The organism is Cyanobium sp. T1B-Tous (assembly GCF_024345475.1).
Taxonomy (GTDB): domain Bacteria; phylum Cyanobacteriota; class Cyanobacteriia; order PCC-6307; family Cyanobiaceae; genus Cyanobium_A.
On sequence record NZ_JAGQBE010000002.1, the window covers coordinates 55,818 to 96,847 of the forward strand.

Consider the following 41,030-nt stretch of genomic DNA (forward strand, 5'->3'; position numbering starts at 1 on the left):
GCACCAAGTCCCAGTCCACCGACCATCGCGCCACCGACCAACGCTCCGCAGACCAACGCTCCGCAGACCATCGCTCCACCGATCTCCAGGCCCACTCCGGGCAGCGTCGCCCCGCCCAGCCCCCAACTGCCGAGCCTCCCCCCAGACGCGGCGGAGCCCCCCGCCGATCCCGAAGACTGGAGCAGCGAACTGGCCCGGCTCGACCTGCAGCTGCAGCGACTGGGCTGGGACCGGGCCCAGGAGGGCACGTACCTGGAACGGGTGTTCGGGCACCCCAGCCGCAACCGGCTCACCAGCTACGGCGATCTGCTGGCCTACCTGCAGGCGCTGGAGGGGCTGGCGGCGGGCCAGGATCCCGCCACTGCGCCGGCCCCCCTGCGGCGCCGGGAACTGCTGCGTCAATGCGACCAGCTGCTGGAGCAACTGCAGTGGGATCCCGGCCAGGGGCGCAGCTTCCTCGAGCAGCACTTCAGCCTCGCCAGCCGCCAGCAACTCAGCGATGCCCAGCTGCTCGAATTCAACATGCTGCTGGAGAGCGAGTGGCTGACCAGGGCCGAAGCGGGGAGCGGCTCAGAGGGAGCTCGCCTCCACTGACGCAGGGATCGGCGCGGGACGACCGAAGAGAAATCCCTGGGCCTTGCAACAGCCCATCGCCAGTAGGGCCTGGGCCTGGGCTTCCTGCTCCACGCCTTCGGCAATCACGTCCAGGCCCAGATCCCGGGAGAGGCGGATCATCGAAGCCACCACCAGGGCGCGGCGGGGATCGCTGAGCAGTCCCATGACGAAACTGCGATCGATCTTGATGGCATCAATCGGCAACTGGGCCAACCAGGACATGCTCGAGTAGCCCGTGCCGAAATCATCGAGATACACGCGGCAGCCCACCGCCCTCAGGGACTGCAATTCCCGCATCGCTTCCTGGGGGCGATCAATCAGCACCGATTCCGTGACCTCGATCGCCAGGGCTGAGAGATCAATCCCGGCCCGCTCAGCCAGGGCGATCACCCGAGCTGCAAGGCCGGCCCGGCAGATCTGCAGGGGGCTGACATTGATGGAGATCACCTGATCGGTGGTCGGATGCCCCAACAAGCGCAGCACCTCGAGGCAGCGCCGCAACACCAGATCCCCCAGGGGATCAATCAGACCGACGCTTTCAGCGACGGGGATGAAATCGATGGGTGAAATCCAACCCCCTTCAAAATCCCGAACCCGGGCCAGGGCTTCGTAACCCACGGATTCTCGGGTTTCCAGGTTGACAATGGGCTGAAAATCCACCCGCAACAGGTCACTGTCAATCGCATCCTGCAACTGGCGTTTGATCAGGATTCCCCGCTTCACCTGTTCATCGATGACGTGGTCAAAGATGGTGATCGAGCGCTCGGGATTGCCCTTCGCCGCATACATGGCCAGGTCAGCGCGGCGCAGCAGCTCGTCGACCGTGACTTCGGCATCATCCGTGGACGCAATCCCGATGCTCATGCTCGGCGTGATCAGATAGTCCTGAATCCGCCAGGGAGCCGAAAGAGCCGTCTGCAGACGTTCCGCCACCTGCACGGCCGCCATCGGCGTCGGGATGTCGGGACTCAGCACGACAAACTCATCGCCGCCAAGACGGGCCAGCACATCCTCTGGCCGCAGGGTGGCCTGGAGGCGCTTGCCCACCTCAATCAACAATTCATCGCCCACCTGGTGGCCATAGAGGTCATTGACCTCCTTGAACCGGTTCAGATCACAGAACAGCAGGGTGACGCTGCCGGGCTTGCGCCGCAGCTGGCGCAGGGCCGCCGCCATCCGGGCCCGCAGGCCCCGGCGGTTCGGCAATCCCGTCACCGGGCACTTCATCACCTTGGCGGCCAGGGCCAGCTGCTTCGACTGCAGATCGAGATACATCTGGTTGCTTTTCAACCATTTCTCCTCGATCTGCTGACTCTTCTGCTGCAGCTCATCAAAGGAGATCCGGGCGCTCACATCCCGGAACGAAAACATCAGGGGATTGGGCACCTCGGTAACCACGGGACGCCATTCGATCTCCAGGGCATGCACCGGATCCTCACTGAGAATGGCCGTCACAAAACCTGTTTTCAGCAGCCCTCCTCGGGTCTGCTCAATGGTGAGAATCGGCTCCTGAACAATGTTGAGCGGAAGCAGCCGATGGAGATCTACACCCAGGATTTCCAGGCGTGTCTTCCCCACCAGCGCATCGAAGGCGGCATTGGACCACAACACCTGACCGATGGCATCAACCAGAACCAGTGCCTCACTGATCTGACCCAGGGCCGAATCCAGTCGGCCGAGGGTGCGGCGCAGCTCCTGGATCAGCGTGTCATCAGGCATCGGTTTCGACACAGCCCGGCAGGGGCGTGAGGGTGGCGCCAAACACCCAGCCGGCCTCCCGCTTCTCGCCCAGGATGAAATGCTCCGACACCACTTCAGTGCCGTCGGCACAGACGGTCTTGAGCCGCAGGGGATGGGCCAAAATCGTGGATTGCTCCGTGGCCTGGAACCGCGAAAATCCCAACTGGTGGGACATCTGAAACGCCCCGGGAAGAATCAAGCTCAGCGACTGACCGCGCAGTTGATCCTCCGTCCAGCCGTAGGTGGCTTGAAAGGCCGCGTTGATCGACACAACCTCACCAAGGGCATTGGCCAACACGAAGGGGCGATCGCCGTTCTGCAGGGCCTCGATCGTGGGCTTCTCCTGGCTGGCAGGCTCGGCGCCGAGAACCGCCTCAGCATCTGCGTTCTCAGGAGCGACGTTCTCAGGAGCAGGGTCGGAAGGCAGATAGGGGGTCTGAGGCTGAACAGGATCCACCCAGGTCACCAGGATTTGGTTCAATCCTAATCACGCGTTTCGAACAGATCTGCGCCGCGATTCAGCAATGGCGGCGCACGAGCTGGGCCCCCAGCCCGAGACGCTCCTGATTGGCATAGGCCTCCCGCTCCAACTGCCGAACGCGCTCGGATGCCGTGCGGTAGATCGGTTCCTCCAGCACGCCGGCGAGGTGGCCCGGCACCTGGGTGGGGAGTCCCAGGGGCCGGGGATTGGATCGCAGCCCCCGGTTGCGGCAGCTCTGGGCCACATGGATGGCCTCATGGTTCAGCACCCGAGCGAACTCCAGGCTCCCCTTGCCCACCACCCTCGGCTGGATGCGCAGGGTGCGGGCTGACGGATCCCACTCCCCCGCGGCCCCGCTCTTCCGCGGCTGGGTCAGTTCCAGGCGCACCCCAGCTGCAGCAAGCACCGTCAGCAATTCCCCGATCGCCAGGCGCTCCGCCCCGAAGCTGGGAGGGTTGGCGATCAGCGCCCGCAGCTCGGCCACCGACAGCTTGGGCTCCCCGGCACGGCGGCGGTAGTGGTAGCGGGTGGCGCCATTGGGCAGGGTCTCCGCCCGGGGCAACCACTGCCGGTCGGCGATCGCCAAGTGCTGCAGCAGGGTCGCCTCGGCCGCTGGCGACAGACCTGCCGCTGGCGAGAGCCCGGCCGCTGGGGGCGCGGAACGGGCCAGCACTGAAGAGGCCCCCCCAGGCGGCCTCAGCGGCCAGGCGGCCAATCCGGCCCCCAGCAGCAGCAGGCCCGCCGCCACCAGCACCAGGCGCTGTTGAGACGGGCGGCGGGTTCGGGCCAGAAGCTGCAGGCAACCACCACCAGTCTGGGGCCGGTTGCGAAGATCGGAGCCAGCTGCCCTCCGCACCGCCCATGCCCCTCTCCGCCCTGGTGCGCCAACTGCAGCAGGTGCCGCTGACGGCGGAGGTGCGGGCGCGCCTGGAGCGCCCCGAACGGCTCCGCCTTTCCGGAGCGGGACGGGCCGCGCGGGCCCTGGTGAGCAGCGCCCTGGCGGGCAGCAGCCAGGCGCCACTGCTGGTGCTCGTGCCGACCCTGGAGGAGGCCGGGCGCTGGGCGGCCCTGTTGGAGCTAATGGGCTGGAACAGCTGTCAGCTGTACCCCACCAGCGAAGGCAGCCCCTACGAGCCCTTTGATCCCACCAGTGAGATCACCTGGGGGCAACTGCAGGTGCTGGGCGAGCTGCTGGATCTGCCAGCCCAAACCGGCCCCCGCCGGCTGGCGATCGTGGCCACCGAGCGGGCCCTGCAGCCCCACCTGCCGCCGCCCGCCGCCCTTCAGGCCCAGTGCCTGAGCCTGCGCAAGGGCGAGTGCGTCGATCTTGAAGAGCTGGGAACCACCCTCACCCGGCTCGGCTACGAGCGGGTGCCCACGATCGAACAGGAGGGCAGCTGGAGCCGCCGCGGCGACATCGTCGACGTGTTTCCGGTGAGTGCTGAGCTGCCCGTGCGGCTTGAGTTTTTTGGTGAGGAGCTGGAGAAGTTGCGGGAGTTCGATCCCGCCTCCCAGCGCTCCCTCGACGCCATCGAGGTGGTGCGCCTCACCCCCAGCGGCTACGGCCCCCTGGTGGCCGATGCCCTGCGCGACTCGATGCCCGATGGACTGGAGCAGCTGCTGAGCCCAGAAGCCCTCGAGCTGCTGCTCGAAGGGGGCACCCCGGAGGGCATGCGACGGCTGATGGGCCTGGCCTGGCAGCACCCCGCCTCACTGTTGGATTACCTGCCCCCCAACACCCTGATCGCCATCGATGGGCGGCGCCACTGCCTTTCCCACGGCCAGCAGTGGTTTGACCATGCCGGCGACCACTACGCCGACGTGGTGCAGGACCTGGGCCTGGATGCCAGCACCGCCCCTGAGCTGCTGCCCCCCCGGCTGCACCGCCCCCCGGCTGAGGCGCTGGAGCAGGCAACGGCCTTCACCGGCTTCGACCTGGAGGAACTGCACGAAACCGACAACCACCCCAACAGCTTCGATCTGGCCTCCCGCTCCGTGCCGGCCTACCCCAACGCCTTCGGCAAGTTGGCGGGCCTGGTAAAGGGCTTTGTGGCCGAAAAGGCCACGGTGTGGCTCCTCTCGGCCCAGCCCTCGCGGGCGGTGGCCCTGCTGGAGGAGCACGACTGCATCACCCGCTTCGTGCCCAACCCCAACGACATCCCGGCCATCGACCGGCTGGTGGAGCAGGCCACGCCGGTGGCCTTGAAAACCAAGGGCACCGCCGAGCTCGAAGGGCTGCAGTTGCCGGCCTGGAAGCTGGTGCTGATCACCGACCGGGAATTCTTCGGCCAGCACGCCCTGGCCGCCACGGGCTACGTGCGCCGTCGCCGCAAGGCCGCCAGCCGCACGGTGGATCCGGGCAAGATGCAGCCGGGCGACTTCGTGGTGCACCGCAACCACGGCATCGGCAAGTTCCTCAAGCTCGAGAAGCTGGCCATCAGCGGCGAGTCCCGCGACTACCTGGTGGTGCAGTACGCCGACGGCCTGCTGCGGGTGGCCGCCGACCAGCTGGGCAGCCTGGGCCGCTACCGCGCCAGCACCGACACCCCGCCCGACCTCAACCGCATGGGTGGCACCGCCTGGGCGAAGGCCAAGGAGCGGGCCAAGAAGGCCGTGCGCAAGGTGGCGGTGGACCTGGTGAAGCTCTACGCCGAGCGCCACCAGGCACCGGGCTTCGCCTTCCCCGCCGATGGACCCTGGCAGAACGAACTCGAAGACTCCTTCCCCTACGAACCCACCCCCGACCAGGTGAAGGCGATCAGCGATGTGAAGCGCGATATGGAGCAGCCCCAACCCATGGACCGGCTGGTGTGCGGCGATGTGGGCTTCGGCAAAACCGAAGTGGCCATCCGCGCCATCTTCAAGGCCGTGACCGCCGGCAAACAGGTGGCGATGCTGGCCCCCACCACCGTGCTGGCCCAGCAGCACTGGCGCTCGCTCACCGAACGCTTCGCCCCCTATCCCCTCAAGGTGAGCCTGCTCAACCGCTTCCGCACCGCCGGCGAGCGCAAGGTGATCCAGGAAGGCCTGGCCGCCGGCACCGTGGATGTGGTGGTGGGCACCCACCAACTGCTGGGCAAGAGCACCACCTTCAAGCAACTGGGGCTGCTGGTGGTGGATGAGGAACAGCGCTTCGGCGTGAACCAGAAGGAAAAGATCAAGGCCCTGCGCAAGGACGTGGACGTGCTGACGCTGAGCGCCACGCCGATTCCCCGCACCCTTTACATGAGCCTCTCGGGCGTGCGGGAGATGAGCCTGATCACCACGCCACCGCCCCTGCGCCGGCCGATCAAAACCCACCTCGCCGCCCTTGATGAGGAGGCGGTGCGCAGCTCCATCCGCCAGGAACTCGACCGCGGCGGCCAGATCTTCTATGTGGTGCCCCGGGTGGAGGGCATCGAGGATGTGGCCGCCCAGCTGCGGGCCATGATCCCGGGCCTGCGGCTGCTGGTGGCCCACGGCCAGATGGCCGAGGGCGAGCTCGAAAGCGCCATGGTGGCCTTCAACGCCGGCGAGGCCGACCTGATGCTCTGCACCACGATCGTGGAGAGCGGCCTCGACATCCCGCGGGTGAACACGATCCTGATCGAGGACGCCCACAAGTTTGGTCTGGCCCAGCTCTATCAACTGCGGGGCCGGGTGGGCCGCAGCGGCATCCAGGCCCACGCCTGGCTCTTCTATCCCGGCGATGCCTCCCTGAGCGAGGCGGCGCGCCAGCGGCTGCGGGCCATCCAGGAATTCGCCCAGCTCGGCTCCGGCTACCAGCTGGCCATGCGCGACATGGAGATCCGCGGCGTGGGCAACCTGCTGGGGGTGGAGCAGAGCGGCCAGATGGAAACCATCGGCTTCGACCTCTACATGGAGATGCTGCAGGAATCCCTCGCCGAGATCCAGGGGCAAGACATCCCAGCCGTGGACGACACCCAGATCGACCTGCCGATCACCGCCTTCATCCCCGGCGACTGGATCACCGAGAACGACGAGAAGATGGCCGCCTACCGCGCCGCAGCCGACTGCAGCAGCAAGGAGACCTTGGTGGAGCTGGCGGCCGGCTGGGTGGATCGCTACGGCGCCATCCCCGCACCGGTGCAATCGCTGCTGCAGTTGATGGAGTTGAAGTTGGTGGCCAAGCGCTGCGGCTTCTCGCGCATCAAGCCGGAACCGCCCAACATCGCCCTGGACACCCCGATGGAGGAGCCGGCCTTCCGGCTGCTGCGCCAGGGCCTGCCCCAGCACCTGCATGGGCGGCTCGTGTACCAGGCGGGATCGGGGAGCACCGCCAAGGTGCTGGCCCGGGGCCTGGGGGTGCTGCCGGCCGACAAACAGTTGGAGGAACTGATGGGCTGGCTGAACCAGATGGCCGAGCAGCTCCCCGGGGCCGATGGCCTCACCGCGGCCCAGCGGGCCGAACAGCTGAAGGCCACCAACGCGGCGGTGCTGGCGGTGTAAAAGCCCCAACAGAACCCACCGGCCCGCAAAAGTCCGTTACAATCACGAGAACTTGTGTAACGGGACCAGATGGGCGAGGTGATCGAGGCAGGATCGAGCTTCGCCGGTGGCCTGGGTGGGGGCTTCAGCCTCGTGTCTGGTGTGGTGAGCCTGCTGGCCCTTGGCCTCTACGCCATCCTCCAGGGAGACACCGGCAACAACAACGACGACGACGACTCCAGCCCCGGTGGCGGCCTGATGCAGCCGGTGGCCTGAGGAGCGCCCCCTTCAGACCTCACTCTGATCGTGCTGGTAGGCCCGCGGCACCAGCACCAAGAACAGCCACCACCACACCACAACGCCGGCTGCGAGTGGTGCGGTGATCCACCAGCGCTGCAGCAACAGCCAACTCCCGGTGGGCACCATCAGCCCCGTGAGCACGATGCTCCAGGGCTGACACCACCAGGGCTTCAGGGCCCAGATTGATTCCGCTGGTGCAGCCACAGGGACCTCAGGGAGCGGCGACCGCGGGCTTGGCCAGGGCAGCCGGCAGGTTGGCGCTGGCTGGGTTGTAGGCCTTGTCCACCCCATTGGCGGTGCGCAGCCGCTTCACCAGGGTGGACTCCGCCACCCGGTACTGGCTGTCCTTCTTGGTGCCGAGATCTTCGAGCTTGAGACGCTGGGCCTCCAGCTCGGTCATCTTCGCCGCCACGTCCGGGTCGATGCCGTGCTTGTGGATGTCCCGGCCGCTGGGGGTGAGGTACTTGGCGATGGTCACGGTCATGCCGGAGCCATCGGAGAGGCCGCGCACCGACTGCACCAGGCCCTTGCCAAAGGTTTTCTGGCCCACCAACACCGCCCGATGGTTGTCCTGCAGGGCACCGGAGAGGATTTCACTGGCGCTGGCCGAGCCTTCATTCACCAGCACCACCAGGGGTTTGGTGGTGAGGGCGCGGCCATTGGCCCGCTTCACGTCCTGAATGCCATCGCGGGTTTTGGTGGACACGATCGTGCCCTCGTTGAGCCACTGACGGGCAATCTCCACGCTGGCCATCAGCAGGCCGCCGGGGTTGCTGCGCAGGTCGAGCACATAGCCCTGGACGCCCTTCTCCTCCAGGTCCTTCACCGCCAGGCGCATGTCCTTGGTGGCCGTGGCATTGAACTGCTTGAGGCGGATGTAGCCCACCTTCACGCCATCCGCGGTGGTGTTGATCTGATGCTCGACCGCATGGAGCTCAATGCGCTCCCGGGTGAGGGGGAGCTCCAGGATCTGGGCCTTGCGCTTGAGGGTGAGGGTGACCGTGGTGCCGGCCTGGCCGCGGATCAACTTGACCGCATCCTCCGTACTCATCCCCTTGGTGGGTTTGCCGTCGATCGCCACGATCACGTCCTTGGGCTGCACGCCGGCCCGGGAGGCGGGCGAGCCCTCGATCGGTGACACCACCACCAGGTTCTTGGTGTCCTTGTCGAGGCTCAGCTGAATTCCCACCCCGGAGAGTTCTCCCGAGGTGTCGATCTGCATCTCCTTGAATTCCCGTGGATCGAGAAAACGGGTGTAGGGATCATCCAGGCTGCCGAGCATGCCGCGGATGGCCTCGTAGGCCTCCTTGGGATTGCCGTAGCTCTTGGCCAGCACATCGCGCCGCATCTGGCGCCACTGCGTCGGCTTGTACTTGCCGTTGATGTCGAGGTAATCGCGGAAAACGATCTGCCAGGTCTGGTCGATCACTTCCTTGGGGCTGTCGCTGATGCGCGACGTCCCCCCCGGGGGGGTCACCACTTCCCTGGCCACAACTGCCGTGGCCGCACAGGCGCCGATGCCAACCAGCACAAGCAGGCTGGCGCGGGGGCTGGCCATCTTGAAGAGCCGTCAGGGCCCGGGAAACGTGCTCTCAAACTAGCGCCGTTGTCCCACCCCAACCGGGGCGGGTAACCGGATGACAACCGGTGAGCTTCAGGGCTCGACCCAGCGGCCATCCTCCTGGATCAGGGCAATCAGGGCTTCCACCCCTTCCGCCTCCGGCACGCGACGGATCTCCTCGCGGCCGCGGTAGAGGGAGATGGTGCCGGGGGTTTTGCCCACATAGCCGTAGTCGGCATCGGCCATCTCACCGGGTCCGTTGACGATGCAGCCCATCACCGCAATGTCGAGACCGGTGAGGTGGGCCGTGGCATTGCGCACCTTGTGCAGCACCTCCTCCAGATTGAACAGGGTGCGACCGCAGCTGGGGCAGGCCACGTATTCCACCATCGTCTTGCGCAGCCCCAGGGCCTGCAGAATCGAATAGCAAACGGGGATTTCCTTCTCCGGAGCTTCGGTGAGCGAGACCCGGATCGTGTCGCCCAGCCCTTCGGCCAGCAAGGGCGCAATGCCGGCCGTGCTCTTGATGCGCCCGTAATCGCCATCACCCGCTTCGGTGACGCCCAGGTGGAGGGGGTAGTGGAAGCCCTCCGCATCCATGCGGGCCGCCATCATCCGGTAGGCGGCCATCATCACGGGTGCCCGCGAGGCCTTCATCGACACCACGATGTTGTGGAAATCGAGCCGGTCGCAGATGCGGATGAACTCGAGGGCACTTTCCACCATGCCCAGCGGGGTGTCGCCGTAGCTGAACAGCATCCGCTCGGCGAGCGAGCCGTGGTTGACGCCAATGCGCAGGGCCTTGTCCTGCTCCTTGAGCAGGCTCACCAGGGGCTCAAAGGTGTCGGTGATGCGCTCCCCAATGGCGGCGATCTCCTCGGCACTGAATTCGGTGCGGTTGGGATCGGGCTTGTCGAACACGAACAACCCCGGATTGATCCGCACCTTGTCGACGTGCTGGGCCACCTCCAGGGCAATCTTCATGCCGTTGTGGTGCACGTCTGCCACCAGCGGCACCGGCTGGTAGCTGTCTTCAAGTCGCTGGCGGATCTCCTTCACAGCCTTGGCATGGGCCAGGGAGGGCACCGTGAGCCGCACGATCTCGCAGCCGGCCTCGTGCAGGCGGCGGATACCGGCGGTGGCACCGGCGATGTCGAGGGTGTCCTCGTTGATCATCGACTGCACCACCACCGGGTGGTCGCTGCCCACCCAAATGCTGCCCACCCGCACGCTGCGGGTCTTGCGGCGGTGGATCTGGGTGTCGAAGCGGGGGTCGCTGGCCCAGTCGGCGGCAGTGGCCCGGTCGGGAGAGGAGGCGTCTGGGCGGGCCAGGGTGCCGGTCATGGATCGGGGCCGGAAGGTGGGGAAAGCCTGTCACAGCCGCCGCAGAACTGGCGACCGCTGCTCAGCCGCCGAGGCTGCCGAACGCCGAGAGCAGCTGGTTGAGGCGATCGGGATCCGCCAGGGACACGTATTCAGACGGGATGCGGATCGAAGCGGGTTGGCCCGCGATGGCGTGGAGGGACTGATCCACGATGGCGGCGCCGAGTTGGTCGAACAGGATCGCCGCCGAACCCTTGTAGTGCAGGCCCCGGTTGATCTCGCGCAGCCCCTCCGGCGCGCCGTCCTGGCCGCACACAAAGGAGAGGGACGGATCCTTGCCGGCCGCTTCAAAGGCCTGGGCCGCACCCACGGCAAACTCGTCGTTGATGCCGATCACGATCGCGAGATCGGGGTGCTCCCGCAGCGCCTCCTCGGTCTGCCGGCGACCGATCTCCACCGTGGCCCCGTCGCCAAGGGCCACGATCTGTCCTCCGGCAGCCTCGATCGCGCTGATCGGCTCGAGCCAGCGCGGGGCAAACAGGGGGGCGGCCGCCAGGGCCCCCACCAGAGCCTTCGCCCCCCCATGCGGAAACTGCTCACCGATGAAGGCCGCGGCGGCGGCCCCGCACTGGCGGCCGGAGAGCACCGCGTCGAAACCCACTTCACCATCACTTCCCTCCAGGGGAAAGGCGTAGCTGAGAACGCGGATGCCCTTGGCCTGGGCCCGGGCCATCAGCGGCTGGAGGGCGGCCCCATCGATCGGCATGGCCACAATCGCCTCCACACCCGCATCAATCCAGGCCGACAGTTCCGCCAACTGGTGGGCCAGATCGCCGTTCTGGGTGGTGCCGTGGATCAGCGCCACGCCCCCCACCTCCCTGGCGCGCCGGTCGGCATGGGCCCGGACGCTCTGCACCACCAGCAGCTCCGAGAAGGCATGGCTGAAGGCGATCCGGCACGGCGAGGGGGCGCTGGCTTGACCCGAGCTGGCTCCAAAGGATGCGGTCATGGGCCCGGGCTGGATCCCCCATGTTGGCTCGCTTCGAGCGCCGTCAAGGCTCGCCGCACCTCCCACAAGTCAGTGGCGGTGAGGGCCCGGGGAGAGCCCTCGGTCTGCGCCTGGAAGCGCAACAGATAGGAGGGATGGAGCACCGGCATCAGCCGCCGGCCCCGCAGCCACTCCGCCGGGCTGCTGAGCCACTGACCTCGCCGCCGGGTGATTCCACCACGGATCCCCAGCACCCCCTCGAGGGCCGAGGCCCCCAGCAGCACGATCAGCGGGGGATCCACCGCGGCAATCTGCTGCTCCAGCCAGGGGCGGCAGGCGGCCATCTCCCCGGCCGTGGGTTTGCGGTTGTTAGGGGGCCGGCACTTCACCCCATTGCAGATGTAGACATCCGCCGCGGTATCCAGACCAGCGGCGGCCAGCAGCTGATCCAGCAGGCGACCGGAGCGGCCCACAAAGGGGAGGCCCTCCGCGTCTTCCTGCGCCCCGGGCGCCTCGCCGATCAGCATCAGCCTGGCCTCGGGGTTGCCGCGAGCCACCACCACCTGCTGGCGGCCGTCGGCCAGGCCGCAGCGGCGGCAGTGGGCGCAGGCCAGGGCCAGCCCTTGTAGGGAATCGGACGGGGCAGGCGGGAGGGCCATCGGCACGGAGCCATCAAGGTGTGACTGGTTGGCCGTTTCGTGCCGGTTTGAACCGTACGCGGGAAATCGGTGCGGCAGGATGGTTTCCAGTGCTGATGCCGCGCGTCCCGATGCCGGAGACAGGAGGGATGATCGCCGCACCCACCACCACCCCCTCCCTGTCCGCGCGGGCGCAGGCCCTGCAACCGTCCCTCACCCTGGCCATCGCCGCGCGGGCGAAGGCCCTCAAGGCTGACGGCCACGACATCTGCAGCCTCAGCGCCGGCGAACCCGACTTCGACACCCCAGCCTTCATCCGTCAGGCCGCCGCCGCGGCCCTCGAGGCCGGCCATACCCGCTATGGCCCCGCCGCTGGTGAGCCGGCCCTGCGGGAGGCCATCGCCGCGAAACTCAGCCAGGAAAACCAGGTGCCCACCACCGCCGACCAGGTGTTGGTCACCAACGGCGGCAAACAGGCCCTCTACAACCTGTTCCAGGTGCTGCTCGAGCCCGGCGACGAGCTGCTGCTGCCCGCTCCCTACTGGCTGAGCTATCCCGAGATCGCCCAGCTGGCCGGTGCTTCGGTGACCCTGCTGCCCAGCTCGGCGGCCCAGGGATTCCGGCTGGATCCCGCCGCCTTGGAGGCAGCCATCACCCCGGCCAGCAAGCTGCTGGTGCTCAATAGTCCTGGCAACCCCACCGGCATGGTGCTGAGCCGGCCGGAGCTGGAGGCCATCGCCGCCGTGCTGCGCCGCCATCCCCAGGTGGCGGTGGTGTGCGATGAGATCTACGAGTTCCTGCTGGCTCCCGGCCACACCCACCACAGCTTTGCCGCCGTGGCCCCCGACCTGGCCGATCGCATCTTCACGGTGAACGGCTTTGCCAAGGGCTGGGCCATGACCGGCTGGCGCATCGGCTGGCTGGCTGGTCCCCGCTCCGTGGTAGCCGCCGCCAGTGCCCTGCAAAGCCAGAGCACCAGCAACGTCTGCAGCTTTGCCCAGTTCGGCGCCCTGGCCGCGATCAGCGCCTCCCGCGACTGTGTGCGGGCGATGGCGGCCCAATTTGATGAACGCCGCAGCCTGCTCACGGCTGGGCTGATGGCGATCGAACGGCTCCAACTGCTGCCTCCGGAGGGGGCGTTCTACGCCTTTCCCGATGTGAGTGCCTACGGCCTCGATTCGATGACCCTGTGCAACCGCCTGCTCGATGAGGTGGGACTGGCGGTGGTGCCGGGCGTGGCCTTCGGCGACGACCGCTGCATCCGGCTGTCCTGCGCCGCCGGACCGGTCACCATCGAAAACGGTCTCGAACGCCTGCAACGCTTCCTGGCCACCCTCTAGAACCCCAAACCACCCCCACGACCCACCGCCATGCCTGCTCGAGAACGTTGGACCGCCGCAGTGGCGGGGCTCTGCCTCACCGTCTTGCCGGCGGTCTTCTCTCCCCAGCTGGGGGGCCTGCTGCCGCCCGCTTTGGCCCAGCAAGCAACCCAGCCCAAGCCAGCCCAAGTCCAGACGGTGCTGCGCATCGGGGCCATTCCCGATCAGAACCCGGAAAAACTGAACCGCCTCTACGGCCTGGTGGCCAATGAGCTGGGCCGCCAGCTCGGCGTGAAGGTGCTCTATGTGCCGGTCACCGATTACACCGCTGCCGTCAGCGCCTTCCGCACCGGCAATCTCGATCTGGTGTGGTTCGGCGGCCTCACCGGTGTGCAGGCCAGCCTGCAGAAACCCGGGGCCCAGATGATCGCCCAGCGGGACATCGATGCCCAGTTCTACAGCGTGTTCATCGCCAACACCCGCAGCGGGATCAAGCCGATCCAGACCCAGAAGGGGCTGGCGGCGCTCAAGGGCAAGCGGTTCACCTTCGGCTCGGAGAGCTCCACCTCCGGGCGGCTGATGCCCCAGTACTTCCTCAGCCAGGCGGGGGTGAAGCTGGGCGACTTCGCGGGTGGCGCGCCGGGCTTCAGCGGCAGCCACGACGCCACCATCGCCTTGGTGCAGAGCGGTGCCTACGACGCCGGCGCCGTGAACGAACAGGTGTGGAAGAGCAGCCTGCGCAGCGGCAAGGCCAACCGCACCAAGGTGGTGCAGATCTGGCGCACCCCCAGCTACCCCGACTATCTCTGGCTCGGCCAACCCAACCTGGATCAGCGCTTTGGCAAGGGCTTCACGGCCAAGCTGCGCGCCGCGATTGTGGGCTGGCGGCCGAGCGATCCCGAGCAGAAGCGCATCCTCGAGCTGTTCGGTGCCCAACAATTCACCACCGTCAAAGCGGGTGAATACAAAAAGATCGAGCAGGTGGGGCGCCAGATCGGCAAGATCCGCTGACAAAACCTGGCCGGGCGGGCACCACACCATTCAGAATCAGCCCAGTCCGGCCCATCAGCGTCTTGGTCTGGTTGATCGATCTGGTGCTGCTGCTCGCCGGCCTGGTGATCTGGACCCGCGCCAGCAACGAAGGCGATGAGGCCTGGTCGCTGTTCCTGCGCTGCATTGCCTTTCTGGATCTGGCCTTCATCACCTTCGGCAACGGCCAGTTGCTGATTGAGATTCCCGTGCTGGCCCTGGCCCTGACCCTGCCCTCAGCAGCCAGCCTCGAACGGCGGCGGCCCTAGAGACGGCCATGAATCCCCGCGGCCCCGATCTGGTTGAGGTGTCCCTGGTGGCGTTGATCCTGGCGTTGATCGTCTACCGGCTCACCCTGGCCTGAAGGCCGGCTCAGGTGAGCAGCAGGCGATCGACGAACTGCCGCCAGCTGAGGCCCTGGCCCGCCTGGCCAAACACCGCAATCTCCTCCTCGGCGTTGAGCGGCGGTTCGCCCACGCTGGCCAACAGACGCCGAAGCTCGGCGGGATCGAGCCGGTCGTTGCCGTTGGCGTCAACGGGCATCAAGTAGGAGAGCAACCGGCCCTCCCCCAGGCGCAAGCGCTGCAGGCGCAGCATCAATTCACCGAACTCCTGGGCATCCACCAAGCCGTCACCATCGAGGTCCATCGCCTGGAGCACCTGGCTCAGTTGGGCGGCCAGGGCAGCCCGGACGGCCGCGGTCTGGGGATCGAGACCCAGACCCTCGAGCAGCTCGGCCGCACTGATCGCGCCGTTGCCATCCCGGTCGAGGCGCTGGAATAAAACGGCCACCTTCTGCCGCATCAGCGCCGGCACGCGGCCCGCCATCAGGGCACGACGCTGACCGGTGAGGCCCAGCCGCAGATTGCGGCGGAAATCGACCAGCAGGCTTTTGGCCAACACGAAGCGGGCCCGATGTTCCTCCGGGGTGAGGATCCCATGCACCGACACGGGAATCAGGGCGGGGAGGGCCTGGCGCACCAGCAGCAGCCCGGCCCAGGTGGCCAGGACAAAAGCCAGGGTGAGCGACGGCCACGCCTGGGTGGGGGCGCCAGCCCAGCCGAGTTGGAGCAGGGTGGCCAGCACCGCACCCCCAAGGGCCACCGCCAGGCTGCGCAGGGTGGGGGCATAGAAAATCCCCCCCAAGGCGATGGCCACCAACAGGCCGTTGTACCCCCAGATCCCCTGGGCGACGGCCTCGGTGGGGGCACCCACCAGCAGGGCAGTCGCCATCCCCACCAGGGCGCCCGACAGGCCGAGACCGGCCGCCAGGGGACTGGCCAGGGCCGTGGCCAGCGCCACGAGGAGGCCACTCCAGGGGCTGGAGCAGAGGAACACCTGGCCCACGGACCGGGGCAAGCCCAGGGCCACAGCCTGCCAAACCCCGCCCACCTCGGGCCAGGCCGTGGGCTGGGCCAGGGGGAGCACCGCTCCGGGCTCCAGGCTCCCCAGGGCCAACAGGGCCCAAGAAACCAGGCAGAACGGCAGGGTGAGTGGCGGTAGGCCGGTGCGGCGATGCAGGCCGCGGCGCAGCCCCTCCAGCAACAGGGTGCTCAGCGCCCCACCCACCAGCACCAGGCCCGCCCACACCAGGCCGGCCCAGGGCCGATCCAGCTGGGCGAAATGGGCGATGGCGCAGCCCACCAAGACACCGTTGAAGCCATAGATGCCCTCCTGTCGCAACCCTGGCTCAAGGCCAAGCTGGCTGGCCGTGCCGTGGGCGGCGGCGGCACCCAGCAGGGCCAGCAGCGCCGTCGCCGGGGACTGCACCCAAAAGGCAGCCAGCAGCACCAGGCCACTGATCGGGTTGTTGATGAAGATGACCTGGGCCAGGCCCCGCAATCCGGCCAGCACGGACACCAGGCCTGGGTTGAGCTCGGCGGCCGGGGCCTGCAGCTGGTGAAGGGTGCCACTGGTGGGCAGCAGCCGCTGTAGCTGGGTCCGCAGGGACACCGGTGGCTGAAGCACGCCCTTGAGCAGGTCGAAGGCCGAATCAGAACGCGTGACCACCGACCTACAAACGGGCGTCGAGCACCTCTAACACCTCCTGATAGAGGCCCAGGGACACCTCAGCCAGGGTGTTGAGCGAGTCGAGATGGGGATTGATTTCACAGATCTCCCAGCAACACACCCTGGGATCCGCCAGCAGTGCGCGGGTGAGCTGCCGAGCTTCATCAGCCCAGAGCCCTCCGGGCACGGGAGTGCCGGTGCCCTTGCAGATCGTGGAGTCCATGGAATCCACATCAAAACTCACATAGATCAGATCCACGGCCTGCAGATGGTCGAGACAGCGCTGGGCTGCCTGCTCAGGCCCGAGCCGGCGCACGTCTTCCGTGCTCAACACGGGAATGGAAAACTGTTCGAGGGTGACATCCTCCGCCGGCTCCGTATCGCGGACCGCCACGTAGATCAGATCTTCCAGGGCGATCGACGCCCGGCCCGTGCCATTGAGCTGCTGGAGTTGCTCCCAGAGCAAGCGGGTGGCCCCATCCGGCTGATTGATGGCCTCGGGATGGTTGTCGTGGCCTGCCGCGATGGCCAAGGGCATCCCATGCATGTTGCCGGAGGGCGTGGTGAAGGGGGAATGGATATCGGCATGGGCGTCGATCCACACCACGCCCAGGCGCCGATCGGGATGGGCCCGGCGGATGCCGGCGATCGTGGACGCCGCCGTGGAGTGGTCTCCCGCAACCACGATCGGGAACAGCCCCCGTTCCAGGGTGGAGGCCACCAACGCGGCCGCATCCGCCATCACAGCCGCGATCGTCTCGATGTGACGGGCGTGGGGGGTGCCGGTGTCCATGCCCAGTTCCGCTGCCCGCGCGCCCGGCCTGGTCTGCCCCTGAATCTCCTCCACAAGGCGATCGCTGAGCTGGCGCAGATCCTGCTGGCGGATGGCCGCCTGCTTGAGCAGGTCAATGCCTGAACCAGCACCTGGAATTCCGGCACCAAGGTCGCAGTCCACCTCCACCAGGGCCACCCGCGGGCGGCGGGCGGCCCCGACGTATTGGGCCAAGGTCTTTTTCAGCCGCTTGAGATCCGCCAGCGACAGCACGATCGCCGTATCGGCATCGAGCAGTTGCAGAAATTCCTCCACGCTGAGGTCGCCATTGCCGTCGCGGTCCAGGGCGGCCAGCAGCCCCTCCACCGAGGGGAGCTCAGGGCAGGAGGGGGCTAGGGCGGCGAGCAGCACCTCCAGCTCAGCAGCACTGAGGGAACCGCTGCCGTCGCTGTCCACCAGGGCAAAGATCTCGCGCAGGGTGGAGGAGAGGGCCAAGCCAGGTCGCCCCTGGGCCCAGAGGCTGAACGCCGCCAGGGTGACCCGCCCATCGATGGCCACCAAATCGCGCAGCGCTTCCCCGTCAGCGGCGGCGACAACCCCGGCCATGCTGGCCAACACGCGCTCCACCTCGTCGGCCGAGATCCATCCATCCCCGTTGAGATCAAACAGGGCGAATAGGCCTGCAAAGTCTTCGCAACGGGGGGTGATACTCAAAACTCAAAATCTGGAGACATGGGAATTACCCTCCCACAAATCGTGTCAACCAGACAGTCGGAACAACGCCTGAATCCCATCAAAATGTCGTCGAAGCTACGGAATTCACAAAGAGTTCTGATTGCAGGCCAAATCTGAAGGTCAGTGCTGCGAGGCGTAGTGTTGATGGCTGAAGACAACGGCCTTCACCCTGCTGACAAACCATGGTGTTCAACGGGTCCCTGGAGGAGCTCAAGGCGCTGGTCGACCAACTCGGGGTGCCCTGCCAGTGGCAGCACAAAGGGGCCTTTGAACTGGCGGTCTTTGACGACGGGGTCAGCAACCTGAAGCTGAACTGGTGGCCCCAGGGCGGCGAGCTGCGGCTGGTGGGCGACCCGGAGGTGCGCGACACCGTGCAGCGCCAGCTGGAAGCCCTGCTGAGCTAGCCCCCCGAAGGGCAGGATGGAGAGTGGCGGACCAGCCAAGGAGCCGCCCAGAACATCCCCCTTGACTTCCCTGCTGACCCTCCAGGACATCACCGTGCGGGGGCGCAGCCAGCCGCGCCTGGATCGGGTGAGCCTGCAGTTGAAACCTGGCGAGCGGCTGGCCCTGCTGGGCCCCAGTGGTGCCGGCAAGAGCACCCTGCTGGCGGTGGCCAATGGCCTGCTGGAACCGGATCAGGGCCAGGTGCTGTGGCAGGGAGAACCCCGGGCCCGTGGAGCCCGGGCGCGTCGCCGCCAGCAAGCCCGCATCGGCACCCTCTGGCAGGACCTGCGCCTGATCGAGGAGCTCACGGTGCAACAGAACCTCAACGCCGCCCGCCTGGCGGCATGGGGCTGGCCGCGGGCCCTGCTGAATCTGCTGCTGCCCCTCGACACCAGCGCCTGTGCGGCGGTGCTGCAGCGGCTGGACCTCGATCCAGCCCTGCTCAACCAGCCGGTTTCGGCCCTCTCCGGGGGCCAGCGGCAACGGGTGGCCCTGGCCCGCCTGCTGCGCCAGGAGCCCCTGCTGTTGCTGGCCGATGAGCCCCTCGCCAGCCTCGATCCCCGCCTGGCCGCCGACCTGCTGACCCTGCTGCTGGAGCTGGCCAGTCCCCCGCGCGCCCTGCTGCTCAGCCTGCACCGCCCGGATCTGCTGGCGGGGTTCGATCGGGTCGTGGGGCTGCGGGCCGGGCGCCTGGTCTTTGACCAGCCGAGCACCAGCCTCCATCCAGCCCAGCTCGAGGAGCTCTACGCCGGCAGCGAGGAGCCATGAGGCCCGCCGCCCCCCTGTGGGTGCTGCTGCCCGCCCTGGTGCTCGTGCCGGTGCTGGCCCTGCTGCCGGGGATCAGCCATGGCGGCGGCTGGGAGCTGGTGGGGCAGTTCGCCGCCGCCGCCCTGCGGCCATCGCTGGATCCGCTGGTGCTGGGTTCGGTGCTGGGCGGCCTGGCCGTCACGGCAGGCATCGCCCTGCTGGGCTGGGCCGGCAGCCTGGCCCTGGGCCTGGTGCTCGGCATCGCCAGCTCGCGGGTGGTGTGGCGCAGCTGCTGCGGCAGCGCCGCCCCGGCCGGCTGGATCCGCCGCCTCCTGGCCCTGCCCCGCTCCATTCACGAGCTGCTGTGGGGCCTGCTGCTGCTCCAGCTGGTGGGGCTGCAACCGGCGGTGGCGGTGGTGGCGATCGCCATTCCCTTCGGAGCCCTGGTGGCCCGGGTGGTGAGCGACCTGCTCGACGCCCTGCCCACCGCAAACCTGGAGGCCCTGCGCTGTGGCGGAGCACCGGCGCCGGCGGCCCTGCTCACGGCCCTGGGCCCGCCCCTGCTGCCGCAGGTGATCAGCTACAGCGGCTACCGGCTCGAATGTGCCCTGCGCAGTGCCACCCTGCTGGGCGTGTTCGGCCTGGGGGGCCTGGGCACCGAACTGCGCCTCACCCTGCAGTCGCTGGCCTTCCCGGAGCTCTGGACCGGCCTGTGGCTGCTGCTGGCGGTGATGCTGCTGCTCGAGGCCCTGTTGGGCTGGCTGCGGCGGCGCTGGGCCATGCCGGCCCGGTTGGGGCTGCGCCAGCGGGCCGTGGGACGGCAGGGGCGGGAGATGGTGGCCGCGGGCCTGGTGCTGCTGCCCCTGTTGGGGGCCGTGGCCTGGGGCCTGGAGGTGCGGCCCGCAGCCCTGCTGCAGTGGCAGGGGCTCCCCCCCCTGGGACCCGCCGACTGGGGCGCGGTAGCCGCCCTGCCCTGGCCGCTTCTGATCGGCAACACCCTGCTGCTCACCCTCACCGCCGCGGCCCTGGCCGTGGGCCTGGCCCCCCTGTTGCTGCTGCTGGTGCAGCCCTGGCCGGCGGGGGGCTGGCTGGTGCGCGGGCTGTGGGCCCTGGGCCGGCTGTGGCCACCACCGCTCACAGCCCTGCTGCTGCTGTTTGTGCTGCAGCCGGGAGTGCTCACCGGCGCCCTCGCCCTGGGCTTCCACAACCTCGGCATCCTCGGCCGCCTGCTGCTGGAGGCGTCAGAAACCAGTGGGGTGGCCGAGCAGCAGGCCCTGGGAGCCGCCGGCACCGGGCCACGCCTGGCCCTGCTCTACGGCCGCTTCAGTGGGCTGGCCCGCCCCTACCTGGCCTACGGCGCCTACCGCGCCGACGTGATCCTGCGGGAATCGGTGGTGGTGGGGCTTGTGGGGGCCACGGGCCTGGGCAGCCAGCTGCTGGAGGCCCTCAGTTCCTTCGCCGGGGATCAGCTGCTGGCCTTGGTGCTGGCCTATGCGCTGTTGACCTTGCTGGGGGAAGATCTGAGCGACCGCGCACGGCTGTGGCTGCTGGAGACCCCCCATGGTGATGGCCATCCCCAGGAAGCTGGTGGCACTTGGCGATAGCGGTGTGTTCGGCTGGGGCGACCCTCTGGAGGGGGGCTGGTGTGAGCGGCTGCGACGCCACTGGATGGACCTGCCCGGCGGTCCTGTGCTCTACAACCTCGGCGTGCGTGGCGACGGGCTGGAACGGCTGGCCGCGCGCCTAGGGACCGAGGTGGGCTGCCGGGGAGAGCTGCGCCGCCAGCTGCCCCAGGGGATTCTCCTGGGCGTGGGGCTCAACGACACGGCCCGGGTGGGGCGCGCCGATGGCCGGCCCCAGCTGGATGCCGATGGCTTTCTGTTCGGCCTGCAGCAGCTGCTGCGCCAGGCCCGGGCGATGGCCCCGGTGCACGTGATCGGCCTCACGCCGGTGGATGAGGCCGCCATGCCCTACGCCGAGGTGCTCTGGTATTCCCAGGCCGACATCCGCCGCTACGAAGGCCTGCTGGAGGAGGCCTGCCTGGAGGCCGATGTGCCGTTCCTGCCGCTGCTGGAGGGCTTGCTGGCCGACTCCGATTGGCCCCAATGGCTGAGCAGCGATGGCCTGCACCTCAACAGCGAGGGGCACCGCCAGGTGTATCAGCGGGTGCGTGACTGGCCGGCCCTGCTGGCCTGGGCCGATCTCCAGCCCCTGCACGGCCAGACCCCCCTGGCCTACTGAGGGCGGAACTGAGGGCGGAGCGGGAGCCAGGCGCATCCCCCATCCGGGTGATGCTTTGTCCCTCCACTAGGGGAACGGGGAGGCCTGGTGCCGCGGCGACGGTGAAAACACCGACGTTTCGCCCCCATGCCGCACCCCACCCTGCCCAGCACCGCCAACGCCTGCCCGCCCCAACGCCGCTGCGAAGATCTGGGCCCCTCCCAGGTGCACACCCGCAACCGCAGCTGGCTTGAGGCGATGGCGGCCAGCCCCGATGCCGCCACCCGCCTGTGGTGGCGCAATGCCCTGGTGGAGCACAACCTTGCCCTGGTGCGGATGGTGGCCCAGCGCCAGAGCCAGCACAGCGGCCAGCCCTTCGACGAGCTCGTATCGGCAGGGAACCTGGGGCTGATCCGGGCCGTGGAGGCCTTCGACCTGCGCCAGAGCTGCAACTTCAGCACTTTTGCCGTGCCCTTCATTCGGGGCGCCATGCTCCACGACGTGCGCGACCACGGCCAGCCGCTGCACACCCCCCGGCGCCTGCGGGAACTGCAGCAACGGGCCCGACGCCTGCAGGAGCAGCGCCGCAGCCAGGAGCTGGACCAGCTGCCCCCAGCGGCCCTGGCTGAAGCACTCGGTTGCCGTCCGGCCCAGCTGGAAGAGGCCGCAGCGGTGCAGCGGGCCCTGCAGGTGCGCAGCCTGGATGCTCCCCTTAGGGACGGTGAGGGCGACGAGAGCGGCTGCCTGCTCGACCAGCTGGGCGCACCGACCACCGGCTGGCGAGAGGACGCGAACCAGGGGCGGTGCCAATGGCTGCAGGCCCAGTTGGCCCAGCGCAGCCACCTGGAGCAGCGCCTGCTGCAGGGGCACTGGTTCGACGGACTGGGCTGGAGCGAACTGGCCCTGGAGCTCCAACTCACCAGCCGCCAGGCCCAGCGCCAGGGGGAGGCCCTGCTGGCCTGGCTTCAGGAGGCCGCCACCAGCACCAACGGCGCCAACAACAGCGCCAGCACCGCGGCAATCGCCGTTTGAATGCCATTCACCAGCTCGTTGCTGAGCCAGCCCCAGCGCTGCTGGGCACTGGCGCCGATCAGGCTTTCGAGCAGCGTGGCCACCAGGCCCACCAGGGTCACCAACAGCCAGGCGTCACGGCCGGAGATCAGGCCCAGGGCTGCCATGAGAGCCGCCATCAGGGCAGCGCCCAGCAAGCTGGCAGCGGTGCCTTCCAGGCTGATGGCCCCTTCCGTGCCCGGGGCCACGGGCCGCAGGGTGGTGATCAGCACGGTGTGCCGTCCCCAGCGCTTGCCGATCTCACTGCCACAGGTGTCGGCCAGCTTGGCGGCAAAGCTGGCGGCAAAGCCCAGCAGCAGCAGGGGTTGAAGCGGGCGTGGCGCCAGGGCCGCGGCCATGGCCAGCAGGGCACCACTGGCCGCCGATCCCCAGACGTTCTCCGGCCCCCGGGCCCCGCCGCGGGCCTCCGCCAGGCCGCGGGCCTGCTTGGTGCGAAAACCGAGGCGGGTCACCAGGGATCCCAGCGCCAGGTAGAGCACCACCGCCAACCAGCCCCGAGGGCCCAGACACCCCCACAGCAGGGTGCCGAGGGCGCCGGCATGTACCCAGCCGGACCGGGTGAGCAGGGGCAGGCGCTGGGCCAGGGCAATCAGCAGGGTGTTGAGCGCCAGGGCCACCAGCCAGTGGCTCCAGGCCTGGGGGGCCACCAAGCCACTGGCGGGTAGTAAGGCTGGGGCGGGAAAGGGCACGAACGGGCGCTCAGGGGCGATGGTGGCGCCATCAAAGTGTGTTGCACAGCGCGACGGCCGGACCGCCCGGGAAGGCGGGCAGCGGATAATCGCCCTACGACGCTGCTGCCGTGATGGTGTTCAACCGCAAGGCCTCCTTTTTTCTGGACCTGGGCAGTGAGGGCGCCGTGCCGGCCACGGTGACCATCGCCGAAGCCAAGCCAGCCAAGGCAGACGCAAAGCCAGCTGTCGCCCAGGCGATCGAAGCCAAGCCCGTGGCGGCCGCAGCCAGCCCCGAGCCCGTTCCAGCCAACGCAGCGGCCAGCCCCACCACGGCCGAAGCCATCGCCGCCGAACTGCGGGCGGCCCAGGAGGCCCTGCCCCCACCGAGCCTGAGCACCTTCGCCCCCGACTGCCTCAACCCCGCCAACGCCCTGCGCAGCCGTCGCCGCCTGGCCGGCGCCAACCTGGCCGGCTTCAAGGAGATGGCCTCCGGCATGTTCCGCAACTGAACCCCCAGGCCCCAGCCACGCAGCCAACGACCTAGCCCGCTACCTGCTCACGCCAGTGGCTGAGCAATCCCGCGGCAGTGACCGCGGCGGTGCTGCAGCGGAGGATGGCGGCCCCCAGACTGACGGGCTGCCAGCCGTGCTCCAGGGCTTGGGTCTCCTCCGCCGGACTCCAACCACCCTCAGGCCCGATCGCCACCGTGACGCCGGCCGGCACGTCCTCCGGATCAGCGGCCGGATCAGCAGCCAGCTTCGCCAGCGCCTCCAGCAGCAGGGGAGTGCCGCTGCGGCGGGTGGTGGCCAGCAGACCCCGCCCCAGGCCTCGCGGCGGCGTGGCACCCAACAGGGCCAGGGCGGGCTTGGCCAGCGCCAGCTGGGGCTGCCACAGCCGTTCGCACTGCTCCAGCGCCTCCCGCAGGATGGTGGCGCCACGCTCCGGCTTGAGAGGTTCGGGCCCGACGCTGCGCTCGGCGTGCAGCGGCGTGAACCGATCGATCCCCAATTCGACCACCATCCGCAGCAACACGTCGGCATCCCGGCGCGGCAGGGCGACCGCCAGCTCCAGGTGCGGAGCGGGTGCCGCCGCCTGCTCCAGCGGGGCCGCCAGGGGCTGCTCGAGCTCGGCCCGGTCGGCCTGGCGCAGGACCGCGCTCCAGAGGTGACCCGCCCCATCCACCACGGCGAAGCGATCGCCGGGCCGCAGCCGCAGCACCCGGCCCAGGTAGTGGGCCTCCTGCCGCTCCAGCGGCAACGCGCCACCGCTCGCCGCCAGCCGCTCGGGAGGGATCAACAGCCGCCGCAGTTCCCGCACCACGGTGGGGCCTAGTCGTCCTCGGGGTCGCCCGAGTCGAGGCCATCGAGACCGGCGAACATCGCATCGGGCTGCTCTTCGATCGGCCAGTCGTCGTTGAGCCCGCCGATCAGCAGTTCCTCCAGTTCGAGCACGTCGTTGTTGAGCTGGCCCAGGGCGTTGATCAGCACATCGAGGGCAAAAGCGTCGCTAGTGCCGAGATCGACCCAGCAGCGGGCCCAGTTGTCCTGGTATTCCATCGGGCCCATGTTGTGCATCAGGGCCGGCAGGGCCGCCGCCGCGCTCTCGTGGCTGTAGGCAATCCAGCCCAGCTCAGCCCCCTCCTCATGGGCCTGGAGGTTTTCGGCATTGAAGCCACCCAGCTTGCCCAGAAAAAACCAGCTGTCGAAGGTGGTTTCCAGGTACCCCCGCTCCCCGGCCCCCACCGGGTGGGGGAAGCGCATCCAGATCCAGCAGTTGAAGGGGTTGAACTCGCGGAAGCGCACCTCCATGACGACGGGGCAACAGGAAACGGTGCCTCCATCAAACTCGCCCGCCGGCATGCTGGGGCCATGCTCGAGCTCCGCAACGTCAGCTACCACCCGGCCACGGCGGCGCAACCGGTGCTGCGTGACCTCAACCTGACCCTGCCGGTTGGCCGTGTCGCCCTGGTGGCCGGCCGCAGCGGCAGCGGCAAAACCACCCTGCTGGAGGTGATCAGCGGCCTGGCCGAACCCAGCAGCGGCACCCTGCTCTGGGAGGGCCAACCGCTCAACGGCCGCCAGCGCCGCTGGCTGTGCGGGCTGGTGTTCCAGTTCCCGGAACGCCATTTCCTCGGCCTCAGCGTGGGGCAGGAGCTGAAGCTGGGGCACCGGCGGCTCACGGCCGACCAGGCCCAGGAGGTGCTCACCCTGGTGGGGCTGGAGGGCCTCTCGCTGCAGCAGGCGCCGGAGCAGCTCAGCGGTGGCCAACAGCGGCGGCTGGCCCTGGCGGTGCAGCTGCTGCGCAACCCCCGGGTGCTGCTGCTGGATGAGCCCACCGCCGGCCTCGACTGGGCCGTACGGGGGGAGATCCTCGAGCTGCTCACCGTCCTGGCCCAGGAACGGGCCGTGCTGGTGGTGACCCACGAACCCGACCTATTTCGGGGCGTCAGCAACGACCGCTGGCGACTCGAGGACGGCCAGGTCCAGAAGCCAATCCTTACGATGCCCACACCCCAGGACGGTGAGCCTTGAGCGATCAGCTGCTGCGGGCCACGGCCGCCGGAGGCGGGATTCGTCTGGTGGCCGTCAGCACCACTCACACCAGCCGCTGCGCCCGGGAGCGCCACGGCCTCTCCTTCCTCACCAGCGCCCTGCTGGGGCGCGCCATGACGGCCGGCTTGCTGCTGGCCAGCTCGATGAAGGTGGCCCACGGCCGGGTGAACCTGCGCATCCAATCGGATGGGCCCCTGCGGGGGCTGATGGTGGACGCGGGCCGCGATGGCACGGTGCGCGGCTACGTGGGCCATCCAGCCCTGGAACTCGATCCGGTCATCGGCCCGGATGGCCTCTCCCAGTTCGACTTCCGCACCGCCACCGGCACGGGCTACCTGCACGTGGTGCGCGACCTGGGCGAAGGTGAACCGTTCAGCTCGACGGTGGAACTGGTGAGCGGCGGCATCGGCGATGACCTGGCCTCCTACCTGCTGCACTCCGAGCAGACCCCCTCGGCGGTGTTTGTGGGCGAGCAGATCGATAGCAGCGGCGTGCGCTGCAGCGGCGGCGTGCTGGTGCAGGTGCTGCCCAAAGCGGCCCGCGAACCGGCGCTGGTGGCCCTGCTGGAGGCCCGCTGCCGCGAGGTGCAGCACTTCAGCCAACGGCTGGCCGACTGCGAAGGCCACCTGCACAGCCTGCTGGAAGACATCTTTCCCGACCTCGACCCCCAGCCCCTCGACGATGCCGCCGCCTGCACGCCGGTGCGGTTCCAGTGCCGCTGCAGCCGCGAGCGCAGCGTCGGAGCGCTGAAACTGTTGGGGCGCGATGAGCTCAGCGCCATGCTGGCCGAGGACGGCCAGGCCGAGCTCACCTGCCACTTCTGCAGTGCGGCCTACATCGTGGAAGCGGCGGAACTGGCCGGGCTGATTGACGAACTGGCGCCCGTGCCCTGACCACCAGGGTGCGGCCAGCTCAACCGAGCAGCAGGGCCCCCAGCAACAACAGCAGCAAGGCCGGCAGGCTCTGCACCTGAAGGGGGGTGAGGGGCAGCCCCAGGGGCAGGGAGCTGGAGAGCGCTCCGGTGAGGATCGCCCCGAGCAGCAGGCCCAGGCACAGCAGGGCAAAACCCCAGCCCACGGCCGCCAGGAAGCGGCGATGGCGCCACTGGAGATTGATCACCGCCATGGCGGTGGCGAAGGCCAGCAGCAGGTCGGCAGGGAAGCTGGGCGCCAGCAGGAGCAGCAACAGCAACACGCCCGTGGTGGCCAGCGGGAACCACAGCTCTCGCCCGGTTGCCAGGGCCAGGCCCGGCAGGGAGAGCTGGGGGGCGGCCACCCGCGGCAACTGGAGCTGGGGCAGGGAGGGCACCGCCAGGCGGGGCGGCGGCGGCGCCAGCTGTTCGCGCTGGGAGGCCGTCTTGGCCGCACTGCTGACCCGGCCCTGCTGGCGCTCCTTGAGCCGCTCCATCAGCACCGCGTCGTAGGCCGCCTCGATCCGGGAGCGCGCCATGGTGTCATCGCCCACCTCCTCGAGCCGGGCGAGCTTGGCGGCCTGCACCTCGTCGAAGCTGGCATCAGCCGCAACGCCCAGCCGCTCATAGGGGCCGGAGGGCTCGGCCGCCGGAGCGGGCTGATCAGAGCGTTGGGTCATGAGAAGCCGGGAGGCGGCACCGAGGGAATCAGCGGAGGAGATCCACTGGGTGAAGCCAGGGGAATTCCCTGACTGGAGCGTATCGAGGACGGGCTAAAAAAGGGGCTCACTGGAGCGAAAGCCAGCCTCTTGTTGCAGGCGGCGGCGGCAGTGCTCGGCCTCTTCGGCCCCGAGACGCTTGCGGTGCTTGAGCAGGGGCAGCTGGGGGGGCAGGTGACTGCCTTCCCGCATCTCGACCGTGATCGCGCCAATGGGTCCCTGGGCGGGCAGGAAACTCACGTAATCGCAGCCCCCGTCCGGGCGGGGACGCACCAGCCAGAGAGGCGTCGGCATCGCTGTGATGGTTCGTTACCTGCCAGTCTGGCGCGCCTGGACCGCCGGCGTGGCTCCCTAAAGGCTGATGGGCTCGACCCCGCTCACCACCGGTGCCACCGCACTGAGCTCCAGATCGGCGTGGTCCTGGGCCAGCTGGCCCAGGTTCCAGTCGTTCTTGAACAGCAACACCGGCCGGTCCCAGGCATCGCGCACCGTCTTGCAGTTGAAGATGCGCCCCACCTGCTCCAGGGCCGGCCAGCCGCCCACCACCCAGCGGGCCACGGTGAAGCCGAGGGGCTCCAACCGGGTCTGCACGCCGTATTCGTGTTCGAGCCGGTACTGCACCACCTCCAGCTGCAACTGACCCACCGCCGCCAGGATCGGATCGCGCTTGCTCTGGTCGGTGTCGTAGAGGATCTGCACCGCCCCCTCCTCCCGCAGCTCATTCACCCCCTTGCGGAAGCTTTTGAAGGCGGAGGGGTTGGGATTGCGCAGCCAGGCAAAGATCTCCGGGCTGAAGCAGGGGATGCCCTCGTACTCCACCTTCGGGCCCAGATACAGGGTGTCGCCGATGGCGAACATCCCCGGGTTGTTGAGGCCGATCACATCGCCGGGGTAGGCGTCTTCCACCACCTCCCGGTCCTGACCGAACAGCTTCTGGGGGCGCGAGAGGCGAATGGCCTTGCCGGTGCGGGCGTGCTGCACCGTCATGTCCTTCTCAAATTTGCCGGAGCACACCCGCACGAAGGCCACCCGGTCGCGGTGGCGGGGATCCATGTTGGCCTGGAGCTTGAACACAAAGCCGCTGAAGCCCGGGCGGATCGGATCGATCACCCCGGCACTGCTGGAGCGGGCCACGGGCTTCTGGGCCAATTCGAGGAAGGCATCGAGGAAGGGACGCACCCCGAAGTTGGTCATGGCCGAGCCAAAGAACACCGGGCTGAGCTCACCGGCGTGCACCAGCTCCAGGTCGAGGTCAGCTCCGGCCCCCTCCAACAACTCCAGTTCCTCCAGGGCCAGATCCAACAACTCCGGCTCCACGGCCCCTGAGGCCCGGGCCTCAGCCACCGAGAGGCGCTTCTCCTCACTGGTGCGGCCCCGCTCAGCGCGCTCAAACAGGATCAGGTCGTGGCTGCGCCGGTCGATCACGCCGCGGAAGCGGTCGCCGCTGCCGATCGGCCAGTTCACCGGCCAGCAGGCCAGGCCCAGCTGCTGCTCGATTTCATCGAGGAGCTCGAGGGGCTCCCGTCCCGGGCGGTCCATCTTGTTGATGAAGGTGAAGATGGGGATGCGGCGCAGGCGGCACACCTCAAACAACTTGCGGGTCTGGGGTTCGAGGCCCTTGGCCGCGTCTTCGAGCATCACCGCGTTGTCGGCGGCGGCCAGGGTGCGGTAGGTGTCCTCCGAGAAATCCTGGTGACCCGGGGTGTCGAGCAGGTTGATCGTGCTGCCGCTGTAGTCGAACTGCAGCACCGTGGAGGTGATCGAGATGCCCCGCTGCTTCTCCAGCTCCATCCAGTCGGAGGTCACCTTGCGCTGCTCCCCCTTGGCCTTCACCGCGCCGGCCTGTTGGATCGCACCCCCGTAGAGCAGCAGCTTCTCGGTGAGGGTGGTCTTGCCCGCATCGGGGTGGGAGATGATCGCGAAATTGCGCCGGCGGCCCACGGCCTCGGCCAGGGCCGCCAGCTCGAGGGGAGGGGTGCTGCTGCTGCTGGAGCTGGTGGTCATGGGCCCAGCCTGCCAGGCAGGGTCAGCTCAGCACAGCGGGGCAAAAAATGATTCCTCACACAGCACGGCCGCAGACACCGGGGGATCCGTGGAGCGGGGCAGCCGCTTCCAGGGCACCAACCAGGACGAGGGCGGCGTTTCCCGAATCAAGGCGTCCGTTTCCGGCGTTGACAACACCAGCAGACGCCGATCCCGTAGGCGCAGGGTCTGCTTGAGCCAGGGCGTGAAAAAGCGCTGCTGCAAGAGGCGCCTCTGACTGCCGTCGGCCATGGCCCGGGCCAGTCCGCGCTCTAGGGCCGATTTCAAACGCTGATTATTGGGGTTGATGACAAACACAAAGGCATTGGGGTAGGCGATCAACAGATGGCGATCGACCGCGACATTGCCGTAACCCAACTGGGCAGCCCTAGGCCCACATTCTTCTTCCAGATTGGCAAGGCCGCGCGGCAGATAATCAACCCGTGCCTGATCCAATAAATTCAAATAAGATCGACCAGCCGTCTCATAGGTTGGCAGCCCACTGCCAACAAGCACCCGTACATCGCTGAAGCCACGCGCCTGAACAGCCAGATAGGAGGTGAGATCGGCAACTGTTTTAACCGACTTGAAGCGTTCTTCATGCCGAACATTGACGCAGGAAAACCTCAGGCCCAGCAAACCTCCATCCACTGGGGTGGGTAGGCGGAGAACATCGGGCCTGAAGGAGTCGATGGCCCCAAACAGGCCGACACTAAGCCCAGTGGGGTTGCCGGATGACAGGCCCTTCGACGCCGCAATATGTTGAATGGAGTCTTTGGTATCCATCACCGTCTCCCCATAACCCAAAACATACTTTTCCCCACTTCGCGACAACACAAGCTTCAACATCAAAAAAGGCAGGGAATTCTGATCATTCCAAGGACGCTGCAACAACACAACCGGCATCACCTCGGCCGGCAGTGCGCGCTGTTCGTCCACCGTGAGCACCAGATCATCCTCCATGCTTGGACGATCCTGGAGCTTCGCTCGGATCAACAGACCTCCGAAACCCAAAGCCAACAACGACAACACAACCGACAAAAGCTCAGGCAAGAGGTGAGACCGCTTCATGCTCTGGGAAAGAATCAGGAATACAAATTAGAAGGCAAAATATGGTAGACCGAAACCATGGTAGCCAGCACATAGCTCGGCAACAACACGGGGCGCAGATAGCGGAGGAGCGATTCGGCCTGGGAGGAGAACACGCGATCCAACAGCTCATCGGCGATCACGACATAAACGATACCCACATAAATGATCACTTGGAATTGACCTGCAAAACCGGAGAGAGCCGAAGCAGGCAAGAGCTGGGCCAAATAGATGGAATTACCAGCCGCTGAAAACACGGCGCCAAGGATGAGATCGTCACGGCTATCCCGAATGATCAGGGCAAGAATGCACAACCCAATGGCCAAGAAATTTCCCAAAAAGCTTGACCAAAGCGCCAGCTCGCTGCGACGTCGAATCACAAGAGAAAGATCAACCACCGGCCTGGAAGCAACAACATTGGCACCCTGACCAGGCAGCCCGAGATGGCTTTTAATACTCAGACCCGAAACATCAATTCTGAGGGGCGAAATGCTCCAGTCATAGAGGATGAAGTCGGGGTCAATATAAGACTGGTCTTTGTCGACTTTAAAGGTCAGTCCGTCAACAAGCGGGTTCTCAATTCCGATTTTGATCTGCAGATAGTGTCGATCCAGGGGATAGTCATTCAACCGCCAAGGCATCGCCACTCGGCAGCGCACCTTGTAGAGGCTCCAACTGATCTCGCCGAGCTGACGCCGCTCTAGCAGCTCAAAACGATCGATATCATTATCACTGGGTGCATTGAGCACGGCCAAGCGGTCACTGGGATTGGTTTCGGCAGACCCAGACCAGCGGGTCCAAAGGAAAAACTCAGCACCAAACTGATTGCCCAGCAGATTGATCTCATCAATCACGGTCAGATAGGCACCCAGCTGCAACTCGTCAGCACCGAGAGGATCGGCACCCCGCCTGAAAGGCTCAGATCTCGGGATGGGCGTTGGGCCCGGTTGGGGCAGGGCGGCAGCTGGGCCCAGGCCCTGCACCCCGCTGCCGCAAAACAAAGTCACCGCTAGCGCAAAAGCAACAAGAGCAAGCCCGCGCCAGCGGAGGCGCCTGCGACAGCGACGATCCAAAAAGCGTTTGACCACGCCAGGGGCTACCGCAACACCCCATGCTGCCGGATCAACTGCGCCGTGGCCATTCTGGGCGACGACCTAAACCAATCAAAACCAGCTCCAGGAGACGCTGATGATGAAAGCGCTACGAGGAAAGAGTTACGAGGAAAGCGCTCCATCAAAGCCCCGATTACAAAACACCCCGGTTACAAACCGTGTAGAGCAGAAACGGTTCCAATCCACAGTGCTAGACAACCGAAGACCACCATAACAATCGATAACGCTGACCAATCATGTCCTCATTCATGTCCTCATTCATGTCGTCATCGTCGAGCTCTAGGCCTTCCCTGTTGAACCGCATTGCCAGAGTTCTTCTCTGCCTGGTCTTCATCAATGCAGTGATTGGAAAGGTGGGGGGCTTTGCCGATACGGCGGGCGCCATTGCGGCCAAGGGCCTGCCCTTGGCCTCTGCGTTGGTGGTGGCCTCCATGCTGCTGATGGCTGCGGGGTCAGCGTTGGTGATCAGCGGCTGGCGATCCCGCCTGGGAGCGGTGCTGCTGTTGATCTTCCTCATTCCCACAACGCTGTTGTTCCACGGCAATGCCGGCGATGCGGCCGAGAGGATTCAGTTGCTGAAAAACCTGTCGATCATGGCTGGGCTCCTGTTGGTCATCGAACAAGACGACGCCTAAACCAGCCGGCCCCACACCTCCAGGTAGCGCTCCTGCCGCGGCGCCACCTGGAGACCGGCCAAGCAGGCATGCGCCAAGACCGCGCACTCCAGCTGCTGCCGCACCTCCGCCACGCTGAAAGCCGCATGCAGGGAAGCGCGGTAGTCGTGGCGCAGCACCTCGGGGGCTCCCACCGTCTGGGACACCACCAGGGCCTCCACCGCCTCGGGACTGGCAGGACGCCGCAGGTCCTGGAGGTACACCCAGGCCCCAGGGGCACCCAGCCGGGCCACGGCCTGCCAGAGCGCCGCCGGATCGTGCAGGTGGTGCAACAGGCTGTTGCTCACCACCGCCGTAAAGCTGGGGGCCAGAGATCCGCGTGCCGCCAGGGGCAGCACCACCTGCTCAAAGCGCAACCGCTCCGCCAGCTCAGGCGGCGCTGCCGCCAGACGTTCCCGGGCCACGGCCAGCATGCGGGGGGCGCCGTCCAGCCCAAGCACCGAGGCCTCCGGCCAGCGGTGAGCCAAGCGGAAGGTGATGTTGCCGGGGCCGCAGCCCAGATCCACCAGCCGCAGGCCCGGATCGTCGCCGCAGAGGTGGGCGAGCCGCTCCAGCATCGCCGCGTCGGAGGCCTCGAAATCGGCCGCGGCATAGGCCTCCACCTGGGCCGCGTCATCCATCAGCTCGGGCTCGGGAATCCGCTCCATCAGGCGCCTCAGCAGCAAGCAGCAGTCTGCCCGCCCCCATCCAGGGCCCACTGTTGCTGGTGTCAACGGCTTCTTGCACACCCCACCGGTGGCGTTATGGTTCGGCTCACCCCAGGGCTGTACCGCCTGTGACCCTCTCCGCCACGCCCCCGTCCTCGATCAGCGAAGCGACTGAAAAGGCTGCTGCTGAAAAGGCCTATGCCGCCGCCAGCGGCAGTCCGGCGGGCGAGGCCATCGACTTCCCGGCCACGGCGCCAGCCGCCAATCCTGTTTTCTATCGCACCTACAGCCGCAAAACCGAGACCGGCCGGGAGAGCTGGTATCAGGTGGCCGAGCGCAACCTGGGCGGCCTGCGCCGCCTGGGCGACCTCAACGACGAGGAAGTGGCCCTGCTGCGCCGCATGCAGCAGCAGCAGAAGGCCCTGCCCTCCGGCCGCTGGCTGTGGATCGGTGGCACCGAGTGGATCGAGCGCAGCGAGAACTTTTCCGGCTCCTACAACTGCACCTCCACCAACCTGGTGGATTGGGAAGCCTTCGGGCTGATGATGGACCTGGCGATGATGGGCTGCGGTACCGGCGCCATCATTGAGCCCCACCTGATCAACCGCCTGCCGGTGGTGCGCAACCAGCTCAGCATTACCGGCGTCACCGACATCGGCGCCACCCCCGCCGGCCAGCGCCAGGAGCACACCAGCCACAGCATCAGCGGCAACAGCGTGGCGATCAAGGTGGGCGACACCCGCCGGGGCTGGGTGGACAGCTACCAGCTGCTGCTCAACCTCTGCAGCGACGACCGCTTCGACGCCACCAGCCCGATTGAGATCAGCGTCGATCTCTCCGACGTGCGGCCGGTGGGAGAAACCCTCAAGGGTTTTGGCGGCATGGCCAACCCGGTGAAGCTCAAGGACCTCTACGGCCGCGTGGCCCAGATCCTCAACAAAGCCCAGGGCCGCCAGCTCACCTCGGTGGAGTGCTGCCTGCTGATCGATGAGGCCGCCGTCACGATCGTGGCCGGCAACATCCGCCGCAGCGCCGGCATGCGCCAATTCAGCGCCGAGGACAACTCCGCCGCTGGAGCCAAGGAGAACCTCTGGCAACAGGACAGCGACGGTAACTGGCGCATTGATCCCGAGCGCGATGCCCTGCGCATGGCCAACCACACCCGCGTCTTCCACAGCCGCCCGTCCCGGGAGACGGTGTTGGAGGCCGTCAACAAGCAATTCCAGAGCGGCGAGGGCGCCATCCAGTTCGCCCCCGAAGCCATTGCCCGCTCCAACGCCGACCTGCTGAGCACCCCCGAGCTGCGCACGGAGTTCATCGGCATCTACTGCGACCAGGGCCGCGAGCAGGCCGGACAGTGGCTCACGACCCACCACCCGGACCTCAGTGCCGCCGAGCTGGAGCACCGCCTGGGGCGCTACGGCCTCAACCCCTGCGGCGAAATCCTCGGCGCCGACTTCCACTGCAACCTGGCCGAAATCCACCTCAACCAGATCGACCCCTCCGACCTGGTAGCCCAGGAGGAGGCCTTCCGGGCCGCCGGCCTCGCGGTGGCCTGCCTGCTCAACCATCGCTTTGAGGTGGAGCGCTACCGCCAGAGCCGGGCCTGGGATCCGATCGTGGGCGTGAGCTTCACCGGCCTGTTCGACTTCTTTGTGCACGCCTTCGGCACCCCCTGGCTGCAGTGGTGGGAAGCCGGCCGTCCCGAAACGGAAGCGGGCCTGGCCTTCAAGGCCCAGGAGGCGGAATTCCTCAGCCGCTGGAAAGAGATCGTCAACCAGTCGGTGTGGGATTACTGCGACCGCCACGGCCTGCGCCGCCCCAACCGCTGCACCACCGTGCAGCCCGCCGGCACCAAGAGCCTGCTCACCGGCGCCTCCCCCGGCTGGCATCCCCCCAAGGCCCAGCGCTTCATCCGCCGGATCACCTTCCGCAAGAACGATCCAGTGGCGCTGGCCTGCATGGATTACGGCTACACGATCGTGCCGTCCCAATCCGACAAGGACGAGCAGGGTCGCCTGCTGGACGACGCCTTTGACCCCCGCTGCACCGAGTGGCTGGTGGAGATCCCCACGGAAGTGAGCTGGGCCAACATCCCCGGCGCCGATCAGGTGGAGATCAACAACTTCTCAGCCCTGGCCCAGTTCGACTTCTACATGCAGGTGCAAAAGCACTACACGGCCCACAACACCTCGGCCACAGTGGAGTTCCGCGAGCACGAAATCGAAGCACTGGCCGATGCCATCCACCAGGCGATCGACCAGGGCGAGGGCTACATCTCGGCGGCGCTGCTGGCCCGCTTCGATGCCAACGCCACCTTCCCGCGGTTGCCCTTTGAGCCGATCGATGCTGCCACCTACCAGCGTCTCACCGCCGAAGTGGCCACCCGCCGCAGCACCACCTGCTTCTTTGAAGCGCTGCAGCGCTACGACCGCGGTGAACTGGTTGAAGCCGGCCCTGCGGGCTGCGACTCCGACAAGTGCCTGCTGCCCCTCGCGAAACCCAGCAACAACTGAAGGGGAAGGGGCCCAGGGGTCTCAGCCTGAACTGGGCGGGTCGGCGACCACAAACTGGTCCCGGCCCGACTGTTTGGCCACAAGTAGGGCGTCATCAGCCCGTTTGTAGGTTTGGGTGTACACCTCTCCCTCGGCCCTTTCCGCCACGCCGATGCTGATGGTGGCACGCAGCAACTCATCACCAACCCTGATCCGCAGGCTCCGGGTATTTTCCAACATCCGTTGGGCAATATCAGAGGCCGTAGCCAGATCAGCATTCACCAAGAGGGCGAGAAACTCTTCCCCTCCCCAACGGCCACAGGAATCATATTCACGCAAACTCTTGGTAAACGAATTCGCCAATTCGATCAGGATCTCGTCACCCACGTCGTGACCATAAACGTCATTGAAAAGCTTGAAACGGTCCACATCCATGGTGAGGAGGGAGTAGGTGCCCTCTTCCCGTGCCAACCGCTCATCCTCAATGCGACAACGCTCGGACATCAAGCGACGGTTGGGGATCGAGGTGAGCAGATCGTGGGTGGATGCCTCCCGCAACGCCTTGTTGAGGTCGTTCAGCATCGACTGGTAACGGTCGGAGATGCTGATGGCCCGCTCCAGGGTGCGGATCTGCCGGTCATACCGGCGGGATAGGTTGCGCACCCGTTCCTGCACACCTGTTTGGTAGCGATCGGAAATCTGGGTGATGCGCTCCAGCCGTGACACCTGCTGGGTCATCCGTTCCATCAGCTCCGCCAAGGCCTCCCTGAGGGGATGGCCAAGATAGGCCTCATCGGCCAGCAGCTCAGCTACACGATCGTCAAAAGCATCAGACGACCGGAGATCACCAGGAGAGGGCATGGCGGCGGCGAATACTATGAAGCAACGGCAGCAATCTCGAACTCAAAGGTATAATCTTCTTTGAACTCTTCACCCAACTCTGCCGAGCGAGGATTACGGCTATCATAGAACCAAGAAACAGTAATCGACCTGCCATCGTCGGCAGCGGACTGAAGCCTGTCAAAGATATCAATCATGGCGCGGATACTACTCGTATTAAGGTAGTTGAGCTTCAGCTCAACTTTCAAGGGGCGATCTTCAGAGCCTAGAAATTCTTCAACCCAACCAATGATGGAGTCAAAAATTTCATAGGTGTTCTCTGGGTAGGACTCTCCCGTCATCACGAGCAATCCTTCGTCCCACTCTGCCTTGACTGCAGGGGTGGACTGGGTTGGGGCCAGACTCAGATTTTTCTGGAAATCAGTGTTTGTCATGACCGTCAGATTGTGGCACGGAGCGTGAAAAAAGCCTTGCCGCCCCCTAGCTCATCGAGGCTGGCCTGCAGGGGCTCGGACGATTTACGGGCAATATCGATCAACCCCAGCCCCGCCCCAGTGACAGCTCCATCTTCCCGTGGCTTGCGGAGTTGCTCCTTGTAGAGGGACTTCAGCTGAATCTTATCCAGCCGAGCCAACTCGACAACACGTTCCAACAATTGCTGCCCATCGGACAGCTCGATCATGTTACCAGCAGATACGATATAGCGATCAATTCCAGATTCTGCGATCACAACGGTGGCTGTTGCGTCTTGATCATTGTAGCCTCGACCCGCCGTGTAATGCCTAATATTTTGACTCATTTCGATATAGACACTGAAGACGTCCATGGCGGACGACATACACTCCCTGGTGGACTCAATATGTTCCTTGAGCGCCGCACCAATTTCACCGATCAGACTTCTTGAGGTTGGTCCGTTGAAGCAGATCAAAATCCGTTCATGCGTGAAGAAGTCTCTCAACGAGGAGAGGCTTCGACTGGTGGTCAGGGAACTGTCCATGGGCTGCTTGCTGAATTCAATCTTACCATCAAAGGTTGGTTAAGGGTTCTAACTCTCCATTAGCTGAAACGGAAGGAGAGCATGGTGATGTCATCCCGCTGGGGATGATCCCCCTTGAACGCATCCAAAGCCTTGGAAAAGGCCTCGTGTTGCTCAGAGAGAGGCTTGTGGGCATGTTCCAAAATCCACTGGGAGAACCGATCCGAGCCGAGTCCAAAACCGTGCTCGCCACCAGCTTGGTCGAGAAAACCATCGGTGGTCAAGTAGTAGGTGTTACCAGAACTGAGTGGCACATCATGGTCGTGATAGTCGCCCGTACGGCGATCCCAAAGACTGCGATTGTCACCTTTGATGAAATTCACGGTCTCACCATCACTCCAATAGAGCCAAATCTTGGCACCAGCAAAACGAAGCAGACAAGATTCAGCATCGATCAGGACCAGACCCACATCCATTGTTGTGGCGATTGCCCGAGACAATTGGGCTTCACTGAGAATGCTATGCATCCCCTCATTGGTGGCTTGAAGGATGGCAGCAGGGGAGGCAATTCCCTTGACCTGAATCGAGCGATCAATCCCCGCGCGAGCCAACATGGTCATCATGGCCCCAGACACGCCATGGCCGGCACAATCGGCGACTCCAGCGAGGCAGCGTCCACCCTCTTCATGGAACACATAATAATCTCCGCCGACCGTATCGCGGGGCTGCCAGAGAATGAAATGGTCGTTGCCGAAGCGTTCACGAAGCTGGCGATTGGGCAGGATTGATTTTTGCAGCAGAGCTGCATACTGAATCGAGTCGTCAACCTGTTTGGTGACGTCCTTGAGGCGTTGGTGGGCTGAATCCACCAGGTCATAGGCTTGACGCTGGCGCATCAGAACGGAGTTAAAAGCTTCCGTAAGGCGGCCGATCTCATCGTTGCCACGCAGCGTCAGCAGTTCATTGGTGTCCGTGGAGGCAATGGCATTGGCCTGACGAACCAGGCGGCTCAGGGGCTCCACCACCCGCAGGGAAAGAATCCGGTAGGAGATCGTGACACCGATCACCAAGAGAACGGCCAAGAAAATCGTTGTTTGGGCCTGAACCTGACTAGAACTGGGATCACTCAGCAGCATGGAAGCTGAATAAATCAAGTAGCCAAGAACAATTCCATTGAGGATGGCCAGAAGCAGAAAGATCTGCTGAATGGAAAGCACCCGCTTTCGACGTGTTGGTCGCGACACCGCCATCCGGATCCTCTTGAGCCCTCTTCCAGTTTCGAGTTTAGTCAAATCGCTCCAGCGAGACAGCCTGCTCTCAGCAAGTTCTCAGATCACCGCCGGGCGGGCAGTCATGAGATCATGGTGCCGGTCCGGCAGTGTCCGGCTGGCCCCCTGGAGAGGTGGTCGAGTGGTTGATGGCTCCGGTCTTGAAAACCGGCGAGGCGCAAGCCTCCGTGGGTTCGAATCCCACCCTCTCCGTTTTGGTTCCCGATCCGCCGCTTCCCCATGCGCGCGGCCCCCTGCCCCCCCTGCACCACGACCGGGGGTGGGGAAAACAAGTGGGCTCCACCCCCTGCGGATGGCTCAGTCTTGAGCCGTGATCGGCCGGGGCTGGGCAGGGCGCTCCGCACTGGCGCGGTTGAGTTCGCGCTCCAGGTTGACGATGCGCTTCTCACGCAGGCAGTACTTGCAGCCCCCGGTGGTTTGCAGATGCTTTTCCGGGGTGATGGAGATCTCCTTCACCGGATGGGTGGTGCAGCGAATCCGGATCGGCGTCTTGAAACTCTTGTAGACCATCGCCGCGTAGTCGTATTGATCCCCAAACCGAGACCGGGCCCTCTGCAGGAACAGCTCGACACTGATTGGATTTCCCATCTGTGCCCCCCGATCCCAACGGCCAGCGGCCCAAACCCTAGGGGACTTCCCTAGGCGGGGCGCCAGGCAGCAGCGGGCCTTCACGGTGTGTGATGCAGTGGAAAAGCGGTGGATTGGCAGCCCTGGCGGGCGACCTTTCTAGGCTGCACTCGAGCGCCATGAAGGGAGTGGTGATCAGGCAGGGAGCAATCCCTGCTTTTTTATGGCCAGGCCTGGCGGAACCAATGCGAGTGTGGGTGGCTGAGCGCCATTCCCTGCCCATGGGCCCCGAGACCCCCCAGCGTCCCCCCTGGTTGAACTGGCTGATCCTGCTGGCCTTTCTCTGGAGCTCCTACCAACTGGCAGGCCTGTGGTTCCAGCGCCTGCATGGATGAACCGGCCGGCGGAGGCAGGCCCTAGGGATAGCGGTTGGGCACGAAGAACTGCTCGTTGCGCGGCGGACGCTGGGTGTGTTGGGCCGGCTTGCGGGGCGGCAGTTTGATCGCCGGCGGGGTCATGTCCTCGTAGGGGATCTTGCTGAGCAGGTGCTGGATGCAGTTGAGCCGGGCGCGACGCTTGTCATCGGCCTCCACCGTGAACCAGGGGGCTTCCGGAATGTTGGTGCGGGAGAACATCACGTCCTTGGCCCGGGAAAAGCTCTCCCACTTGCTGCGGGCTTCCAGGTCCATCGGGCTGAGCTTCCAGCGGCGGGCGGGATCGTCGATGCGGGCCTGGAAGCGGGATTCCTGCTCCTCATCGCTCACGGAAAACCAATACTTGAGCAGCACGATTCCAGAGCGCACCAGCATGCGCTCAAACTCCGGACAGCTCTGCAGGAATTCCTCCAACTGGTCGGGGGAGCAGAAGCCCATCACCGACTCCACCCCGGCCCGGTTGTACCAGCTGCGATCGAACACCACGATCTCCCCGGCTGCGGGGAAGTGCTCGACGTAGCGCTGGAAATACCACTGGGTCTTCTGCTGGTCGGAGGGGGTTCCCAGGGCAACCACGCGGCAGCCCCGCGGATTGAGCGGTTCGGTGATGCGTTTGATCGTGCCGCCCTTGCCGGCGGCATCCCGGCCCTCGAACAACACGATCAGGCGGAAACCGGACGCCTTCACCCAGTACTGCAGCTTGACCAGCTCCACCTGCAGCCGGGTGAGTTCCTTTTCGTAGAGCTTGCGGTCGAGCCGGCCCCCATTGACCGCCCTGGGCTCAGCGGCCAGGTCATCGAGCAGGGCCGAGGGGTAGTAGCGGTCGCTGAACGGCCCGAAGCGGGGCGGGCGCGGCTCGGCGGGGGGCTGGTCGTGCTTCTTGGACTTGCCCATGGCGTGCGGCGACCGCGCTTAGCGGGAACGGGGGGACTGGGGCCAGAAGGCGCGCACCAACCGGATCAACCCCGTGACCACCAGCCCCAGAGCCAAGATCACGGCCAGCACCACCAGCACGACGGCCAGCAGCTGCAGCACCCCCCACAGCGCCTGCTGCACCCCGCCGATCAGGTTGGCCAGGGCCGTGCTGAGCACCAGGAAGGTGTCAAAGCGCTCTGGGAGCTGCAGCAGGCCCAGCAGCAGCAGCACCCCGGCGCCGCCGAGCAGCAGGGCGATGCCGGCCTGGCGCCAGCGGGCCGGGCGCCGTTTGCGACGGAACACCCGCCGGGTGGCATCCCCGGTGGTGGGCAGCTGCAGGGCGCGGCGGCGGGGCGAGGTCATACCTCGAGGGCGTAGCCCGCACCACGCATCCAGCGCTCAAACTCCATCAACACGAGTTCGTTGGGGCAGTCGATCAGGGAGAGATCGGCCACGGTGCAATCCCCCTGGCCGCCGTGGTGCAGGGAGAGGCGAAAGTTGTCGCCACTGAGCCCGCAGACCTCCGGATCACTGCGCACCACCACCCCGAGGGCAGCACCGATGCTCGCCACCCGGATCCGCAGTTCCGACCAGGTCATTGTGGCCATGGCCCTATCGACTCCCGCTCAGTGTGACCAGCGGACCGTCGACGTCAAGGGGCGGGTGCCGGAGGGGTGGCGGCAGGCTGGGTGGCCGC

Annotated in this window: 43 protein-coding genes and 1 tRNA gene (1 of these 44 only partly in view); 17 read left to right on the forward strand and 27 right to left on the reverse strand. The window is 66.5% G+C overall.

Annotated features, from left to right (window positions below):
- Positions 1-594 carry the 3' portion of a hypothetical protein gene (locus KBY71_RS00875; protein WP_254927111.1) on the forward strand. It extends 258 nt beyond the left edge of the window, so only the last 594 of its 852 coding nucleotides appear in the window; the start codon falls outside the window, past its left edge; the stop codon is at positions 592-594.
- Here the strand turns inward: KBY71_RS00875 and KBY71_RS00880 are convergent.
- From KBY71_RS00880 to KBY71_RS00890, 3 genes are all read right to left on the reverse strand, one after another.
- Positions 571-2,334 carry a bifunctional diguanylate cyclase/phosphodiesterase gene (locus KBY71_RS00880; RefSeq protein WP_254927112.1) on the reverse strand — a complete coding sequence of 588 codons (1,764 nt, stop codon included), beginning with the start codon at positions 2,332-2,334 and terminating at the stop codon, positions 571-573. The genes KBY71_RS00875 and KBY71_RS00880 overlap by 24 nt on opposite strands.
- The gene (locus KBY71_RS00885; protein WP_254927113.1) at positions 2,327-2,812 is read right to left on the reverse strand and encodes a PAS domain S-box protein; all 486 of its coding nucleotides are present in this window, start codon (positions 2,810-2,812) and stop codon (positions 2,327-2,329) included. Before KBY71_RS00885 ends, KBY71_RS00880 begins: the two co-directional genes overlap by 8 nt.
- A 61-nt stretch (positions 2,813-2,873) precedes the next feature.
- Positions 2,874-3,584 carry a hypothetical protein gene (locus tag KBY71_RS00890; RefSeq protein ID WP_254927114.1) on the reverse strand — a complete coding sequence of 237 codons (711 nt, stop codon included), beginning with the start codon at positions 3,582-3,584 and terminating at the stop codon, positions 2,874-2,876.
- A gap of 113 nt (positions 3,585-3,697) precedes the next feature.
- Between KBY71_RS00890 and mfd the strand changes: the two genes are divergently transcribed.
- Positions 3,698-7,285, forward strand: coding sequence for a transcription-repair coupling factor (mfd, locus tag KBY71_RS00895; protein WP_254927115.1), 3,588 nt, complete (start codon positions 3,698-3,700; stop codon positions 7,283-7,285).
- A 69-nt stretch (positions 7,286-7,354) separates the two neighbouring features.
- Positions 7,355-7,540, forward strand: a complete 186-nt coding sequence (locus KBY71_RS00900) for a hypothetical protein (protein WP_254927116.1) — start codon at positions 7,355-7,357, stop codon at positions 7,538-7,540.
- Between the two features lie 12 nt (positions 7,541-7,552).
- Here KBY71_RS00900 and KBY71_RS00905 read toward each other — a convergent pair whose 3' ends face one another.
- The 5 genes from KBY71_RS00905 to KBY71_RS00925 all read right to left on the reverse strand — a co-directional run bounded on the left by KBY71_RS00905 (position 7,553) and on the right by KBY71_RS00925 (position 12,095).
- The gene (locus KBY71_RS00905; protein ID WP_254927117.1) at positions 7,553-7,768 is read right to left on the reverse strand and encodes a DUF6737 family protein; all 216 of its coding nucleotides are present in this window, start codon (positions 7,766-7,768) and stop codon (positions 7,553-7,555) included.
- 7 nt (positions 7,769-7,775) lie between these two features.
- The gene (locus tag KBY71_RS00910; protein WP_254927118.1) at positions 7,776-9,122 is read right to left on the reverse strand and encodes a S41 family peptidase; all 1,347 of its coding nucleotides are present in this window, start codon (positions 9,120-9,122) and stop codon (positions 7,776-7,778) included.
- 96 nt (positions 9,123-9,218) lie between these two features.
- The gene (ispG, locus tag KBY71_RS00915) at positions 9,219-10,469 is read right to left on the reverse strand and encodes a (E)-4-hydroxy-3-methylbut-2-enyl-diphosphate synthase (protein ID WP_254927119.1); all 1,251 of its coding nucleotides are present in this window, start codon (positions 10,467-10,469) and stop codon (positions 9,219-9,221) included.
- 61 nt (positions 10,470-10,530) lie between these two features.
- On the reverse strand, positions 10,531-11,457 hold the full coding sequence (locus KBY71_RS00920) for a sugar ABC transporter substrate-binding protein (protein WP_254927120.1): 927 nt from the start codon (positions 11,455-11,457) through the stop codon (positions 10,531-10,533).
- Positions 11,454-12,095 carry a uracil-DNA glycosylase gene (locus KBY71_RS00925; RefSeq protein WP_254927121.1) on the reverse strand — a complete coding sequence of 214 codons (642 nt, stop codon included), beginning with the start codon at positions 12,093-12,095 and terminating at the stop codon, positions 11,454-11,456. The genes KBY71_RS00920 and KBY71_RS00925 overlap by 4 nt, the downstream gene beginning before the upstream one ends.
- A gap of 128 nt (positions 12,096-12,223) precedes the next feature.
- Between KBY71_RS00925 and KBY71_RS00930 the strand changes: the two genes are divergently transcribed.
- The 3 genes from KBY71_RS00930 (at position 12,224) to KBY71_RS00940 (ending at position 14,691) form a co-directional block, all read left to right on the forward strand.
- Positions 12,224-13,414: a pyridoxal phosphate-dependent aminotransferase gene (locus KBY71_RS00930; protein ID WP_254927122.1), complete on the forward strand. Its 1,191-nt coding sequence runs from the start codon at positions 12,224-12,226 to the stop codon at positions 13,412-13,414.
- 30 nt (positions 13,415-13,444) lie between these two features.
- Positions 13,445-14,404, forward strand: a complete 960-nt coding sequence (locus KBY71_RS00935; RefSeq protein WP_254927123.1) for a putative selenate ABC transporter substrate-binding protein — start codon at positions 13,445-13,447, stop codon at positions 14,402-14,404.
- Positions 14,405-14,466: 62 nt separating this feature from the next.
- Positions 14,467-14,691 carry a hypothetical protein gene (locus tag KBY71_RS00940; protein WP_254927124.1) on the forward strand — a complete coding sequence of 75 codons (225 nt, stop codon included), beginning with the start codon at positions 14,467-14,469 and terminating at the stop codon, positions 14,689-14,691.
- A gap of 103 nt (positions 14,692-14,794) precedes the next feature.
- Here KBY71_RS00940 and KBY71_RS00945 read toward each other — a convergent pair whose 3' ends face one another.
- The gene (locus tag KBY71_RS00945) at positions 14,795-16,432 is read right to left on the reverse strand and encodes an urea transporter (RefSeq protein WP_254927125.1); all 1,638 of its coding nucleotides are present in this window, start codon (positions 16,430-16,432) and stop codon (positions 14,795-14,797) included.
- A gap of 4 nt (positions 16,433-16,436) precedes the next feature.
- The gene (locus tag KBY71_RS00950; protein ID WP_254927126.1) at positions 16,437-17,918 is read right to left on the reverse strand and encodes an arginase family protein; all 1,482 of its coding nucleotides are present in this window, start codon (positions 17,916-17,918) and stop codon (positions 16,437-16,439) included.
- A gap of 203 nt (positions 17,919-18,121) precedes the next feature.
- Between KBY71_RS00950 and KBY71_RS00955 the strand changes: the two genes are divergently transcribed.
- From KBY71_RS00955 to KBY71_RS00975, 5 genes are all read left to right on the forward strand, one after another.
- Positions 18,122-18,343 carry a hypothetical protein gene (locus KBY71_RS00955; RefSeq protein ID WP_254927127.1) on the forward strand — a complete coding sequence of 74 codons (222 nt, stop codon included), beginning with the start codon at positions 18,122-18,124 and terminating at the stop codon, positions 18,341-18,343.
- A gap of 16 nt (positions 18,344-18,359) precedes the next feature.
- Positions 18,360-19,151 (forward strand): ATP-binding cassette domain-containing protein, encoded by a 792-nt coding sequence (locus KBY71_RS00960; RefSeq protein WP_254927128.1) that lies wholly within the window; start codon positions 18,360-18,362, stop codon positions 19,149-19,151.
- On the forward strand, positions 19,148-20,734 hold the full coding sequence (locus KBY71_RS00965; protein ID WP_254927129.1) for an ABC transporter permease: 1,587 nt from the start codon (positions 19,148-19,150) through the stop codon (positions 20,732-20,734). The genes KBY71_RS00960 and KBY71_RS00965 overlap by 4 nt, the downstream gene beginning before the upstream one ends.
- The gene (locus KBY71_RS00970; protein ID WP_254927130.1) at positions 20,691-21,371 is read left to right on the forward strand and encodes a GDSL-type esterase/lipase family protein; all 681 of its coding nucleotides are present in this window, start codon (positions 20,691-20,693) and stop codon (positions 21,369-21,371) included. The genes KBY71_RS00965 and KBY71_RS00970 overlap by 44 nt, the downstream gene beginning before the upstream one ends.
- Positions 21,372-21,497: 126 nt before the next feature.
- On the forward strand, positions 21,498-22,382 hold the full coding sequence (locus KBY71_RS00975; RefSeq protein WP_254927131.1) for a sigma-70 family RNA polymerase sigma factor: 885 nt from the start codon (positions 21,498-21,500) through the stop codon (positions 22,380-22,382).
- On the opposite strand, the gene KBY71_RS00980 is transcribed toward KBY71_RS00975, so the two are convergent.
- The gene (locus KBY71_RS00980) at positions 22,316-23,071 is read right to left on the reverse strand and encodes a TIGR00297 family protein (RefSeq protein WP_254927161.1); all 756 of its coding nucleotides are present in this window, start codon (positions 23,069-23,071) and stop codon (positions 22,316-22,318) included. The two genes, KBY71_RS00975 and KBY71_RS00980, sit on opposite strands and share 67 nt — an antisense overlap.
- 152 nt (positions 23,072-23,223) lie before the next feature.
- Between KBY71_RS00980 and KBY71_RS00985 the strand changes: the two genes are divergently transcribed.
- Entirely contained in the window at positions 23,224-23,601 is a 378-nt protein-coding gene (locus KBY71_RS00985) for a hypothetical protein (protein WP_254927132.1), read from the forward strand.
- Between the two features lie 31 nt (positions 23,602-23,632).
- On the opposite strand, the gene KBY71_RS00990 is transcribed toward KBY71_RS00985, so the two are convergent.
- Complete coding sequence (locus tag KBY71_RS00990) at positions 23,633-24,412, reverse strand: 16S rRNA (uracil(1498)-N(3))-methyltransferase (RefSeq protein WP_254927133.1); 780 nt, start codon at positions 24,410-24,412, stop codon at positions 23,633-23,635.
- Positions 24,413-24,420: 8 nt separating this feature from the next.
- Positions 24,421-24,900, reverse strand: coding sequence for a DUF3531 family protein (locus KBY71_RS00995; protein WP_254927134.1), 480 nt, complete (start codon positions 24,898-24,900; stop codon positions 24,421-24,423).
- Between the two features lie 60 nt (positions 24,901-24,960).
- On the opposite strand from KBY71_RS00995, the gene KBY71_RS01000 reads away from it, so the two are divergent.
- Positions 24,961-25,623 carry an ABC transporter ATP-binding protein gene (locus KBY71_RS01000; protein ID WP_254927135.1) on the forward strand — a complete coding sequence of 221 codons (663 nt, stop codon included), beginning with the start codon at positions 24,961-24,963 and terminating at the stop codon, positions 25,621-25,623.
- The gene (gene hslO / locus KBY71_RS01005; RefSeq protein WP_254927136.1) at positions 25,620-26,537 is read left to right on the forward strand and encodes an Hsp33 family molecular chaperone HslO; all 918 of its coding nucleotides are present in this window, start codon (positions 25,620-25,622) and stop codon (positions 26,535-26,537) included. Before KBY71_RS01000 ends, hslO begins: the two co-directional genes overlap by 4 nt.
- A gap of 19 nt (positions 26,538-26,556) precedes the next feature.
- Here the strand turns inward: hslO and KBY71_RS01010 are convergent, their stop codons facing one another.
- The 5 genes from KBY71_RS01010 to KBY71_RS01030 form a co-directional block, all read right to left on the reverse strand.
- Positions 26,557-27,234, reverse strand: coding sequence for a CPP1-like family protein (locus tag KBY71_RS01010; protein ID WP_254927137.1), 678 nt, complete (start codon positions 27,232-27,234; stop codon positions 26,557-26,559).
- A 93-nt stretch (positions 27,235-27,327) separates the two neighbouring features.
- Complete coding sequence (locus KBY71_RS01015) at positions 27,328-27,567, reverse strand: hypothetical protein (RefSeq protein WP_254927138.1); 240 nt, start codon at positions 27,565-27,567, stop codon at positions 27,328-27,330.
- A gap of 57 nt (positions 27,568-27,624) precedes the next feature.
- The gene (locus tag KBY71_RS01020; RefSeq protein WP_254927139.1) at positions 27,625-29,277 is read right to left on the reverse strand and encodes a peptide chain release factor 3; all 1,653 of its coding nucleotides are present in this window, start codon (positions 29,275-29,277) and stop codon (positions 27,625-27,627) included.
- Positions 29,278-29,304: 27 nt separating this feature from the next.
- On the reverse strand, positions 29,305-30,336 hold the full coding sequence (locus tag KBY71_RS01025) for a hypothetical protein (RefSeq protein ID WP_254927140.1): 1,032 nt from the start codon (positions 30,334-30,336) through the stop codon (positions 29,305-29,307).
- A gap of 44 nt (positions 30,337-30,380) precedes the next feature.
- Positions 30,381-31,472, reverse strand: coding sequence for a hypothetical protein (locus KBY71_RS01030; protein WP_254927141.1), 1,092 nt, complete (start codon positions 31,470-31,472; stop codon positions 30,381-30,383).
- A gap of 284 nt (positions 31,473-31,756) precedes the next feature.
- Here KBY71_RS01030 and KBY71_RS01035 point away from each other — a divergent pair, with 284 nt between their 5' ends.
- On the forward strand, positions 31,757-32,131 hold the full coding sequence (locus KBY71_RS01035; RefSeq protein WP_254927142.1) for a DoxX family protein: 375 nt from the start codon (positions 31,757-31,759) through the stop codon (positions 32,129-32,131).
- Here KBY71_RS01035 and KBY71_RS01040 read toward each other — a convergent pair.
- Positions 32,128-32,817: a trans-aconitate 2-methyltransferase gene (locus KBY71_RS01040; RefSeq protein ID WP_254927143.1), complete on the reverse strand. Its 690-nt coding sequence runs from the start codon at positions 32,815-32,817 to the stop codon at positions 32,128-32,130. The genes KBY71_RS01035 and KBY71_RS01040 overlap by 4 nt on opposite strands.
- Positions 32,818-33,050: 233 nt before the next feature.
- Between KBY71_RS01040 and nrdJ the strand changes: the two genes are divergently transcribed.
- Positions 33,051-35,333 (forward strand): ribonucleoside-triphosphate reductase, adenosylcobalamin-dependent, encoded by a 2,283-nt coding sequence (gene nrdJ, locus KBY71_RS01045; protein WP_254927162.1) that lies wholly within the window; start codon positions 33,051-33,053, stop codon positions 35,331-35,333.
- 21 nt (positions 35,334-35,354) lie between these two features.
- Here the strand turns inward: nrdJ and siaD are convergent, their stop codons facing one another.
- From siaD to KBY71_RS01065, 4 genes are read right to left on the reverse strand one after another with little or no spacing between them, the layout of a single operon-like run.
- Positions 35,355-36,173 carry a biofilm regulation diguanylate cyclase SiaD gene (gene siaD, locus KBY71_RS01050; RefSeq protein WP_254927144.1) on the reverse strand — a complete coding sequence of 273 codons (819 nt, stop codon included), beginning with the start codon at positions 36,171-36,173 and terminating at the stop codon, positions 35,355-35,357.
- Positions 36,174-36,187: 14 nt separating this feature from the next.
- Positions 36,188-36,586, reverse strand: coding sequence for a biofilm regulation phosphoprotein SiaC (gene siaC, locus KBY71_RS01055; protein ID WP_254927145.1), 399 nt, complete (start codon positions 36,584-36,586; stop codon positions 36,188-36,190).
- A 5-nt stretch (positions 36,587-36,591) separates the two neighbouring features.
- A complete protein-coding gene (siaB, locus tag KBY71_RS01060; protein ID WP_254927146.1) occupies positions 36,592-37,149 on the reverse strand; it encodes a biofilm regulation protein kinase SiaB in 558 nt (185 codons plus the stop codon).
- Positions 37,150-37,208: 59 nt separating this feature from the next.
- Positions 37,209-38,378 (reverse strand): SpoIIE family protein phosphatase, encoded by a 1,170-nt coding sequence (locus tag KBY71_RS01065; RefSeq protein ID WP_254927147.1) that lies wholly within the window; start codon positions 38,376-38,378, stop codon positions 37,209-37,211.
- A 146-nt stretch (positions 38,379-38,524) separates the two neighbouring features.
- Here KBY71_RS01065 and KBY71_RS01070 point away from each other — a divergent pair.
- Positions 38,525-38,609, forward strand: a tRNA-Ser gene (locus KBY71_RS01070).
- Positions 38,610-38,714: 105 nt separating this feature from the next.
- Here KBY71_RS01070 and KBY71_RS01075 read toward each other — a convergent pair.
- The 4 genes from KBY71_RS01075 to KBY71_RS01090 form a co-directional block, all read right to left on the reverse strand.
- A complete protein-coding gene (locus KBY71_RS01075; protein WP_254927148.1) occupies positions 38,715-39,005 on the reverse strand; it encodes a hypothetical protein in 291 nt (96 codons plus the stop codon).
- 395 nt (positions 39,006-39,400) lie between these two features.
- Positions 39,401-40,312 (reverse strand): polyphosphate kinase 2, encoded by a 912-nt coding sequence (gene ppk2, locus KBY71_RS01080; RefSeq protein WP_254927149.1) that lies wholly within the window; start codon positions 40,310-40,312, stop codon positions 39,401-39,403.
- Positions 40,313-40,330: 18 nt separating this feature from the next.
- Positions 40,331-40,696: a hypothetical protein gene (locus KBY71_RS01085; protein ID WP_254927150.1), complete on the reverse strand. Its 366-nt coding sequence runs from the start codon at positions 40,694-40,696 to the stop codon at positions 40,331-40,333.
- Positions 40,693-40,941, reverse strand: a complete 249-nt coding sequence (locus KBY71_RS01090; protein ID WP_254927151.1) for a hypothetical protein — start codon at positions 40,939-40,941, stop codon at positions 40,693-40,695. Before KBY71_RS01090 ends, KBY71_RS01085 begins: the two co-directional genes overlap by 4 nt.
- Between the last annotated feature and the right edge of the window lie 89 nt (positions 40,942-41,030).

Bases quoted from the DNA above. Each gene is read 5' to 3' on its own strand.
- KBY71_RS00880 (WP_254927112.1), bottom strand. From the start codon at position 2,334: ATGCCTGATGACACGCTGATCCAGGAGCTGCGCCGCACCCTCGGCCGA.
- mfd (WP_254927115.1), top strand. From the start codon at position 3,698: ATGCCCCTCTCCGCCCTGGTGCGCCAACTGCAGCAGGTGCCGCTGACG.
- KBY71_RS00900 (WP_254927116.1), top strand. From the start codon at position 7,355: ATGGGCGAGGTGATCGAGGCAGGATCGAGCTTCGCCGGTGGCCTGGGT.
- KBY71_RS00910 (WP_254927118.1), bottom strand. From the start codon at position 9,122: ATGGCCAGCCCCCGCGCCAGCCTGCTTGTGCTGGTTGGCATCGGCGCC.
- ispG (WP_254927119.1), bottom strand. From the start codon at position 10,469: ATGACCGGCACCCTGGCCCGCCCAGACGCCTCCTCTCCCGACCGGGCC.
- KBY71_RS00920 (WP_254927120.1), bottom strand. From the start codon at position 11,457: ATGACCGCATCCTTTGGAGCCAGCTCGGGTCAAGCCAGCGCCCCCTCG.
- KBY71_RS00925 (WP_254927121.1), bottom strand. From the start codon at position 12,095: ATGGCCCTCCCGCCTGCCCCGTCCGATTCCCTACAAGGGCTGGCCCTG.
- KBY71_RS00930 (WP_254927122.1), top strand. From the start codon at position 12,224: ATGATCGCCGCACCCACCACCACCCCCTCCCTGTCCGCGCGGGCGCAG.
- KBY71_RS00935 (WP_254927123.1), top strand. From the start codon at position 13,445: ATGCCTGCTCGAGAACGTTGGACCGCCGCAGTGGCGGGGCTCTGCCTC.
- KBY71_RS00955 (WP_254927127.1), top strand. From the start codon at position 18,122: ATGGTGTTCAACGGGTCCCTGGAGGAGCTCAAGGCGCTGGTCGACCAA.
- KBY71_RS00960 (WP_254927128.1), top strand. From the start codon at position 18,360: ATGGAGAGTGGCGGACCAGCCAAGGAGCCGCCCAGAACATCCCCCTTG.
- KBY71_RS00965 (WP_254927129.1), top strand. From the start codon at position 19,148: ATGAGGCCCGCCGCCCCCCTGTGGGTGCTGCTGCCCGCCCTGGTGCTC.
- KBY71_RS00970 (WP_254927130.1), top strand. From the start codon at position 20,691: ATGGTGATGGCCATCCCCAGGAAGCTGGTGGCACTTGGCGATAGCGGT.
- KBY71_RS00975 (WP_254927131.1), top strand. From the start codon at position 21,498: ATGCCGCACCCCACCCTGCCCAGCACCGCCAACGCCTGCCCGCCCCAA.
- KBY71_RS00985 (WP_254927132.1), top strand. From the start codon at position 23,224: ATGGTGTTCAACCGCAAGGCCTCCTTTTTTCTGGACCTGGGCAGTGAG.
- KBY71_RS00995 (WP_254927134.1), bottom strand. From the start codon at position 24,900: ATGGAGGTGCGCTTCCGCGAGTTCAACCCCTTCAACTGCTGGATCTGG.
- KBY71_RS01000 (WP_254927135.1), top strand. From the start codon at position 24,961: ATGCTCGAGCTCCGCAACGTCAGCTACCACCCGGCCACGGCGGCGCAA.
- KBY71_RS01010 (WP_254927137.1), bottom strand. From the start codon at position 27,234: ATGACCCAACGCTCTGATCAGCCCGCTCCGGCGGCCGAGCCCTCCGGC.
- KBY71_RS01015 (WP_254927138.1), bottom strand. From the start codon at position 27,567: ATGCCGACGCCTCTCTGGCTGGTGCGTCCCCGCCCGGACGGGGGCTGC.
- KBY71_RS01020 (WP_254927139.1), bottom strand. From the start codon at position 29,277: ATGACCACCAGCTCCAGCAGCAGCAGCACCCCTCCCCTCGAGCTGGCG.
- KBY71_RS01035 (WP_254927142.1), top strand. From the start codon at position 31,757: ATGTCGTCATCGTCGAGCTCTAGGCCTTCCCTGTTGAACCGCATTGCC.
- KBY71_RS01040 (WP_254927143.1), bottom strand. From the start codon at position 32,817: ATGGAGCGGATTCCCGAGCCCGAGCTGATGGATGACGCGGCCCAGGTG.
- siaD (WP_254927144.1), bottom strand. From the start codon at position 36,173: ATGCCCTCTCCTGGTGATCTCCGGTCGTCTGATGCTTTTGACGATCGT.
- siaC (WP_254927145.1), bottom strand. From the start codon at position 36,586: ATGACAAACACTGATTTCCAGAAAAATCTGAGTCTGGCCCCAACCCAG.
- siaB (WP_254927146.1), bottom strand. From the start codon at position 37,149: ATGGACAGTTCCCTGACCACCAGTCGAAGCCTCTCCTCGTTGAGAGAC.
- KBY71_RS01065 (WP_254927147.1), bottom strand. From the start codon at position 38,378: ATGGCGGTGTCGCGACCAACACGTCGAAAGCGGGTGCTTTCCATTCAG.
- KBY71_RS01075 (WP_254927148.1), bottom strand. From the start codon at position 39,005: ATGGGAAATCCAATCAGTGTCGAGCTGTTCCTGCAGAGGGCCCGGTCT.
- ppk2 (WP_254927149.1), bottom strand. From the start codon at position 40,312: ATGGGCAAGTCCAAGAAGCACGACCAGCCCCCCGCCGAGCCGCGCCCG.
- KBY71_RS01085 (WP_254927150.1), bottom strand. From the start codon at position 40,696: ATGACCTCGCCCCGCCGCCGCGCCCTGCAGCTGCCCACCACCGGGGAT.
- KBY71_RS01090 (WP_254927151.1), bottom strand. From the start codon at position 40,941: ATGGCCACAATGACCTGGTCGGAACTGCGGATCCGGGTGGCGAGCATC.